The sequence below is a fragment of the Henriciella litoralis genome (assembly GCF_002088935.1).
Taxonomy (GTDB): domain Bacteria; phylum Pseudomonadota; class Alphaproteobacteria; order Caulobacterales; family Hyphomonadaceae; genus Henriciella; species Henriciella litoralis.
The window spans coordinates 167,733-223,272 of record NZ_NCSS01000006.1; the positions used below are offsets into that span (position 1 = coordinate 167,733).

Genomic DNA, 55,540 nt, shown 5'->3' on the forward strand with positions numbered 1-55,540 from the left:
ACCTTCACACGCGAGGTGTCGGCCATCAGATCGAGAAAGGGCTTCAGGTCCAGATCAGGCGCCATCGGGTCGATCAGGCCCTCTACGCCGGGCGCAGAAGCCTGTACGAGGCAAAGCTCGGGCCAGAAGGTCGTCTCGCGGTGAAATTCCGTGTCGACGCAGATGAAACTGCTTTTCGAGAGGGAATCGCAGAACTTTTGCAGTTCTTCCTGCTGTGTAATCGGCGTCAGTATCTTGTCAGTCATGCCGCGCTTGCGTATCGCATCCGCATGACAAAGGCGAGGGGAAGGTTACGAAAACCTCACACCCCGCGAAACAGAACCCTCGGAGCAGGATTATGCACGAATACCGATCGCACACTTGCGGCGAACTTTCGAAGGCTCAGGTCGGCGAAACCGTCAAGCTGTCAGGTTGGCTGCATCGCCGCCGCGAACACGCCGGTGCGCTGTTCATTGACTTGCGAGATCATTACGGCCTGACCCAGGTTGTCGTTTACCCGAATGCGCCGTTCTACGAGGACGCCAAGCGCGCCACGGCAGAGAGCGTTCTGACGGTGACCGGCAAGCTCATCGCCCGCGACAAGGAAGCGATCAATCCGGACCTGCCGACCGGCGAAGTCGAACTGCCTGCCGAAACTCTGGTGATTGAAAGCGCCGCTGAAAAGCTGCCGCTGCCTGTCTTCGCAGAGCCGGACTATCCTGAGGATATCCGCCTCAAGCACCGCTACCTCGATCTGCGGCGCGAGACGCTGCACAAGAACATGGTGCTGCGCTCAAACGTCATCGCATCGCTGCGCCGCCGGATGATCGATCAGGGCTTCATGGAGTTCCAGACGCCGATCCTCACCGCATCGAGCCCTGAGGGCGCGCGTGACTTCCTCGTGCCATCGCGTTTGCACCCGGGTGAGTTCTACGCTCTGCCGCAGGCCCCGCAGCAGTTCAAACAGCTGCTGATGGTGTCCGGCTTTGACCGGTACTTCCAGATCGCACCCTGCTTCCGCGATGAGGATGCCCGCGCTGACCGTAGCCCCGGTGAGTTCTACCAGCTCGATATCGAGATGAGCTTCGTGACGCAGGACGATGTGTTCAACGCGATTGAGCCGGTCATGCGCGGCGTCTTCGAAGAGTTCGCAGATTGGGAAGGCAAGGGCCGGACGGTCCCGTCTGAGCCATTCGTTCACATCCCTTATGCTGAAGCGATGGCGAAGTATGGCTCCGACAAGCCAGACCTTCGCAACCCGCTGGAACTTTCTGATGTCACCGACTTCTTCGTCGATGAAGGCAAGACCGGCTTTGGCATCTTCGCCAAGATCATCAAGGGCGGCGGCAAGGTCATCGCTATTCCGGCGCCAAAAGCGGCGGCTGAGAAATCCCGCAAGTTCTTCGACGAGATGGACAAATGGGCGAAGAAAGAGATGCAGGCACCAGGGCTCGGCTATGCCCGTCTGAAAGAGGCTGATGGCGGCGGCGTCGACAGCCAGGACCCTGTCCTGAAAGGCTTTGAGCCTGAGCATCTGAAAGCGCTGCTGGAGCAGATGGGGCTATACGCCGGAGACGGTGTCTTTTTCTCGGCTGGCAACAAGACCGATGCGTACAAGCTCGCCGGCGCGGCCCGCAACAAAGTTGGCGAGAGCCTGGAGCTTATCGAAGAAGGCGTGTTCCGCTTCTGCTGGATCGTCGATTTCCCGATGTTCGAGTATGACGAGGACAACAAGAAGATCGACTTCAGCCACAACCCGTTTTCCATGCCGCAAGGCGGAATGGACGCGCTGGTCGCGGCGAAGACTGATGAGGAAATCCTCGAGATCAAGGCGTTCCAGTACGACATCGTCTGTAACGGCATTGAGCTGTCATCAGGCGCTATCCGGAACCACCGTCCAGACGTGATGCTGAAAGCGTTCGAAATGGCCGGCTACGGACCGGACGTCGTTGAGGCGGAGTTTGGCGGCATGCTGAACGCGTTCCGTTATGGCGCCCCGCCACACGGCGGCATTGCGCCTGGCGTGGACCGGATCGTCATGCTGCTGGCTGACGCTGAGAACATCCGTGACGTGACCCTGTTCCCGATGAACGGGCAGGCGCGTGACCTGATGATGGGCGCGCCGTCACCGGTCGAACCCAAGCAGGTGAAGGAACTGCACCTCAAGATCTCCGAGCCGCCGAAGAGGGGCTAAGAGAGGACACAGTGTGTTTCCCTCTGTGCACCCCCGCTTGATTGCGGGCCCATCGCTCGGGGTGTAGTAGCCTCCCTCTCACGCAATAAGAGAGGGGGAGAACATGTCAGATACGAATAATGGCGCCAGTCGCCGGGTCGCGGTGGTCACGGGTGGTGGAAACGGGATCGGCGAAGCAGTATCGACCTCACTCGCCGAGGCCGGACATTCGGTTGCGATACTGGATTATGACGGCGAAGGCGGAAAAGCGCAGGCTGCCCGCCTGAGTGAGGCCGGCTTCACGGCGCGGTTCTGGCAGCTCGACTGTACCGATCTGGACTCGGTTGAAGGCACCTTCGCTGAAATCAGGGAGGAGCTGGGCGACCCGAGCTATCTGGTGAACAATGTTGGGGGCCATGCGCGAACGAAGGCGACCGATTTCCTCGAAAGCGATGTGCGCAGCCTCGATCACATGGTCGCCCTGAACCTCAAATCCACCGTGTATTGTACCCGGCAGGTCGTGAAAGCGATGAGTGAGGCACGGTTTGGGCGTATCGTAAGTATCGCCTCCGAAGCAGCCCTCACTGGCGGGCCGAAATGCTGGGACTATTCGGCCGTGAAGTCCGGGGTGATCGGGTTTTCCCGCGCGATCGCCTATGAACTCGCCCCGCACAATATCAACGTGAATGTGGTGGCGCCCGGAGCGACCAAGACGGCGGCCTTGGCGGCCTGGAGCGAGGAGCAGAAGGCGGCAGTGGCAAGGGCGATCCCTCTCGGACGCCTGGGCCAGCCCGGCGAGATTGCCGGAACCGTTGCCTTCCTGCTTTCCGACGAGGCAGCTTTCATCACGGGCCAGACAATCCTGGCGAATGGTGGACGCTGGATGGTTTAGGGGCGCAGCAAGGGTAGAACCTCTAAAACCTATCCGATCGGTTTGCTGTCGGTGGCATGTTTCGGGCCATGTCCCGTGACGAGGTTTCAGATGTCCGGATCCTTGCGCATCCGCTGTTCTGGCCGTCACCGGTTGAGGACAAACAGATGCGCGAATTGCACATTCGTCTCGCGCCGCAAGTGAAGAAAGACTGAGCAAGTCAGTCTTCCAGGCAAATCCATAACGGAAGAGGGCGCCCAGAGAGGCGCCCTTTTTCAATCCCGAAACCTATTGTTTTTCGGCGGTCTGGATCACGCCGCCAGCGAGGTCATCAGAAAGCGGCTGGACGACGGGCTGACAGAATTCAAGATTGATCCCGGCGGGTAGACGGGTGGTTTCGTCTAGACAGCTGCCGCTGAATTGCGCCTGCGACAGCCCCGAAGCGCCGTCGAAGATAACGTTGATCAGGCGGACGCTCGAAAAGATAGCGTCACTGAGATTGGCGTTCTTGAACGATGCGCCAACGAGGATCGAATTGTTGAATTGCGCGGCGCGCAGATTGGCATTGATGAAAAGGGCATTCGTCAGATTTGCGCCCGAGAAGTCTGCCGCGATGGCGCGCGTGTCAGAGAAATCCGCGCCCGATGCTGTCGTGCCGTTCAGCTTGGCCCCATTGAGATAGGAGCCCGACAGGACCGCGTCCGACAGATCGACATTCTGCAGGCTTGAATTTTCGAAACGTGATTTTTCAAAATGAGCGCCCTTCAGACGGGAGTCATCAAGCGTGGCGCGGCGAAAATCAGTGCCAAGCGCGACAGCGCCTTCAAGATTGACGTCTTTTGCGAGTGTGCCACGTAGGAAGGCGCCGGACATGTCAGAGCGTGGATAGTTCGCTGCTGAGATATCGCCGCCGGACATATTGCGGCCACGCAGATCGCAGCCTTCGCATGATCCGCCGTATGAAGGGGCCCAGGCCACCCGCGTTGTGGGTGACTGCTGAGCTGAGGCGGGGCCAAGCGCCAGGGACGACGCAAGCGCGATGAAAGGGAAGAAAAGGGTTATCCGTTTATCAACCATGCGACCAATTTACGCTCGCCGGCCGACACTTTGAACTGAAATCCCCGTAATAACTGTTAGAAAGAGACGGGTGTGGCGGGATAGTCGCACACGCAGCCGGTGTTTTTAGCGGCAGCGCGGCACGCTCAGACCGGCCGGAAGGCGTGTTGATGCGTCACCACAGGCCTTATTCAGCTGTGACTGGGTCAGGCCCTTCGAAAGATGAAAATCGGCGCCGGACACGTTTGCCCCGGAGAAATTAGCGCCCTGAAAGCGCGAAGATCCAAAATACGCGCCCACCAGGGTCGCATTTTCAAAATTGGCATTAGTGAAATTCGAACGGTTGAAACGCGCGCCGAAAAGGTTCGCGACGGAAAGATTGGTGCCGGTGAAGTTCCAGTTGTCGAACGTCGCGAGCTGCATGTCGCTCTGACGCAGGCGCGCGCCGGAAACATCGACGTTAGAGGCGTCATAATACGCCAGATCGGCCTGAAAAAGATTACAGCCGGGGCAGGACTGGCCGTTGCGGACCTTGGAAATCTGGCCCGCATTCTGCGCGCTTGCCGGAAGAACGACGGCCAAAGCCGCCATTGCGATCAGGATGTGTTTCAACATGGGACACCTGTGTGAAGTTCACTGTCAGTACACCCGTCATACCGCAATTGGCTTGCCAGTTTGTTTCCTACGTCAGTTCTTCGTGAAAACAGCCTCCGGGCTGGTTTCCTCGCCGCAGGTTTCGCAGTGCAGCGTGTTCTCGTCCTCAGTCGTCACCAACGTGAAGCTGGAGCAATGCGGGCAGGGCTGGGAGAGGTATTCAGGGTCTTCCTCTTCCGTCTCAGCGCTTTCAGCCGCTGCAGCTGCCTCATCGCGTTCAGCGCGCTTGCGTTCGAGAATGACGATATTGTCGGGCAGCTGACCTCTTGAGAAGCCGCGAGAGATAAATTGCACCGCTTCTTCGGGCAGAGGCTGAGGGGCTTCGCGCGTGCCATCTTTCAGGCCGCGGCCGAGCCCATCATGGCTGACATCATCGCCAAGCTCGGCAAGATCATCCCGGCCGAGATAGGAAATGGCGAGTTCTCGGAAAATATAGTCGAGGATCGAGGTCGCCTTGGTGATCTTGTCATTGCCGGTGACATCGCCGGCTGGCTCAAACCGGGTAAAGACGAAGGCATCGACATACTCATCCAGCGGCACGCCATATTGCAGGCCAAGCGAGACCGCGATCGCGAAATTATTCATTAGCGAGCGGAAAGCGGCGCCTTCCTTGTGCATGTCGATGAATATCTCGCCGAGCGATCCATTGTCGAACTCGCCGGTGTGCAGATAGACCTTGTGGCCGCCGACGGTCGCTTTCTGAATGTAGCCCTTGCGGCGGTCGGGAAGGCGGGTGCGGCTAACCCCAGCGCCGGCAGGCAGGCCTGGCATGGCTACCGCATCTGCCTGCTCCTCGCTCTGCATGTCTTCGGCGAGCGTTAGTATTGCATCCATCCGTTCGGCGACGGTTTCGTCCTGCGCGGCGCCAGTTGCGCCAACGAACAGTGCAAGGCCCGCAGACACGGCGTCGCGGCGCTGATCGAGGCTCCAATGGGTGGCGTCGATCATCATGCGGTCGCCCAGCGTGTCACCGAGCGCAGCAGACGTCGCCATGGTGAAATCCACGGCATCCGGCACACCAAGCTGAGCAGCTTCAAAAGCGCTACGCGCCGCTGCTTCTGGCGCGCCGCTGGCAGCCTCTTCGGCGGCGTCGATGTTCTCGATGGAATAGCCGAGGCTACGCAGCAGGCCGTGGCCGTCGGTGTCGAAGGCTTCAGGCGCGAGTTTCAGTTCCTGTGAAATCACATCGTCGCCAAGGACCCAGCGCGAGAAAGCCGCGCTCAGCGGAAGGCCTTCGCCGATGGCGTTGCGGACACGCGAAATGGCCTCGTCGGAAAAGCCGCGCAGGCGAAGCGTTTCTGTATTGATCACGGGAAGGACATCAAGGTCACAGCCATTCTCAATCGCTTCGCGAACCTTCTCTGCCGCTTCGCCGCCGATTTCTTCCAGCGCGAGTTGTGCCGGGACCGTCAGCCTGACGGCGGCATCTTCGTCTGTGACCGTCAGCCTGCAATCACCCGACAGACCGTCGCTTGCGGCATTGAACTCCGTCTGGGACGTCGCCAGAAGCGGCGCGATCGCGAGCTTGAAGCCGGACTGACCGGGAAACTCTGCCTTTTGCGCCAGTCCGATCCGGTCTGCATCGGCTTTGTCCACAGTGCCGCCATCAATGATCGCCGACATTGCCCGCACGAGCGAAGCGCCAGTGTCGGGCATGCTGGTTTTGGTCTTGGCCGCGAGCGCCATCGCACCAGCTGCTATTCCGTGAACGAGTAGGACGATATCTTCGCCATTGTCGCCAGCGCATGCGGTGAGCACATCAGCGATAAGATCGGTCTCGAACCCGGCTTCAGAAATGAAAGCGGAGATATCGAGCGCCAGTGCGGGCATTTCTGCGTTCAGGCCGTCCGGCGCGCCGACGCAGAAGCTCAGCCCTTCCTTGCGCGCATGCTCGGCCATCATCGGCATGTCGAGATAGGCCGCTGCCGAGAGGTTCAGCGGTGCTTGCCCCGACAAGTCCATGGCGGACTGGCGCAGCCATGTCTCAAGGCCGGGGAATCCATCTTCATGCTGCAGGCCAGCTTCGATCATCGGCTCAGGCAGGCCCGCCAGAAGCGCTTCGGCTAGTTCGGCATTGCGCGGCGCCGTTCCCAGCTGCTCGACGAGGTCGGCGAGACCGATCTTTGTTCGACGCTCCATTTCGATATGGCCGAGCTTTTCAAGCGCCTCACGGATCGCCGTTTCGCCGTTCTGGGCAGATACCGGAGTGCCGGGAACAGGCATCAGCGCGCCGAGTGGAAGCACAGGGCTGATGCGCCCGGCCTCGATTGCGCTTTGCATCAGAGTGTCAGATCGTGTCGTGCGGGTCATGTCGGTCCCTTCATTCTGGGCGTCCGGAGCCTTATTTTTGTGCCGCGACAAGATGAGGCGCAGGCTTGACGGCTCGTTCCATATAATGTGACGGCATACATAACTGGATTCGTCGCACCACCTGCTCCATATTCCAGTAGAACTCACAAGTTTCAGGATTCGGATATGTTCAAGCTCTTCACCTGGTGGAACGGCGTTACGGTCAACGGCGCCTTTGACATAAAGCGTCGAAGCGACCTCGTCGGCACCGATGACTATGGCAACAAATACTATCAGGACCGCAAGGTATCGGTCGAAGGGCGCCACCGGCGCTATGTGATCTACAAAGGTCTGGCTGAGCCTTCGAAGGTGCCTGCTGAGTGGCATGGCTGGCTGCACTTCACCTTTGATGAGCCACCGACGGAAAAACCGTTCAACCGCCGCGCCTGGGAAACGGACCACAAGCCGAACATGACGGGCACCCTGTTTGCCTATCACCCGAAAGGCTCGCTCAGCGAAGGCGGCGAGCGCCGCAAGTCCGATGCAGACTATGAGGCCTGGACCCCCGATGCGTGAATCAATCTTTGAAACCCTAATCGGCGCCGCTGTTCTGGTTGTCGCAGGCGTCTTCCTATGGTTTGCCATGGCGCGCGGCGGCGAAGCTGCGTCCTCGCCATCTGGCAGCGTCGAGCTTGGCGCGCGCTTCAATAGCGCCAGCGGCATCGATCGCGGGACAGATGTCCGCATGGCCGGCGTAAAGGTCGGCACGGTGCGGGCGATCAAACTCGATGTGGATCGTGCCGAGGCGCTCGTCACGTTCGCTGTGTCGAAAGATCTTGTGCCACTGGATGATGGCACATCCGCCCGCATTCAGTCTGAAGGCCTTCTTGGCGGCAGCTACATCAATCTTGAGCCAGCCGCAGGCTTTGGCCAGATCGAACCGTGCGGCGAAGGCCAGCAACTTTTCGGCGACTCCGGTTGCGGCGAAATTCTCTACACGCAGGGCAGCGTCGATTTGCTGACACTGCTGGCATCTTTCGCCAGCGGGAACGGCGGCGGCGACGATAGCAGCAGCAATGACAGCAGTTCATCGAGCAGTAATTCGGCCGATAGCAACTCGGACGATGATGCTTCGCCTTTCGGTGACCTGACGGGCAGCGACGATGAGGCCGACAGCGCCGACAAAACAGATGAAAATGCTGCTGAGGACGAAGCGGCCACAGAATCTCCCGATTCATCGACTTCACTCGGAGAGGCCTATCCAGACACTCCGGGAGATAATCGGTGAACCTTGTAAAGATTGCTGCGCTGGCATCGGCCTCGTTTCTTGTCGTCCAGTCAGCAAGTGCCGTGACTTACGAGCAGAACGAATCCGCGACCTTGCGCGCGCTCGACAAGATTACCGGGCGGTCGACGGATTTCGAGATCACGGTCGGCGAACCGATGATTTACGGCACGCTGAAAGTGGATCTGAAAGTCTGCTATCAGACGCCGCCGGAAGAGCCGCCTGAGAGCGCTGCCTTCCTGCAGGTCGAGGCGACGACGGCCTCACGGGTCAAGACGATGATGGAGCCGCGCCTTGCCAGCGAGGTCGAGCGCGAGGCCGCAGAGGCCGGACGGGCCAATGGCAGGGGTGATGATCAGCCAGAAGAGCCAGAGATGCTGTTCTCCGGCTGGATGTTCGCCTCATCGCCAGGTCTCAGCGCGCTGGAACACCCGGTCTATGATGTCTGGGTAATTCGCTGCAAGCAGCCGTCACCTGAAAGCCTGTCAGACCCGGCCGTTCCGGACGAGTAGAAGTCGGCGTCTTTCTCCAGCGCTGCGGTCAGCTGCTGCATGAAGTCCTTTTTCGACATTTCGATCAATCCGAACTGTTCAAGGTGCGGATTGTGAAACTGCGCATCCAGCAATTGATAGCCGCCCTCTATCAGGCGGGCGACGAGATGCACGAGCGCGACTTTTGACGCATCCGTACGGCGCGAAAACATACTCTCACCGAAAAAGGCGGCGCCTTGTGACACGCCGTAAAGTCCGCCCACCAGATGGCCGTTCTCCCAGCATTCGATGGAATGGGCATGCCCCTGACGATGCAGGGCGGCATACATGTTCTGGATCGGCGCATTGATCCAGGTTGTCGGCCGGTCCCCCACTTCTTCGGCGCAGGCATCGATCACGCGGTTAAAGGCCATGTCGACGGTGACGTGAAACGGATCCTTGCGGACCGTCTTGCGAAGACGCCGCGGGACGTGAAAGCCATCCAGTGGCAGGACGCCCCGAACTTCCGGCGAGATCAGTAACAAATTCATGTCATCGCGCGAATCGGCCATCGGAAAGACGCCGCGTCGATAGCAATCGAGCAGCTTCTCCGTATCGAATCTGTGTGACATAGCCTCGTCGTCCTTTCGGACGCTATTTATTCGCGGCCAGGAAGCGCTCCAGCCAGTGGATGTCGTAATTGCCGTCGATCACGTCCTGCGCTTCTACAAGACGCTGGTGGAGTGGAAGCGTGGTGTTCACCCCGCCGACGACCATCTCATCCAAGGCCCGGCGCAACCGCATGATGCACTCATTGCGCGTACGGCCATGGACGATCAGTTTTCCGATCATACTGTCGTAATGCGGCGGAATTTTGTAACCGGCATAGGCGGCGCTATCGACGCGGACATCCGGGCCACCTGGCGCATGAAACTCCGTGATCGTACCGGGTGACGGCACGAAGGTTTCCGGATGCTCTGCGTTGATGCGGCACTCGATCGCGTGACCGACAAGCATGACGTCTTCCTGTGAAAAAGACAGCTTCTTTCCGTCGGCTATGCGGATCTGTTCACGTACCAGATCGATGCCGGTGATCATTTCGGTGACCGGGTGTTCGACCTGCAGGCGGGTGTTCATTTCGATGAAATAGAACTTCCCATCCTCATAGAGGAATTCCATCGTCCCGGCGCCGCGATAGCCAAGCTTGCCGACGGCTTTTGCGACGATCATGCCGATCTCTTCACGCTGCGCCTGATTGAGGGCAGGGGATGGGGCTTCTTCGAGCACCTTCTGGTGACGGCGCTGCAGCGAGCAGTCGCGCTCCCACAGATGGGCGACATTGCCATGCGTGTCCGCGATCACCTGGATCTCGATGTGGCGCGGCGTGCCGAGGTATTTTTCAAGATAGACAGCATCGTCGCCAAAGGCTGACTTTGCTTCGTTCTTTGCAGCGCGGACCGCTGTTTCAAGATCTTTCTCGGTCTTGGCGACCCGCATACCGCGTCCGCCACCACCAGCAGCAGCCTTGATCAGAACGGGATACCCGATTTTCTTGGCGACCTTCTTGGCGTCGCTGATGCTGTTCACGCCGCCGTCTGAGCCGGGCACCACGGGAACGCCCGCATCGATCATTGCCTGTTTGGCGGCGATCTTGTCGCCCATGACGCGGATATGGTCGGCCGTCGGTCCGATAAACTTGATGCCGTGCGCTTCGACCATTTCGGCGAACTGTGCGTTCTCCGACAGGAACCCATAACCGGGATGGATCGCATCGGCATTGGTGATTTCCGCTGCGGCCAGGATGCGCGATTTCTTCAGATAGGATTCCGAAGATGGCGCTGGCCCGATGCAGACGCTCTCGTCCGCAAGGCGTACCGCCATGGCGTCCCGATCAGCTTCCGAGTGCACCACGACCGTGGCGATACCCATTTCCTTGCATGCGCGGTGGATGCGCAGAGCAATCTCGCCGCGATTGGCGATGAGAACTTTTTCAATCATGCCGGCGTCCTTATTCGATGACGATCAGCGGTTCGCCAAATTCCACAGGCTGGGAATCAGTCACGATGATCTCTTTCACCGTGCCTGATTCGGGCGCTTCTACCGGGTTGAAGGTCTTCATGGCTTCAACCAGCATAAGTGTGTCGCCCTTTTTCACTTTGTCACCAACCGCCACAAACGCTTTTGAGCCAGGCTCAGGCGACAGGTAGACCGTGCCGACCATCGGGCTGGTGACCGCATTGGCACTGATGGCAGGTGCAGCAGGCGCCGCGACTGGCTGCGGGGCAGCGGCGGGGGCCGCTTGCGGGGCAGGTGCGGCAGCATACTGGATCGGTGCGGGCGCAGCGGAGGGCGGGCCAGACTTGCTGACGCGTATCCGCAAGCCGTCATGCTCGATTTCGACTTCTCCCAGATCGGCATCCCGCAGGATGGCCGCCAATTCTCTGACTAGGCCTGTATCAAGGCCGCTTTTTGCGGTGCTCATGAGATCTTTGGTCCTTAAGCTTTCATTTTCATCGCGGCGTCGAGTGCAAACTCATAACCGCGCGAACCCAGTCCTGCAATCGAAGCTGTAGCAGCGGGCGCGACATAATTTGTTTGGCGGAAAGCCTCTCTTGCCGCCGGATTTGACAGGTGAACCTCAATCAAAGGGATGGTGCAAGCGCGCAGTGCATCGTGCAGCGCAACCGAGGTATGGGTATATGCCCCGGCATTGAGGATCAGGACAGAGGCCTCGCGTGAGGCTTCCTGCACCCAGTCAACCAGCGTGCCCTCAGAATTGGTCTGGCGGAAGTCAAGCTTTCGGCCATCGGCCTGGGCTTGCAATCGGTCCCGGATGTCATCGAGGGTCTCATGGCCATAAATTTCAGGCTCACGTGTGCCCAGGAGGTTGAGATTGGGCCCGTTGAGGACATAAATCGGCTTCGTCATGGAGAAGGTCTTGCGCTGCTTTCGCGAGCAAGGCAAGCCGTTGCGCGACGCAGGAGAAAGCGCTTATGCAGGTTTTTGTGAACGGAGACCCTTTCCAGATCGAGGCCGACGCGACTGTCGCCGATCTGGTCAGCAAGCTGACGGATGATCCACGCGGCATGGCAATCGAGCGCAACCGGGAAATCGTCCCCAAATCAGAGCATGCGACCACGCAACTTGAAGAGGGCGACCGGCTGGAAGTGGTCCAGTTCGTGGGCGGCGGCTGATTGAAAACGGCGCTTCATTCCCTTGCGGCGTGTCTTTCTGTCCCGCTCCAGCAATGATAGCCCGGATATGACCCATCGCTTGCTGGAAGCGGGGGCATGATCACTGGAGGGCGACGCATGGCCAAGGAACCGAAAAAGCTTGAGGAAGTCGGCGAAGCCTATCTCGCCGATGCGTCCAAGGTGCACCTCGTCAGCCATGATTTCCCGTTTGCACCCGAAGTCCTCTGGGCGGCGCTCCTTGATGGTGACACCTGGACCAAGTGGCTTCCGATCACCAAGGTCGAATGGACCTCCCCGAAGCCCTATAAAGTCGGCACCACGCGTACCGTCTGGATCGGCAGCCAGATCGTCGAGGAGGTGTTCTTTGCCTGGGACGAAGGCAGCCGCATGGCGTTCCGCTTCGACCGGACGACATTGCCTCTCAACGCAGGGGTCGAGGATTATCAGGTGCACGCCACCGAAACAGGTTGCCGGCTTGATTGGCGGTTCCGGGCACGGGCGCCATTCCTGCTTGGCCCGCTCATTTCCGCCCAGATGAAGTCCGGTATCCGCAAAGGGCTACCGAAACTGGAGGCCTATATCCGGGACAATCCGGCAAAGTACGGCCTGTCCTGATCTTGCATGTCAGATCTGAGCCTTAAAGCACTGGCGTTCGGCTCAATTGTTTTCTAGGTCAGTGAGCCATGACAGACGACAAGCTCATCATCGCAGGGCGGGAGTTCAGCTCGCGCCTTATTATCGGAACCGGAAAATACGCGTCTTACGCGCAAAACGCTGAAGCGGCGAAGGCCGCTGGCGCAGAGATGGTCACGGTGGCGTTGCGCCGCGTGAACCTCTCCAATGCCGCAGAAGACCGGCTACAGGATCATGTCTCGCCAGAGACCTATACCTATCTGCCAAATACCGCAGGCTGCTTCACGGCCGACGACGCGGTGCGCACGCTGCGCCTCGCGCGGGAAGCCGGCGGCTGGGATCTGGTGAAGCTGGAAGTCCTGTCGGATCAGAAGACGCTCTATCCTGACATGGAAGAGACGCTGACAGCCGCCAAGGCGCTGATCGCCGATGGTTTTGAGGTCATGGTCTATTGCTCGGATGACCCGGTTTACGCCCGCAAGCTGGAAGAGGCCGGATGCTGCGCGATCATGCCACTCGGCAGCTTGATCGGCTCGGGCCTCGGCATCCAGAACCCGCTCAACATCCGCCTGATCGTGGAGCAGTCGCGCGTGCCGGTTATCGTCGATGCGGGCGTCGGCACAGCGTCGGATGCGGCCATGGCGATGGAGCTTGGCTGCGACGGTGTTCTGATGAACACCGCCATCGCCGAAGCGAAAGACCCGATCCGTATGGCGCGGGCCATGAAGCATGCCGTGATTGCAGGCCGCGAAGCGTATCTCGCCGGCCGGATGGGCCGAAAGCGCTATGCTGACCCATCCTCTCCGCTCGCTGGACTGATTTAGAAGGCGGCTTAGCTCGCCTTTTCGATCGCATCGTCCAGTAGCTGGGCGACGCTCGCCGTGTCGGCACCTGGCACATGCTGGTTGCCCACGAAGAAGGCTGGCGTGCCATCGACGCCAATACTGCGGGCGAGGCTCTTATTGTCAGCAACGACCTTCTGCAGGCGCACAGACTTCATATCGGCGCGCATCTTGTCGACGTCCACGCCAGCTCGTTTAGCGGCTGCGTCGATGGCCTCTGGTTTGAAGCCGGATGAATTATCGAGCTCCATCAATTCGCGGTGCATTTCGGCGTAGCGGCCCTGTTCGCCAGCGGCGAGCGCGGCCAATGCAGCTTTTTCGCTTTCAGCGGACAGAATAGGGAATTCCTTGAACACGACACGCACCTTGCCGTCGTATTTTTCAGGCAGGTCCAACGTCCAGTCAGCTGAGCGTTTGCAATAGCCGCAGCGATAATCGAAGAACTCGACAAGCGTGACAGGGGCATCGTCAGGGCCGATGGAGAAGTCCGCGGGGCTGTTGTAGATCGCGTCCATATTCTCATCGATGGCCGCTTGGACAGCCTGGGTCTCTTCAGCTTGCTGGCGTTGGGCCCGCGCGATGAGGGCTTCCTCGATGATCTCCGGATTCTCCATGATGTAATCACGAACGATCTGTTCGATGGCGTCCTTATTGGCGACATTGACGTCGCCCTGCGCACAGGCAGGTGTCAGGGCCACAAGTGTGAGCGCAGCGAGGGGCGCCAGTTTGCGTGTCATGGGAATCCTCAGATCAACTAATGTTCGGGGTGTGCTTACAGCCAATATATTGCGTTTGTTTCAACGAGAAACACGTCTCTTGCTGACAATACTGTGATCGACTTTAGCCGCGGCGGCGCCAATAGCGTTCGTTTTCAGGCAGGGCAGGGTCTGTCACGTTGCGGATGTCATTTGCGCGGCGGGCCTCAAACGAATTCTTCGGCAGCTCCTCAAGCGCACGTGCCGCGAAGATGTAAGCGCGCTGATAGTCACCGATATGATAGGCGGACTCAGCGGTGGCCAGCTCAGCCTGTGGGCGTTCGCCTTGCTTTTCGAGCGCGATGGCCAACTGGCTCCAGGCAAAGGAATTGTCCGGCTCGGCGATCAGGGCATCACGAAGTGCGTCCTCGCCTGCATCAAGGTCACCTTCTTCATCGCGCGCGATCAGAGAGCGGGCATAGTTGATCAGCAAGAGCGGCTGGCCCGGCAAAAGCTCCAGAGACTTCGCATGCGGCTCAACCGACTCGGCAACCTTGCCCATTTCAAACAAGGCCTGGCCCTTCAATTCCCAATAATATGGATTGTCAGGAAACTCCTCGAGCAAGGAGTTGATTTCCTTCAGCGTGGCCGAGAGATCAGATGACTGCATCGATGAGATGGCGCGGGCATAACGGGCCGGCTCGGAATCATCCCCGATCGGATACTTCTGATAGACCCGTGCTGCTGGCTCGATGAAGCCGATGAGCTTGGCCTGCATCAGCTCGAACTGGTGCTGGACCTTCGGGTCTGTTGGTACATCCATCAGGCCGGTTTCCTGCGCCAGGGCGCGGGAGGTGCGAATACGGTCAGACGCAAGCGGGTGAGAGCGGAAATAGGGGAAGCGACGCGCCTCGGAGAGGACTTCCTGATACCGGTACTTCTCGAAAAAGGTGACAATGCCGGACGGCGACTCGCCAAGCTCGGAGAGGTAGGTGATCGCAGCTGCGTCCGCTGTGGCCTCTTCGGCGCGCGTGTGAACGAAGAAGTTCAACGCTGCAAATTGCTGCGAGCTTGCCAGAAGAGCAGCGCCAGCATCGCCAGCGCCCGCAGCGATTGCGAGAACGCCAAGACCAATGGAGATCAGCGCCGGGCGGCTGGCAACATCTGCGGCGCGAGAGCGCGAAATCGTGTGTCCGCAGGCAATGTGACAGGTCTCGTGCGCGATGACGCCCTTGATCTGCTCTGGCGAGTCTGCCGCAATCAGCAGGCCAGTATGCAGGTGAATGCGCTGGCCGCCTGCCACGAAGGCGTTCAGGCTTGGATCATTGATGATGTAAAGGCCGACATCTTTCGGCTGCAGACCCGCCACTTCAAGGATGGGATCGGTCCATTCGCGAAGCGTCGTTTCGATTTCGGCATCGCGGATGAAGCCTTGCGCAGAGGCCGTCAGCCCGCAGGCCAACGTCGCTGCGGCGATCATCATTGTCTTGAAGGTCTGCGATAGCATGAGCGGTCCGCCTGACGTTGCAAGCTTTCAGCCTAGGTAAAAATTATGGCGTTGGCGAGGCCACAGGCCATCTGCCACATGAAATCTCAGACAGACTCTGACGGCTGCTCGAAGACAAATTCCGGCGAAAGGGATACCCGGACGGTATCTCCGGGGGCCGGGCAGAAAGCCCCCAGCGCAAGGGCTTTCAGCGTGTCGCCATTGCCAAGATCAAGCAGGATCTCGATCAGCGAGGAGGTCCGTTGGGCCGATTTCACGGTCAGGCTGACCGCCCCGGCATTATCCAGGCGGACAGCTTCCGGGCGCATGTAATAGGTATCGGCTTGCGGAAGTATGGCTTGCCAGGCTTCTGGCAAACTCGTCCGACGGACCGAGTGCAGCGGGCCGAGTGCGCGGGCGACAGAGAGGTTTGCCGGCTTAAGATAAAGCGTTTCCGGCTCAGCCTCCTGCAGGATCACGCCATCCTTCATGACGGCGATCCGATCTGCGTCCCGCATGGCTTCGGCGGCATCATGGCTGACGAGCAGCGCCGGAATGCCGGCCTCGGCGACAGCGGCCAGAGCGGTACGGCGAACTTCTGACTTGAGTGTCACGTCGAGCCCGGAAAACGGTTCATCCATCAGGATCGCGACCGGCTTTGCCGCCAAAGCGCGGGCAATCGAAACGCGCTGTTGTTCGCCGCCGGATAGCTCATGCGGATAGGCTTTGATGCGATGAGACAGACCCATCCGCTCCAGCCATTCGGCTGACGTGCGGCGTTTTTCGCTCCGCGACTGACGGGCCAGTCCGAAACTGACATTGTCGATGGCGCTTAGATGAGGGAAGAGCGCGAAATCCTGAAAGATCAGGCCGATCTTGCGGGACTCGGCCGGCAGGTGCACCGATTGCGATGATACGATTGTATCGCCATGCGAGATCTCACCGCTGTCGACATGCTCAAGCCCGGCAAAAAGACGCAACAAGGTCGATTTGCCAGCACCAGACGCCCCTAGAAGCGCGGTAATTTTGCCCGGCTGCAGGGTCAGCGAAGCGCTATCGACGACAGCTCGCCCATCATAGCGGCGCGTGACGTTGCGCGCGTGAAGAGGTTGAAGTTCGCTCATCCGGCTGCCCTTGATTGACCCGCACGGGTAAGCTGTACGGAAAGAAGAATGACCGGCCCGAGACCTGCCAGCGTGATCAGAAGTGAAGGCAGGGTGGCGGCTGCCAGCCGCTCATCGCTTGCATAGGCGTGCGCCTGCACCGCCAGCGTGTCCCAGTTGAACGGCCGCAGCATCAGTGTTGCCGGCAGCTCCTTCAGCATCTCGACAAAGAGGATAATCGACGCCGCAGCCGCGCCGGACATCGCCACGGGAAGATCAACCCGCAACAGACGGCCAAGCCGGTTCGCGCCGAGGCTACGTGCAGCATTGCCGAGGCTGGCCGGGGCGCGTGAGAAGGCCGCGCTGAGCGGTTCGGCGCCTGCGGCTGTGAACCGGCTTGCATAGATCCACACCAGAAAAATAAGCGCGGCAGGCCCCGCCACGGAGAAGCCGGTCCAGGACAGGATGAACAGCGCGCCGAGCGCCAGCACGATCCCGGGCGCGGCATAACCAGCCCCGGCCGCCAGCCGTCCAACGATCTGGCTGAACCGGTTCTGACGCGCGCCGATCACGACAGCGATAGCGAGCACAAACGCGGTTACCGAGCCGGCAAAGGCGAGGATCAGCGAATTGATAAGTGGCCGGATGATCTGGCCATTTCCAACGCCCGTCTCGGCGCTGACCCAGAGCAACCGTCCGATCGGGATGAGGAATGTCAGCGTGAGCACGGCAAGGCAGCCTGCTGGTACCAGCCAGCGCGCCTTCCCCTGAAGCGTCTGCCGCCGCGGCGTGCGCCAGCGGGTTGCTGTCTGCTGAATACCGCTACGCCCACGTACGGAGCGTTCGATGAACTGCAAACTGAACGCGATAATAATCAGCAGGAATGCCAGGCGGGCGGCGACGGCCGGCTCAGAAAAGCTGTGCCAGGCGCGGAAGATGCCGACGCTGAGGGTCTGGACACCAAGATAGCTCGCGGCGCCATAATCGGCAGCCGTCTCCATAAGCGCGAGTGCCAGTCCTGCAAAAATAGCCGGGCGAGCGGCAGGCAGGGCCACATCCAGAAACAGGCGGCGCGGCGATGCACCGAGGCTGCGCGCGGCTTCCATTGTGCAGAGCGAAAGATTGGTGAAGGCAGCTCGAGCGGTGAGATAGGCGTAGGGGAACAGCGCACAGGCCATCACAAATGAGAGGCCCGGCACGGAATAGAGGCTGGGAAACCAGTAGTCGCGCGCCGACCATCCGGTCACGTCCCGCAACATGGACTGGAGCGGTCCAGCGACATCCGCGAAGTCAGCCCATGCATAGGAGATGACAAAACCGGGGGCCGCCAGCGGCAGGATCAAGGCCCACTCAAAGATGTTGCGCCCGGGAAAGTCGAACAGGCTGACGAACCAGGCGGTCGGCACCGCGAAGAGCAGGATGAAAACAGCCGTCAGGAAAATAACGCCCAGCGTTGTCAGCGTGTATCCGAGCAGCTGGGTCGAGACGATATGTGACCACGCCTCTCCGCCGCCCCCAATCGCGCCTGTGAAAAGCGCAACCGCCACAGGTGCCCCGATCACGCAGGCAGCCGCCAGCGTTATCAACGCAATGGGGTTGAGCCGCTTCAGTCCGGCGAGGGGGGCGGTAGAAAGCTGCATGGTGGCAGGCGCTTGGCCTAGTTCCAACCGGCCGCGTCGAAGATGCGCTGCGCTTCGGCCTGACGCTCGCCAAATGTATTGAGCGGTGTCTCGCTGTCCGCGACCTCTGGGATCGCATCCAGACCTTCCGGCCAGGTCGCGCCTTCTGCCACCGGTATTTCCTTGGTCTCGTCAACGAGAAGACCCTGGCCCTGTTCGGTCAGCAGGAATTCGATAAATTCGAGCGCTTCATCAACATTGGTTGCATTCGCCGCCAGCGCCGCGCCCGTTATGTTGACGTGCATGCGTCCGCCATCGCCGAAGCCGGGGAAAATCAGACGCGTCGAATCTGCCGCTTCGCGCGCTGAGTTGGCACCGCTCTGCGCCATGCGAACCCAGTAATAGTGATTGGTCACAGCAACGCTGCAAAGGCCAGCGGCCACCGCTTCGATCTGGTCTGTATCGCCGCCCTGTGGGCTGCGAGCCATATTCGCGACGACGCCTTTCGCCCAGGCCTCGGCCTCTTCGGGGCCCCAGCGCTCAATCATTTCGGCCATCAGCGACAGATTGTAGATATTGGTGGACGAGCGCACGCAGATCTCACCTTTGAGGGATGGATCGGCGAGGTCCTTCCACTCATCGACCTGATCTGGCGAGATGCGTTCCGGGTCATAGGCAACACCGCGAACACGGCGGGCGAGGCCGACATATTGGCGGTCTGGTTCCAGCAGGCGCTCAGGAATGCGGCCTTCAAACTCGCCGGATGGCAGGGCTTGGGTCAGGCCAGCATCTTCAAACCGCCAGAGGGCGCCAGCATCGGATGCAATGATAAGGTCCGCCGGGCTGTTTTCGCCTTCGGCTTTCATCGTCTCAAGCAACTGGTTTGCACCTGCTTCACGGAAGAGAACACGGATGCCCGTCTTTTTCTCGAACGCATCATACATGAACTTGTCCGAATCATAGTGACGCGCGGAATAAATCCGCAGCGTCGCATCTGACTTTGGCGGCGTCGCATCGCCGGTCTCAACAGACGCGGGCGAGCCGTCAGAACCGGTATTCGCCGGGTCGGCGCCGTCAGATGCGGATGGACTACAGGCGACCAGCATTCCTGCCAGCGCAAAACACGAAAATTTTCTGAATGATCTGAGCATAGCCACGCTTAATCACAAATGAGAAGCAATCGCAACTAGGGCAGACAGAGTGTCTCACCCTCAACTGCCGAACTTCGTCGCAGGCACGTGAAATCCGGTTGTGCATGCGGGGTCTTGCCGCCAGATAGGGAGACGATGAGCCAGACGACTTCAAACCGGCCGCGCACAAGCGCACACATCGCCATCGCGGGAGCGGGCGTTATCGGGCTCTCATGCGCATTCGAACTGATATCGCGTGGCCATTCAGTCACCCTGTTTGATCCTGCGGAGCCGTCCAACTCAACCAGTTGGGCCGCCGCCGGGATGATCGCCCCAGCCTACGAACTGATGCTGCAGGGTGAGCAGGAAGATGAGGCGCTGTCTGAGCTCTGCTTCGAAAGCGCCGCGCTCTGGCAGGATTTTGCCCGGCGCGTACAGGCGGTTTCTGGCGTGCCCGTCGGTTACAATCGGACTCCAACGCTCGCACTTGCGACCAGCCCCGCTGCAGTTGAGCGGCTGGAGAGGTTGAAAGAGCGGCTCAGCGCTTCAGGGCATGCGCTATCATTGCTGAAATCATCTCGTCTCACGGCCGAATATGGCCTGTCCGATAAGGTCAGGCTCGCGCTTTGCCTGCCGGATGATCACCAGGTCGACAATCGGCGCTTGCTGGGCGCGCTGCGCGAAGCTGTTACCGGTGCGGGCGGGCGATTCGTTCAGGCCGCCGTGGACAGTGAAAGCGATATCGAAGCGGCCTGTCCCGAGACAGGCTTCGACGCAATCGTCTGGGCAAGGGGCGTGAAAGAGTTCGGTGTGACCGGCCGCGTCAAAGGCCAGGCCCTTGCGCTTCAGCCTGTCGCGGGCGCGCCAAGACAGGTTCTTCGGTACGGCTCTGGCTATATCGTGCCAAAGCCTGACCGGATCGTGATTGGCGCGACAAGCGAAGCTGATTTTTCCAGCGAGGGCGTCACACCTGCCATCACAGACGGCCTGCTGGCTGATGCGCTCGATATTTGTCCGGCGCTTGTCGGCGCACCCGTGATGGAGCGTTGGGCCGGTTTCAGGCCAAAAGGCCCGACGGAGAGACCCGTGATCGGCGCTTATACATCTTATGAGTTCATTGCGTCGGCCCATTACAGGAACGGCGTTCTGCTCGCGCCTGTCACGGCAAAACTCATTGCCGATCAGGTTGAGGGGCTTAGCTTACAGGCCGAATGGACGACCTTTGCGCCGAGCAATGGTTTGTCCGCATCGGCTTGACGCTGGAATTAAGTGTACGAGGCAGATAGAGAACATCGCCTCAGGAGGAGAATTCACCATGCATTCAATCGGTCAGATGACGGAAGACCAGCTTGCCATCAAGGACGCCGTCGAGCGGACCTGTAGCCAGTTCGATGACGAATACTGGCTGAAGACGGATGAGACGGGCGACTGGCCGGAAGCGTTCTGCGATGCGATGGCGCAAGGCGGCTGGCTTGGCGTGGCGTTTCCAGAAGAATATGGCGGCGCGGGCCTTGGCCTCACCGAAGCCGCGCTTGTCATGCAGACGGTGACCCGCTCCGGCGCGGGCTTTTCAGGCGCCTCAGCGATCCACCTCAACATCTTCGGCCCCAAGCCGCTCGAAAAGTTTGGCAATGCTGAGCAGAAGCGCGAGAACCTGCCGAAAATCATCTCCGGCGAGGAGAAGATGTGCTTCGCTGTGACCGAGCCGAATTCAGGCCTCGACACATCCAGCCTCGAGACCAAGGCCGAGCGCACGAATAACGGCTACACCATCAATGGCCGCAAGATCTGGACGACGGGTGCCCAGCGCGCCGACAAGATCCTGATCATCGCGCGCACCACACCAAAGGATCAGTGCGCCAAGCCGTATCTTGGCCTGTCGCTCTTCTACACCGACCTCGACCCGAACAAGATCGATCGCAAGCCAATCCCGAAAATGGGCCGCAAAGCGGTCGAGTGTAACATGCTCTATATCGACGGCCTCGAAGTGCCGAAGGAGCATCTGATTGGCGAAGAAGGCGAGGGCTTCAAATACCTGCTTCAGGGCCTCAACCCGGAACGCGTGCTGTTTGCGGTCGAATCGGTTGGTCTAGGCTTTGCTGCGCTTGAGCGGGCGACCAATTATGCGAATGAGCGCGTCGTCTTCGGACGTCCCATCGGTCAGAACCAGGGCATTCAGCATCCGCTGGCCAAGAGCTGGGCAGAGCTGAAAGCCGCCGAACTGCTCGCCTACAAAGCGGCCGGTCTCTATGACGCGGGCGCCGATTGCGGCGCTGAAGCCAACGCCGCGAAATATCTCGGTACCGAAGCTGGCTTCTCCGCCTGTGAGACAGCCGTGCTGACGCATGGTGGCATGGGCTACGCCAAGGAGTATCATGTCGAGCGTTACATGCGCGAAGCCATGCTGGCTCGTATCGCACCGGTTAGCCGCGAGATGATCCTCAACTTCATCGCAGAGCGCGTACTCGGCCTGCCGAAGAGCTATTAGGCGCTCACTTCACGCCGCAGGACTGATTCACGTCGAAATGCGCCGTGATGTCGGCGGCTTCGTCGGTCCCGAAGCGCTTGACATGGCCCTGCAGCGTACCGGCCATTCGGCGCTCGCGGCTGGTCGCAATATGGGTCTCCAGCGTCAGCGTGACGCCGTCTGCTCCCATGAAGCGGCGCGCAACGCGCGCCGGCGAATCCTCCGGCAGGTTCGGCGGGCGCTCCACGCCATTGTCCCATTGCAGCGCCTGAAGAGGGAACACGCCGGTTTCACCGGGCGCAACGACGGCTTTCGTCGTGAAGCCGACGGCGAACCAGCGGGATTCTGTCATGTCGCCGCGATGGAAAGAGAGGCCGATCTGAGACTCTCCATTGCACCCGCCCGCCGGGATCAGTTCCTCCGGGCTGGGCACCGGATTGGATAATTCGGCGCCTGTGGCCTCGAACGAGAATGCATTGATCGGACCGGAGGCCGTGTCGGCTTTGGCGGCCTCGCCCCTATCTGCAAGGGTCGATGTATTGGCAGGGCGCTCGTCGGCGCTGGTCTTGGCTTCATTCTCCGGTCCGGCAGATCCGCCGCAGGCCGTGAGCAGGCCAAAGGCCGCTATGCTGGCCACTTGTACCGTGGTCTTCCAGTATTGTCCCATGTGTCAACGTCTCCTGATGCGCCGCGTCGGACCGGCTATTCAGCAGAGTAAACGGGGTGTTCCGGCGAACTCCGCCAGATTGCGGCCTACATCTTGTCGACGCCTTCCATCAGTTCGAAGACTTCGTCGCGGTTGTTTGTGCGTGGCCTATGCCGGTCTTATCGGCCGGCGCATGATCGTGCCCGAAAAGTTCAGGCAGGGCTTGCCGTCGCCTGTGATCAGGCCGCGCACGAAGATGATGGAGCGTCCCGCGCGAAGCACTTCGCCGCGCGCCTCGATATAGGCGCCTTCGGGCGGGCCAGACAGGAACTCGGAATTGAACGCGACTGTAAGGCCGTATTCGTCTTGGATGTGCTCATGCGCGATCGCAAAGAGCGCATAGTCGGCGAACGCCATCAGGCAGCCGCCGTGAACCACACCGCCGGCATTCATATGTTTGCGAGCTGCCCTGAACGCCGCCACAGGCCCTTCTTCATCGACCTTGAAATAGAAGGGGCCGGCCGACTCATACTCAAATGGCTCTGTCGGCCATGTGCGCCAGCCGGCAAACTCGCCCGTCTCGACAATTGTGGGTTGTGTCATGTCAGTCCTTCAGGAAATCTGTCTCAAATACAGGCTGCGGCGATGCGGCGGTCACGTCCAGTCTTGCGCTTCGACTTTTTTCCCACCAAAGCGTATGCTGAAAACAGATAATGATAGGAGGCTCTCATGGCATTCGATGCCGAAATCCGTCAGGCGTTGATCGAACAGGTCCGCCGCTTTGTGACCGAGAAATGTATCCCACTGGAAAACCAGGTCGGTGAAACAGACGAAGTGCCACAGGAAATCGTCGATGAGATGAAACAGCTTGGTCTTTTCGGGCTTGCCGTACCGGAAGACTTTGGCGGCCTCGGCCTCGACATGGAAACCGAATGCCTCGTTGCTTTTGAGCTTGGCCGCACGTCTCCGGCCTTCCGGTCGGTCGCCGGTACGAATATTGGCATTGGCAGCCAGGCGCTTGTCCTCTTCGGGACCGATGAGCAGAAGGAAAAGTGGCTGCCGGGCATCGCCTCGGGCGATCTGGTCTCCAGCTTCGCGCTGACCGAGCCGGGCGCAGGCTCCGACGCCGGTAGCCTGACGACAAAAGCCATTCGCGACGGCGATCACTACGTCCTCAACGGAACCAAGCGCTACATCACCAATGCCAACAAGGCTGACCTGTTCACCGTCATGGCGCGCACGGCGCCGGACGTGAAAGGCCCCAAAGGTGTGTCGGCCTTTGTCGTTGAACGCGACACGCCTGGCGTCAGCGTTGGCCAGCCTGAGAAGAAGATGGGCCAGCAGGGCGCACATGTCTGTGACGTGATCTTTGAAGACGCCCGCGTGCCTGTCGACAATCTCATCGGCAATGAGGGCGAAGGCTTCAAGGTCGCGATGAGCGTGCTCGACAAGGGCCGCCTACACATCTCAGCCGTCGCGACGGGCATGTCAGAGCGCCTGATCAAGGAAATGGTCGCCTATGCCAGTGAGCGGGTGCAGGGCGGCAAACCGATTATCGACCATCAGCTGATCCAGGCGCTGCTTGCAGACAGCCAGGCTGAAACCTATGCCGCAAAATGCATGATCCTGGATGCCGCAAAGAAGCGGGATGCTGGTGAGAATGTGACGCTGTTGGCCTCATCTGCCAAACTGTTCTCAACTGAAGCCAATGGCCGGGTCGCCGACCGCGCCGTGCAGGTCTTCGGCGGGGCAGGGTACATCACTGATTACGGGATCGAACGCTTTTATCGTGACGCGCGGATTTTCCGCCTTTACGAAGGCACGAGCCAGATTCAGCAGATCATCATTGCCCGAGAACTCAAGAAAAAGGGCGCTGCCGATCTGCTCTAGGCGAGTTCAACGGCAAATGGCGAGACGGACAAGAGGAAAGCATGACGATCCAGGACGATATTCAGGCATCAGATGTAGGTCTGAACCAAGAGCGGCTCGACAGGATCGCGACGTATTTCGCGAAGTCTTACCTCGATAGCGGAAAGCTGCCATGCATGGCGACCATGGTGTCGCGAAACGGCCAGATCGTCCATGAAGCCTATCGGGGACGCGACGAACTGGACGGCGGTGACCCGATAAATGCGGACACGATCTTCCGTATCTATTCAATGACCAAGCCGATCACATCCGTAGCCGCGATGATGTTGTTCGAGGAAGGGAAGATCCGCCTCGATCATCCGGTCAGCAGATACATTCCGGAATTTGCAGAGACCAAGGTCTGGGTGAAGGGGACAGCTGACTCATACGACACGCGTGATCCATTGCGGCCGATGGAAGTGCGCGATCTGTTCACGCACACCTCCGGCCTCACCTATGGCTTCCTCATGCAGCACGAGGTCGACGAGCTTTACCGCAAGGAAAAGATCGGTCGCCCTGACGAGACGCTTGAGGAAATGTGCGTGCGGCTGGCGAAACTGCCGCTCCTCTTTTCTCCAGGTACGCGCTGGAATTATAGCCATTCGATAGACGTCCTTGCCCGCGTCGTCGAAGTCGCATCCGGTCAGACGCTCGATGCGTTCTTCGAAGAACGTATCTTCGGGCCACTCGGCATGGTCGACACAGGGTTCTATGTCCCAGAGGAAAAATGGCCGCGCCTGATGGCGTGCTACGCCAGACACCCGGTGACCGGAAAAGTCGATCTGAGCGACGGCAAAGGCGCTGAGTCGCGCGCCTATCGGACGAAGCCGCCGCTGCTCAATGGCGGGGGCGGGCTGGTCTCGACCCTTCGCGACTATCACCGCTTCTGCCAGATGTTGCTGCACGGCGGCTCGCTCGATGGCACGCGCATCCTCAGCCCCAAGACGGTTGAATTCATGCGCATGAACCACCTGCCGGAGAACAAGTCGATCAAGCAGATGGGCGACAAGACCTTTTCCGAAGCGCGCATGGATGGCAATGGCTTCGGCCTTGGCGGCAGTGTGACGATCAACGTGGCTGAAACAATGTCCCCGGGCTCAATCGGTACGTTCAGCTGGGGCGGTCTCGCCAACACCTTCTTCTGGATCGACTATGAAGAAGAACTGATCGCCATTCAGGCTACGCAGATGATGCCATCGGGGTGCTATCCGATCCGGCCGCAATTCCAGCAGCTTGTCTACGCAGCCATAGACTGGTGAGCGAGCAGGAGAAACAGGGCTCCAAACCGCCAAAGAAAAAACCCGAAACGCTGGATGAGATCATCCTGCGGATGGTGGGTGCGTGCGAGCCAGGCAAGTCTGTGGACCCGTCTGCCGTCGCCAAGGCATTCCGTAGCGACAACTGGCAGGGCATGATGCGGGAAGTGCGCCTCAGGGCAATCTACCTCGCCAAGACCGGTCAGATTGCGATTTACCGCAAAGGAAAGCCGGCAGACCCCGATACGTTCAAAGGGGTCTACCGGCTTGGATTGCCGCAGGACTAAAGCCCCGCTTAGCTTTTCTTGAAATTCGCGGGACGCTTTTCGAGGAAGGCTTTCACGCCTTCTGCGAAATCAGGTGAGCGACCAGCCGTACGCTGGGCGTAGCGTTCTGCCTGAAGTTGGGTATCGAAATCATTGTCTTCGGCCTGCCAGACAAGGTCACGAATGATGGAAAGCGCCGTGGTTGGTCCATTCGCCAGCTGCTTGGCATAATTGGTCGCTTCCTCGAGCAGCTTGTCATCGGCGACGACACGGTTGACGAGGCCCCAGTCAAGCGCCTGCGACGCCGGGATCTTTTCACCGAAAAGGGTCATTTCCATTGCGCGGGCGCGGCCGATGGCGCGGGTCAGCAAATAGGTCGAGCCGCCATCCGGCACGAGGCCAATCCGGCGAAACGCCTGCAGGAAGTAGGCGCTCTCAGCGGCAACAATGAAGTCACCAGCCAGCGCGATCGAACAGCCAACGCCAGCTGCGGCGCCGTTCACAGCCGTGATGACAGGATGCGGGTGCATCCGGATCGACTTGATGAACGGGTTGTACACGCGGTCCAGCTCACGCCCTGCATCGGGCTTGCGGTCAGGCTGGTTCGCCCCGCCTGGGTTCGCCGACAGATTAGCGCCTGAGCAGAAGCCACGGCCGTTTGCCGTGATAATGGTGCAGCGCGCTTCATCGCCAGCCTTCTCCAGCGCGAGGCTCATTTCGTTGACCGTATCAACGCCGGCGGCGTTCATGGTTTTCGGGTCGTTGAATGTCAGGATCGCAATGTCGTCTTCGACGGCATAGGTGATTTTCTCAAAGCTCATTTGCTTGTTCCTCTTCAAGGTTTGGCCGTGACTTTATCGATTGGGGCAGGGCTGAAAACCGTGACGTGGCGGCAATGTTTGGTATCGCGCGAATATCCGCTATCCTCTACCGATAGAAAGATAAACTGGGAGGTTATCATGGCACTTGAAGGCGGCGGCGCAGGCGATCTCGGATCAATCCTCGCAAAACAGAAAGCAGCCCATCTTCGTGATGGTGCCCCCTCCGTTGAAAAACGCATCGACTGGCTGGACCGCTCGATCGATCTGCTGGTCACACATGGCAAGGCGCTGAATGAAGCGATGCGCGAGGACTTCGGTCACCGCTCCGTGGATCAGTCGGACTTTACCGATATTGTCGGCTCTATCGGGGCGCTCAAGCACGCGAAAAAGCATCTGAAGTCATGGATGAAGCCTGAAAAGCGCTCAACCGATTTCCCGCTCGGACTATTCGGCGCAAAGGCCCGGATCCAGTTTCAGCCAAAAGGCGTTGTCGGCGTCATCTCGCCGTGGAATTTTCCGGTCAATCTGACTTTCACGCCGCTGGCGGGCATTTTCGCGGCGGGCAACCGCGCCATGATCAAACCTTCAGAGTTCACCGAAGCGACATCAGAGCTGATGAAGAAGCTGCTCGGCGAATACTATTCCGAAGAAGAAGTCGCTGTTGTCACAGGTGGTCCGGATGTAGGCGCAGCCTTCTCGAAACTCGCCTTCGACCATCTGGTGTTCACCGGCGCGACGTCTATCGCGTATCATGTCATGCGTGCGGCGGCCGATAATCTGGTGCCGCTGACGCTGGAGCTGGGCGGCAAATCCCCAGTCATTCTTGGCGAGTCAGCCGACCTGGACAAGGCAGCCAAGCGCATCATGGCGGGCAAGACATTGAATGCCGGCCAGATCTGCCTCGCCCCAGATTATGCTTTTGTTCCAAAGGACAAGACGAAAGACTTCGTGCAGGCCGCCACGAAGGCCGTGGAGACCATGTTCCCGACCGGTCTGAAAGATAATGACGACTACACGTCCGTCATCAACCAGCGCCATTATGAGCGCCTCAACAGCTATCTCGACGATGCGCGCTCAAAAGGCGCCGAAGTGATCGAGCTCAACCCGGCGGGCGATAATTTCACCCAGCAGCCGCACCACAAGATGGCCCCGCATATCATCATCGACCCGACCGACGACATGAAGGTCATGCAGGACGAAATTTTCGGCCCAATCCTGCCGATCAAATCCTATTCGAAAACGCAGGATGCGGTTGACTATATCAACACCCATCCGCGCCCCCTCGGCCTCTATTACTTCGGCCAGGACGCCAGCGAGCGGGACCACGTGCTGAACAACACCACGTCTGGCGGTGTGACGGTCAATGATGTGATCTTCCACGTCGCCCAGGAAGACCTGCCCTTTGGCGGCGTCGGTCCATCAGGCATGGGCAGCTATCACGGCATCGACGGCTTCCGCGAGTTCAGCCACCGCAAGTCGGTCTACACGCAGGTCGGTGCAGATTTGCTGGCCATTGCCCGCCCGCCATATGGCGAGAAGTATCGCAAACTGGTCGCGGGCCGCCGCAAGAAATAGCTTTCTTACTCAGATGGCGATGTCTGCGATGCAGTTCCGATATGGCTTGCAACGAAGCTTTCGAGGGCGATCAGGGTTTGTAGCCGTGTCGTGCTGTCGCTCAGCCAGTGATCGCCGCCACGAAGCTTGATCAGTTCAACCGACTTGTCAGCACGCTTCAGGGCGCGCTCCATGTCTCGGCTTTGTTTGAACTCAACCACCGTGTCGTCTTCGCCATGGATTAGAAGGACGGGCGCCTTATAGGCATCAGCGTGCTCGACAGGGGATATCTCTGCGAGCATCTGTCGGTCTGCTTGATCGTTTGCGATAGCCCTTTCCCAATAGCTGACAACCCAGTGGCTACTGCCATGGCGAGACTTGGCTGTTTTGAGCATGTCATTCAGATCGGTGACTGGCGCGATCGCCGCGACGCAGGCGTAGAGGTCCGGTGTAAATGCGCCTCCTGCCAGTGCTGAATAGCCGCCATAGCTAGCACCGACGATACAGGCACGATCCGGATCTGCGTAACCGGCTGAAACCATAGCGAGCAGGCCATCGCTGACATCGTCCTGCATCTTACGGCCCCATTCTCCATTGCCAGCCTGTTCAAACGCGTCACCAAACCCGTCTGAGCCTCTGAAGTTGGGCTGGAGGACAAGATAGCCGCGATTGGCAAAGAATTGGGCGAGCCAATCGAAGTCGTACCGGTCATAGGCGGACGGGCCACCATGAGGCATGACGACGATAGGTAGCGCAGAACTGTCGGACAAATTGGTCTGTGGTGGTACGGTCAGGAGCGCTGGAATGGTCAGGCCGTCACGTGCGGTGTATTCAAAAGGGATCACGCGGCCGAGTGCGCTTTGTGGGATGTCGGCGCGGCTTGGCCCTAGTTTCAGCAGGCTGTTGGTGTTGTTATCGTGCAGAAGCCAATAATCGGTCTGGGATCCATCAAACACGCGATAGATGACCCGGCTGCGATCATCCGACCAGGACTCAATGCTGATCATTGCATCGGGCAAAATGCCGGAGACGTATGTATAGCTGCTATGCAGCGCGGGATCAGAAATTTCGTAACTCGGCCGAATGCCTGAATAGGTGACGCCAAGAAGATGCCGATTGATATCGGTGAGAACTCTTTCAATGTCGGCCCCGTCTTTTCGGAATAGCGCCGCTTCAGTCGTTCCATCAAAGCTCAACTTCGACAGCGTGGCAAAGCTGTCGAAATCTCCCTCCTGCGTTTCTCCAACGTAATAGACCGCGTCGTCATCAGCGCTCACTGCCAATATCGAAATTGGTATTTCAGGCGTGTTTTCAACTTCATAGAACGCGGTCCAACGGTTTCCGTTTAGCTTTTCAACCACGTATTTGTTGTCGGTATTGTCGTAATTTTCGCGAACAAGCGGGTCGCCTTCCGCATCGACGAACCAGTCAATTGTGCGCTGTCCGCCAATACCGTGTGTGTAGCCGCGGCCGTTATGCGCAGCCCTGAGAAGATTGTATGCGGGCTCGGCGCCTGGTTTGCCCACGAATGCAGGCATGAGCAGTTGACCATTGTCCAACCGGCCAACAATTTTTCCAAGCCCGCCTTGAGCAGGATAGAGTTCTTTTTCCCGCGAGAGGAGCTGCCGGCTGTCACCACTCTTGATGTCTATCGAAATCGCAGCGCTGAACTCCCATTCACCGCGAAAGCCCGGTAATTTGGTCGCTTCGGAGGCGCGAATAACGACATGCTCGTTGTCACTGAACTCGACCGAGTGTGCCTTCAAATGCGTTGCGTCGAACCCTTGGGTGATCTGGCCTGAAGCGATGTCGAAGATCCGGACTTGCACGCTTTCATCCAGGTTCTGGAGCAAGGCAATCTTCTGACCGCTAGGGGAAATTGTCGCTTGGGCCAGCGATGGCAGCTGGCCATAAGCCTCAATCGGGGGATTTACGGTCTGCGCTGTGGCAGGTGAGCCGATTGCGCACAGAATCAGTACGCCCAGAGCCAGTCTTCGCACGCCATTATCCTCCGAGCTTGCTTGAGAAATTTCGTACCGCCAAGGTTCCGGTCTATCAACCGCAAATACTGTGCGTGTGGCGGCCCGAAAGCGTGCGGATTTTCGGAGTCGACGTTAAAATCGATAAAAAACTCGCCTTTTCAGTATGTCTGCAATAGCTTCCGGCAAAGTTGACGCGGTTTGAAGGGGGCGAGATGTTAAACTCGCGAGAGAGGTTCCAACTCGTCGTTCTCGACCAGCTTGGCGAGGGTGTGATTGTCGCCGACGCTGACGGAAAGATCGTCACTGTCAATCGCGCCGCCGAGGAGATCCATGGCCGGGTCAAACTCGACGTACCGCCTGACGAGTACAGCGAGACGTATGAACTCCTCACCCTTGATGATGAGCCATATCCATCGACGCAATTGCCTCTCTCCAAAGCCGTGAACGAAGGCCTTACGGTGATTGATGCGCCATGGAAGATCAGACGACCGGACAAGAGTGTCGTGATCGCGGTCGGGACGGCCCGCCCCATCATCGATGATGACGGTGAGCAGATCGGCGCTGTGCTGACCATGCGGGACGAAACGCTGCGGTATCATGCCGAGCGGCAGCTGAAAGAGGCGCTCAGGGTCAAGGAAACGCTGCTGTACGAGGTCAATCACCGCGTTCGCAACAGCCTTCAGGTCGTGTCGTCCATCGTGTCGATGCACAGGCACTCGGTCCAGGATCCCGATGCCCTTGAAGCCCTGGAGAATGCCGGTCGCCGGATCGACGTGATTACCGCCACGCACCGTAGCCTTTATGAGCTTGGGACACATGACTGGGTCGACTGCACTTATCTACTGCCCGACCTCTGCAAGCAGATTGTCGAGACGTACCAGCAACAGACCCAGGTCTCGATCAATGTTGATGCTAGAGGAACCGTCATCCTTGGGGTCAGTCACGCTGTCTCGCTTTGTCTGGCTGTCACGGAACTCGTGACCAATGCCTGCAAGTACGCTTTTCCCGACCGGAAGACAGGTGAAATCCACTTGCTGCTCGATGCGACGGGCGATGATGTACACGTGCGTATTTCTGACGATGGTGTCGGCATGGATGAAGCGGCCGCCGGTGAGGCCCCGCAGGGCATTGGAACAATGATCGTGTCCGGGCTCGCTCACGGCATCGGTGCAGACATCGCCCGCGAAACCAGCGGCAGCGGCACCAGCTTCAGCATTCGCTTTCCGCGCCAGGCCGAGAGCCTGGATCAGGTACACAAGGCATTTGTACGCGACGTCGACCAGATCGAAGACCATTGGCAGCTTAACCGCCTCGCTTGACGCCCACACAATAAAAAAAGGCCGCCGGTGAGAGGCGGCCTTTCTTGAAGAGACTGGTCCGCAATCAGGGCGCACCGTCTCCGATCTGGCTCGAAACAAAAGTATCGAGCGCCTGAAGGGTTTGCAGCCGTGTCTCGCTATCGCGCAGCCAGTGATCTCCGCCTTTCAGCTTGATCATTTGCACCGGCTTGCCCGCACTATTCAGGGCACGTTCCATCTTCTGGCTCTGAGAAATCCCGACGACGGTATCATCCTCGCCGTGGATCAGCAGAACAGGCGCCGCAAAAGCTTCAGGATGCTTGGCTGGCGAGATTGCATCCAGCTTTTCGCGGCGTGAATCTCCGTCGGCCATCAGGCGTGCCCAATACGACACCGCCCAGTGATCGCGGCCACTTTCGCGTTGGGTATCGATCATCATGGCATTGAGGTCCGTTACTGGCGCAATCGCAGCGACACAGTCGTAGAGCTCCGGTGTAAATGCGCCGCCAGCCAGCGCTGCGTAGCCACCATAGCTGGCGCCCACGATGCAGACCCTGTCGGGATCTGCAAACCCACCTTCGGTCAGCGCGTTGACGCCGTCCGTGATGTCGTCCTGCATCTTGCCGCCCCACTCACCGGAACCTGCATCTGTGAAGCTGTAGCCGAAGCCTGTCGAGCCGCGAAAGTTCGGTTGCAAGACCATGTAGCCGCGATTGGCGAAATATTGCGACATCCAGTCAAAATCGAAGCTGTCATAGGCCTTGGGGCCGCCATGCGGCAGCACGATCAGCGGCAGATTCAGATCTGTGGTGAGCTGTTTGCCGGGCGGCAGCGTGACAACCGCCGGGATCGTCAGACCATCGCGCGAAGGATACTCAATCGTCGCGACCGGCCCGATCGCTTCCGGTGGAATGTCGTCACGCGCATAGCTCAATAGTTTATACGCGTTCGTCGCGGGCTCATGCGTCACCCAGTAATCGACGCGGAAACCGTCAAATACGCGGTAGAGAACTTTTGAGTAATCCTCGGACCAGGAATCAAGCGCCACCATGGCATTCGGGAACTGCGCTTTCACGGCCTCAAGGCTCTGGGTGAGTTCAGGCTTGAGCAATTCATAGCTCGGCAACATGCCTGAATAGCGAACGCCAACAAGATGCCGGTTCTTGTCGGTGATCACGTCATCGATATCCGCGCCTTCACGATAGTATTGCGACGGTTCAATTGAGCCATCGAGGTTCATCTTCGAAAGCGCGGTGTATCCGTCTTCTTCGTCCTGCGAGCTGATGAAATAGATGCCGGAATCGTCTGGCGCAACGGCAACAACGCTGATCGGAATCTCATCCGCCGTTTCCTCAAGTAGCGGTTCCCATCCTCGGCCTTCCCGGCGTTCAAGCAGATAATGATCATTGTCATTGTCATAATTCTCGCGGATGAGCAGCTTCCCGTCATTGTCGACGAACCAATCAATCGTGTCTTCAGTGCCAACCGCAAAGTCACGAACGCGGCCTGAAGCGATGTCGACGCGCATCAGGTCATAGTCTGGTTCCTGGCGGGATCTGGGGTCGCCGATAAAAGCGGGCATCAGCGCTTCGCCCGAATCAAGAATGCCAACGACTTTTCCGAGGCCGCTCTGCGATGGATAAAGGCGTTCCTCTCTCATCAGCATCTGATGAGAGCTGCCATCTTTCAGCGATAGAGAGACTGCACCAGAGTTTTCATACTGGCGACGGATACGCCAGCCTCGGGCCGCCATTGATGCACTGATCAGAAGATGGTCCTTGTCGCCAAACGAAACGTGGCTGGCCTTGAGGGCACTCACATCATATTTGGCCGTGATGCCGGCATTGTCCTCGAAGATAATAATCGCAGGGCTACCGCCAGCGCCGACAAGCAAGGCGACCCGCGAACCATCAGGGGACATTTCTGCGTCCATGACTGTTGGTAGTTTGCCATACGCTTCGATCGGTGGGGTCGCGGTTTCAGAATTTGCCTGGAATGCAAACGCGCTGACGGCCGCAAGGGCAGCTAGTCCTGGTCTCAATGTGATAATCCTCTTAACCTGAGGATTATGCTTCGCATCGCCGAAAGCTCCGCGCAACTCAAAATTAAGCGCGAAATCAATCCAGGTGTAAAATAGTCAATGAGCATGTTGTCAGTTCAACATGCTCATCAACCGCTTGATCTGGTCAGGTGAGCTAGCGCTTCAGAAAGTCCGGGACATCATTGCCAAACCCGCGAACGCCGTCACTGGCCGGTTCAAGATCACTCTTTGAGGAGGATTTGCCACGGGAGTCTGGTTTCTTGTTCCCACGTGTCCGTGAAGGCTTTTTAGGCGCGCTGTCATCGTTCTTGCTGGATGAAGAACGTGCAGATTGGTCGTCTCGCGCTTTTTTCGGCTTGGAGGCAGTTTCGGACTTTTCAGTCTTTGGTGCGTTCTGAGACGGTTCTGACTTTGCGTCGCTTCGATCATCGGAGTTCGATCCACCGCGACTGCGTGAGCGACCACCGCGCGAGCGTCCGCCGCCATCGCGGCTGCTGCCGCCGCTTCGGCCACCACGACCCCCGCTTCGGCTGGTGTCTGCTGGCAGGTTTTCGATTTCTTCGGCAAGGCCTTCGATTTCGAGTTCTTCAACGTCCTGCTTGATCATGCGCAGCACGCTGTCCCAGGATTTCTCGTCGCCAGGACAGACGATCGTAACGCTTTCGCCTTCGCGTCCGGCCCGGCCGGTCCGGCCAATGCGGTGGACATAGTCTTCGTCCTTCACCGGAGGTGAGTAGTTGAAGACGTGGCTAACGGCTGGCACGTCGAGGCCGCGGGCGGCGACATCGGATGCGACCAGCAGCTTCAGATCACCATCGCGGAACCGGTCCAGCGTCTGCGTGCGGTAGGCCTGCGGCAAATCGCCATGAATGGCGGCCGCATCGAAACCGTGCTTGTTCAGTGACTTGGTGACGATATCCACGTTCACCTTGCGATTACAGAAGACGATACCGTTCTGAACATCGCGCGCTTCGATGATGCGGCGCAGCGCCGTGCGTTTTGCTTTGTCATCCTTGCGCGACAGCGTGACCTTGTACTGCGTGATCGTGTCGGCCGTCTTGGCTTGTCGGGCGACCTCGATTTTCATCGGGTCTTTCTGGAAACGCTGGGCCAGCTTGTTGATCTCTGGCGGCATGGTCGCGGAGAAAAGCAGCGTCTGGCGGCGCGGTGGCAGCAAGGCGCAGATTTTCTCGATGTCCGGGATAAAGCCCATGTCGAGCATGCGGTCGGCTTCGTCGATGACGAGGATTTCAACGCCCGTCAGCAGGATTTTGCCACGCTCGAACTGGTCAATCAGACGGCCAGGCGTTGCGATGAGAACATCGACACCGCGCATCAGCTTTTGTTCCTGCTCCTTGAAGCTCACGCCGCCAATCAGAAGCGCCATGTTGAGTTTCAGGTGCTTGCCATACTTCTCGAAGTTCTCGGCAACCTGCGCTGCGAGTTCACGTGTTGGCGCGAGGATCATCGTGCGGGGCATGCGGGCGCGTGCGCGGCCGCGCTCAAGACGGTGGATCATTGGCAGGACGAAGGCGGCCGTCTTGCCGGTGCCTGTCTGTGCGATGCCGGTTACGTCACCGCCAAGCAGGACGTGTGGGATGGCCTTGGCCTGAATTGGCGTCGGCGAATCATAACCTGCTTCTTCGATAGCTTGCAGGAGTTCAGGACCGAGACCCAACGCGGCAAACGTTGTCTTCGGTGTTTCATTAGGGGTGTCAGTCAAACTTTATATCTTTCGGGATGGTTGAAACAATTACGCTCGGAAGGCCATCCGGCTGACGGCCTTGGCCCGGGCGCTTGTCCATGCCCGGAAGAACATACTGCGCCGCCATAGCTGAATTTGTGCAGATGCGAAAGGTCTAGGCTGAGTTGTGCCAGAAGGGCGGTTCGCGTGGGAGGAGGGCAGACACCCAAAAAAGAACGGCCCGCCTCCGGACTGGAAGCGGGCCGATAGGTTTTAAATCGTTGAGACGGCTCTAGCTGGCGTCAGCCAGGTTCTGGTTCGCAAAGTCCCAGTTGACCAGGTTTTCCAGGAACGCGTCCATATAGTTCGGGCGCGAATTCTGGTAATCGAGGTAGTAGGCGTGCTCCCAGACATCCATGGTCAGAAGCGGCGTTGCGCCATCATCGGTCACAGGCGTCTCGGCGTTTGGCGTCTTGCGGATTTCCAGCTTGCCGCCTTTCAGCACGAGCCAGGCCCAGCCGGAGCCGAACTGACCGCCGCCGGCTGCCTTGAATTCCTTGGCGAAGTCTTCGTAAGAGCCGAAGTCCTCGTCGATCTTCTTGGCAATGGCGCCGGTTGGCTTGCCGCCGCCCGATGGTTTCATCGAGTGCCAGTAGAAGGTGTGGTTCCAGACCTGAGCGGAATTGTTGAACAGACCCGCTTTGGAGCTGTCGCCGTCCGCGGCCTTGATGATCTCTTCAAGTGAAGCATTTTCATGAGGCGTGCCCTCAATCAGCTTGTTGAGGTTGTTCACATAGGCCTGATGGTGTTTGCCGTAGTGATAGTTGAGAGTCTCTTCCGAAATGTGCGGCGCAAGCGCGTCGCGGGAATAGGGAAGGGCTGGAAGTTCAAAAGCCATGAAAGTGTCTCCTTGCTGTTTCTAATGTCTAGTCTTGTAGCGCGTCGCCCCTGATATGGGTTCCAATATTCACTCTTCCACCCTCACAGACCCTGAAATCTGGGCGAATCTCGATGATCGCATGCGGACAGGCGATGAAGACCGCTGGTTGTCCTCGCGTTATGCGCCGCTGGCAGAAAGGCGCGCGCTGGTCGCGCTCTACGCTTTTTGCTGGGAATTGGCACGGGTTCGCCTTGTCGTCAGTGAGCCTGCGCTAGGCGCTATCCGGTTTCAATGGTGGCGCGATGCGCTTCAAGAAATAGGGGACGGTGAGACCCCGCGCGCGCATGATGTGGTCGGGGCGTTGGTCGATATGATCGCAGCTGAGGCCTATTCACTTTCATCATTGCTCGAAATCGTCGACGCCTATGAGGACAGCTTTGAAACAGGCGACCGGTCCGTTGAGCCGGAAACTCAGATCGCGCTGCTAGCGGCAGGGGTGTTTGGCAAGGATCATGGCTGGACGGAGGCGATCACCACGCTCGCGCCGCATGTGGCTGCCTTGCGCCGAGGCGAAACTGTGGGTCTTGGGCCGCAAGTGGAACGCGCGCCTACCGTCATTCGTCCAGCCATCGCGCATTTCCGCCTGAGACGCAGATATGCCGATAAGAAAATGTCCGGGCCGCTGGCGCGCCGCTTTTGCGTGATGAGGGCGATCAGCAGCGGCAAAGTCTAGGGCGATTTCATCCTGAACGCGTGACATCGAAAACCGAAATGCTACAGCTTGGAGTTCGCTCTCCGCCTGCGGCCGTCTCCTTGTGTGCCGCAAAAGCTCGACAAGGACTTGCCCGATGAAACTGACCACCATGACCGCGCTTGGCGCCATCTTCGCGCTTTCGGCCTTTCCGACCGTACTTTCAGGGGCTGCCCACGCGCAGGGTGAGGCGCCAAGGGTTGCGGAAAGTGCCGACGAGGCGTTTTCGCTCGAATATGAGAAGTTCACGCTGGACAACGGCCTTGAGGTCATCCTCCAGGTCGACACGTCCGATCCGATCGTCGCGTTCTCGACCGTCGTCCATGTCGGATCAAACCGCGAGAAGGAAGGCCGCACCGGCTTCGCCCACTTCTTTGAGCATATGGCGTTCAATGATTCCGAGAACGTCCCGCGCGGCTGGAACCGCAAAGCCATTCCCGATTGGGGCGGTCAGCGCAATGGCGGCACATGGTCAGACGGCACCATCTATTATGAGGTCGTGCCAAAGGACGCCTTCGACAAAATCCTCTGGATCGACTCAGACCGTCTCGGCTACATGATCAACACGGTCACGCAGGAAGCGCTTGAACGTGAAAAGCAGGTCGTAAAGAATGAGAAGCGCCAGCGTGTCGACAATGCGCCCTATGGCTACACGCAGGAAGTCATCCGCACAGCGCTCTACCCGGAAGGCCATCCCTATAGCTGGACCGTCATCGGCCAACTGCCTGATCTGCAAGCGGCCACACTCGATGATCTGAAGGAATTCTACACCGCCTATTACGGTGCCGGAAATGCGACGCTCGCCATCGTTGGTGACATCGATATCAAAGAGACAAAGGAGAAGGTTCAGCGCTGGTTCGGTGAGATCCGCCGCGGGCCAGATGTCGAAACCCCAACGCCGCAACCCGTCACGCTGGACGCTTCCAAATCTCTCTATTTCGAAGACAATTTCGCCAAGCTGCCAGAGCTGCGGATCACCTTTCCGAGCGTTGAGGCGTACAACAAGGATGAGCAAGCCCTGGACGTCCTCGCGCGGCTGATCGCAGGCACAAAGAACTCACCGCTCTATCGCGAGATTGTCGAGACACAGCAGCTTGCGCCTGACGTCAGCGCTTACAATAACAGCATGGAGCTGGCTGGCGAGTTCGTCTTCCGGGTTCGCGCCAATGCCGGCACAGACCTTGATGACGTGAAAGCGGCGCTGGACGAGGCGCTCGCCGACTTTGAGGCCAATGGCGTCGATGAAACTGATCTGCAGCGCATCAAGGCCGAACAGGAAACCATTCTCTACAACAATCTCGCCACCGTGCTCGGCAAGGCCAACCAGATGGCGAGCGACAATGAGTTTGCTGGCGATCCGGCCTATTCGGTTCAGCAGGCTGAATTGCTGCGCGAGGTGACCGCAGAAGACGTGATGGCGGCCTATGAAACCTACATCAAGGACAAGCCCGCAATCCTCACCAGCTTCGTGCCGGAAGGCGAGATGGACCTTGCGCTCGACGGCTCCGAACAGGCGAGCGTCTGGATCGAGGAAGTTAAATCGGATGTCGCCAGCGAGGAAGTCAGCCAGGGCGAAGAAGCCGAATACGAGAAGACGCCAAGCCAGTATGACCGCTCCGAACCGGAATTTGGTGAGCTGCCTTTGGTTGAGATGCCAAGCGTCTGGGAAGCCGAGCTCGACCACGGCACGGTGCTCCTGGGTATCGAGAATGATGAGCTTCCACTGGTCTCCTTCGATATCGTGTTCGATACCGGCAGCTGGGGGGATGAACCAGGCCTGGAAGGCACCGCCAGTCTTCTTGCGGCGATGCTGAACGAAGGCACGGCGACGAAGACAGCGGCTGAGCTGGAACAGGCCATCGGTCTGCTCGGCTCCGGAATCAGCGTGAGCGCCGACATTGACAGCATCACGATCAGTGCAACATCGCTGGCGCGAAACTTCGAGGCGACCGTGGCGCTGATTGAGGAAATGCTGACCGAGCCGCGTTGGGACGAGGCCTATTTCGAGCGTGAGAAGCAGGCGGCTCTGACCGAGATCAAGGGCCGCGAGGCCGACCCGACCTATATCGGTGTGCTGGCCTTCCAGAAGCTGATCTATGGCGATTATCACCCGTCGGGCCGCTCCAGTATCGGGACAACGGACAGCGTCTCGGCGATAGAGCTGGATGATGTGAAGTCCCGCTTCGACACCATGCTGGCGAGCGGTGTGACCATGCACATTGCAGGCGCGGTCGGCCAGCCGCGTGCCGGAGAAGCGCTCGGCGACATCGCAAGCATTCTGTCAGACTATGCCGGCTCATACCCGACCTACCAGATCCCCGAACAGGACAGGCAGGGGCAGGTTTATTTCATTGATGTACCGGGCTCCAAACAGAGCGTTCTGGTCGTCGGCAAGCTGACGCTCGCAACGACGGAGCGGGATTTCCTGAAGATCGGTTTTGCCAATGAAAAGCTTGGCGGCGGTATCAGCGGTGATCTGGCGCAAGTGCTGCGGATCGAGAAAGGCTACACCTATGGCGCCTATTCATCCATCTCCGACGGATATGTGGCCCAGCCGTTCCGGGCGCTGACCAGCGTGCGGGCTAACGCCACGGGCCCCTCGCTGGAAATCATCCGTGACATGCTGACAGCCTATGGGCCGGAGTTTGATGACGCCGCCGTGGACATGACCCGCCAGAAACTCGTCAAGGAAAACACCCGCGCCTTTGAAAGCCTCGATGCCAAGCTCGGCACGCTGCATCAGATCAGCAAATACGGAAAATCGCCAAACTATGTCGAGGATGAGCAGCGCGCCCTGCTTGAGATGCCGCTGGAAGAATACAAACGCGTGATCGCTGAATATCTCGCCGAGCCGGACATGATCTGGGTCGTCGTTGGCGATGGCGAGACACAGCTTGAACCTGTGAAGGCCTTTGCGGGCGGTGAGGTTATCCAGCTCGACATCCATGGAGACCCGATTGACGCCGCCGAAGCCCCCGCAGAAGACGCGGCGGAGGAATAGCAAACCGTAAGTTCGTTGCCGACCGGTTATGCTGCCGGTAGAGCCGGTCGCTAGCGCTTTGGTGTCGCTTGAGCCGGCTGCAACTGAGGCTTCGGCATGAAGATCAGTAAGCAGAAGACGATGGCGAACCAGATTGAAATCACGAAGAAACAGTCACGGAACGCGAACATGGTCGCTTCGGTACTGATCTGCCGTCCGACCTCTCCAAAGGCGGACTGAAAGGCAGGAAGCTGCGCCATGCCATTCATCTCCAGCTCACGCGCGATCAGCGTGTGGTCGTAAGCCAACTGCGGATTGCTCTCGTTTATGGCGGCGGCGAGATGCTCGCCATGAAAGATCAGGCGCCGCTGCAGCAAGATTGCGAGCAAATTGACGCCAAACGCGCCGCCAATCTGCATTAGAAACGAGACGCCACCGGTCGCTGACGCGAGCAGCGGCGGCGGAACAGCGCGGACCGCTGTCGTATTCGCTGGCGGCATACAGAAACTGATCCCGACCCGGCTAAGCACGATCCAAGACACAAGGATCCAGTAAGGCGTCAGCAAAGAAACATGAGACAGGAGCCACGCCGCCGAAGCGAAACTAAGTATGCCGAAGCCGAGCAGCCAGCGCGTATCCACCTTGTCCGTCAATCGCCCAGCCAGCGGAAACCCGATGACCATGGCGATTCCGCCCGGGATCATCATGACGCCTGCTTCTGTGGGTGAGTAGTGCTGTACGAGCTGTACGAAGAGCGGGACCATGTAGGTCGATCCGTAGATCGCAATCCCGGTCGCCGCGATGATCAGGCCCGCAGACCAGAATTGCCTGTACTTGAAGATTGCAGGATTAAGGGCAGGGAAGGGGTGTCGCCGCTCCCACAGGAAGAACAGCACGCCAGCGATCGCACCCACGGTGAACTTGATGAGGGTAATATCTGAGTCCCAGCCATCGCGGTTACCCCCTGCAAAGCCTGACAGGAGCGAGATCGACGTCATGCTGAGCAGCAGAAGACCCTGCCAATCGAGCGGACGCTTCTCTGCCTTTTGCGCGTGGTCGACAGACGGCATCAGGATGGGCGCGGCAACAAGCGCAAGCATTGCCAGGGGCACAGTGGCCACGAAGACCAGTCGCCAGCTCACAAGATCCACCGCAATGCCGCCAAGAGCCGGGCCGAAAGCCGGGGCGAGGACAACGCCAATGGAGAATATACCGATGGCCGTGCCACGCTTGTGGTCCGGAAAGGTCTGGAAGATCAGGAACATCGACATGGGCTGAAGCAGGCCCGCGGCCATTCCCTGCATCGCGCGTGAGACGATCAGCATCTCAAGTGAACCGCTCACGGCGCCAAGCAGCGATCCGGCCATGAAGACCAGCATACCGCAAACATATGTCGCGCGCGGCCCGTAATTGGCCAAGGCCCAGGCATTTGCCAGCATCGCGATCGTCGAGCCGGCCAGAAACGCCGTCGACATCCATTGCGCCTGATCCTGGCCAAGGCCGAACGCACCGATGATGGCGGGCAGGGCGACATTGATCGTGGTCGCGGCCAGCAAGGTCGACATTGAGCCGACGAGCATGCTGAACAGAAGCAACCAGCGATACGCTGAGCCAAACTGTGCAAACCGGTCGCGGATCGGCTGGTTCGCGGTTGCAGGAATATCATCAGGGAGTGGAAGCGGCGCCCTGAACGCTTTCGGTTTCGGCGTCGAGGACGCGCTACTCACCCCGCGCCGCCCTTATCTGATTTTTCGATCCGCACCCGAACCATGGTGCCGGGGCGAAGCTCGACATCCGGCTGTTCGACATCGATGCGCACGGATATCCGCTGCGTGATCTTGGTGAACACGCCGTTCGCATTGGGGTTTGGCATCAGCGCAGCTTCGGCCAGCGTCGCATCATTGATCTTCGCAACCGTCCCTTTCAGCTCAAGATCTGGATAGCTATCGACACGGACGATGACGGGCGCGCCCGGCTGGACGTTGCGGATGTTGGTTTCCTTGATGTTGGCAGAGACCCAGACGTCATCAGGATTGTGCAGCAGTGCCATCCGGAATCCGCGCAAGGAGTGCTCGCCCACATCATAGAAGATCTCGTCAATGACACCGTCTGAGGGGCTCTTGATGAGATGCTGGTCGATCACGACTTTCTGCGCCTCGATCCGGGCTTCGGCCTGTTTCAGCGAGGCTCGCAGAATGGCCAGATCATGGTCGATCAGCTGGACTTCCTGACCTGAAATGCTGGCGGTGCGCTGCTCCGCCTGCGCGCGCTTCTCCTCAGCTTCCGCCCGGCGCAGAGACTGCTCAGCTGTGTCGAGAGCGTTCTGCGCCCGGTCAAGCGCCGCCTGAGAGACAAGCTCGCGCTCGAAAAGGTCCGAGGCGCGCTGATAATCGAGCTGTGCTGTCTCATAGTCCGATTGCGCCGATTGAACCGACGCCGCCGCAGATTGGGTGCCCGCATAACGCGCCGCAACCTCGCTTCCGCTGCGCGATGAGGTGAGGGTCGATTGCGTCTCGGCCCGCTCGATCTGCGCCCGCAGGCGATCAGCTTCGGCCTCATATTGCGCGAGCAGCAAAAGCGCCTCCCGATCATCGATCCGGAACAGCACATCGCCTTCAGACACCCTGTCACCCTCACCAACGGCCACTTCGGTGATGCGACCGCTAATGTCGGTCGACACAGCAATCATGTCAGACGCGACCCGGGCATCGGAGGTCGACACATAAGCGGCCCGGTCGATGAGAAAGCGCGCCACGAAGATGATCACCACAATGGCGAGGAGAACAAAGCCGATGGTGCGGACGCGCTTTATCGTCAGCTGCCGGGGCTTTCCGGGCCTTGTGTCTACAGAAACCTCTTCAGGATGTTGTCCTGCGTGTCCGTCCATATCTTGCCAACGTTCTGCAGCAGGGCTTTCGAGGCCTTTTGGCCTTCTTTGTCCTGATGCCGTTTCCTCCGGGCTTTAAGATAAGCCCAGCTCGAACGATTGTTCGAGTCCTGACGCAAAGGCAAGGCGCTATAAGGGCCCTTTGCGAGCCTGCGTCGCTGTCGCGCATGGGCTTCCTGCCAGATCAGGCGCAGTCTCGCCGTTCGATACCTGAAAGCGCGATTTCGATATGAGCCCAGACTCCGAAGACAGCCCCAGCCTCGCAACATCCATCGTGCGCGGCTTGCGGCTTCGTTGTCCGCGTTGCGGTGAAGGGCGTTTGTTGGCCGGTTATCTGAGGCCCGTGGAGCATTGCAGCTCATGCCAGCTGCCGATTGGCGAGATTCGCGCCGATGACGGCCCACCCTGGCTGACGCTCATCGTCACAGGCCATCTGCTCGCGCCATTTATGGTGCTCATTTTCATGAGTGATGCGCTGCCGCTATGGTTGGCGACAACGCTGATGTGCCTGCTGGCGGTCGGGATGTGCCTGGCGCTTCTGCCGCGCGCCAAAGGCCTCTTCATCGCGGCCATCTGGAAACTTGGCGCTGCCCCTCATAGCGAGGAAGACAGCGCCGCTGATTAGTCGTCAAAGCCTCGGAATGTCGCTGCCTCAGCGACGGATTTACGCGTCGAGACCACTGAATTGGCTGGGAAGTCGGGATCAGGCCAGCCCATGGCGACGCAGGTCTGGATCACTTGGTCATCAGCAATGCCCGCATGCTCACGCACAACAGGGCTCTGCATGATGCCCTGGGAGTTGATGACGCAGCCAAGTCCCTTGGACCAGGCTGTATTCACAAGACAATTCACGACGCCGCCGCAATCGAAAGGCGCGACATCGCTGCCCTGAATGGACTTGTCATAGGTGATGACGATGGAGACCGGCGCGTCGAACTGGCGAAAGCCGCGCAGCACCCAGTCCATCCGCGCCTCTTTGTCGTGGCGTTCAATGCCCATCACGGCAAAAAGCTGTTTGGCGATGCCGATCTGGCGCTCACGGTGCTCGCCGGCATAGTCCGGCCCGAGCCGAAACTCGCGGCTATGCGGGACGCCCGCCAGATTGCGCTCGACATTGCCTTCACGAATCTTGTCGAGCACTTTTCCGGCCACGACATAGAAATTCCACGGCTGGGTATTCAGCGAGGTCGGCGCCCGCATCGCAATCTCGAGAATTTCCTCGATCAGTTCTTTCGGGACGGGCTTGTCGAGATAGCCTCTGATGCTTCGCCTGCTGCGCACAACCTCTTCATATTCCATGCGTAATCTCCCTTTTTGTTTGTCCTGAAGTGTCTCGCCTGCTTCCGCAAGGTCCGGTCAAGTCACTTGTTCTTGAAGTGCAATTCACGCTTTAATTGCGTGAAATATGTCGGAGCCTCGGAGACCGTCCAATGTTGAATAAATTCTACGCAGCGCCCGTGATGTTGCTGGCCGCTGTTACCGGCTTCTCTGGTGCGAATGCCCAGGAGCAGACAGACCCTAATCTGTCACTGTTCAGGAACAGCTCCTATACGCTCGCGGTCGATGATCAGTGTCAGGTGCTGGATTACGCTCAGCTTGAAGCGGCCGAATACATTCAGGCGCAGACCTACTATGCCATCAAGCAGCGATACGCCGCGGACGCCCTGGAGGCCGAAAAGGCCCGCGTCGCCGGGCTGGCCAGAGATGCATGGACAGGCTGCCTCGACCGCGCGGCCCACGCCGAAGAATGGGCGCCGGTCGATCAGACACGGCTATATGCCGATGCAATTGTCGCTGCGCCTGCCTTGATGCCCGAAACCATTGTGAGCTGTGGCACGGCGAAGGAAAGCTACAAGGTCAGGCGCTCGGAGATGATCGCCGCGCAGCAGGAGCGCGCTGCGGCCTATGTAGACTCCCCCGATAAGGCGAATTTCGAGGAGATCGCCTCAAACCTTGCAAGCGGCATCGCACCTAATTGCGAGCAGCTCGGCTATTCCGCCGACATGATCGGCGCGATGACGGCCCGTGACCGCCGCGAGACGAGCCGCAAGCATGAGGCGGGGCAGACGACCAGTATAGGCGAATTCGGTCCGTGGACGTCGTTTCGCTATTTCTCATTTGAGTCGCAGGATGAAATGGAAGCGCTCGCCTATCGCGCGTCAGGCCCGCAGGCGAACAACATTGTTGGGCTCAATCTCGATGCGCCCGGCGTGCTCGGCAACAGTGGCAGGCTGTACGTGACGCGACATGGCGATTGGGTTGCGGCGCTAAATGGCCGCGCTGACAAGCTGGAAATCCGCGCTGATGGGATTGCGCCGGTCCAGTTTGCCCGCGTCTCTCAGCCCGGCACGGAAGACATTTCTGGCAAGACGCAATTCCAGCTATCAGACGCTCAAGTGCAAGCTCTGATGGACTTGAGCGACGACACGAATTTGACCTTCTTTCATCAGCCTGTCGGACAGGATGAATGGGTGCAATTTGAGTCGGTTTACGACAGACCCGGGCATTTGCCACTTGGGCGTCTGAAAGAGGCTATCGCCTGGGCGAGCGCCCCGAAATCACCGGGGTTCTAATCTGACGCCGTGCGCCCTTGTCGCATTCAAGCGGCCTCTCCGGATTATTACCTATGCTGGATGTATAAGCACCCTATCAAAGCTGGCCTGCGCAAAAAATGCGGGCAATGCGGAGAGGGCGATCTCTATCGCGCTTTCCTCAAATTCAAACCAACCTGCGATCATTGCGGGCAGGACTTCGCCGTGGCTGACACGGCCGACGGACCGGCCTTCTTTGTCGGCTTTCTGATCATGATCGTGTTCGCGCCATTCTACTTCATCGTTCCGGCGATTGATGTCAGCATTTTCGTGAAAATTGTGCTGATGGTGCTGATCCTTGGCGCGATGTTTGCCACGGCTCTGTGGTTGCTACCGCGCTTCAAGGGCGTCTTGCTGAACCTGCAAATCCGTAACCGGGCCGAAGAGGCGCATTTCTCCACGACCGGCAAACACGGCACACCCCCGAAAAACTGGCGTCACTAGGTCAATGGTCTGAGGGGCAGGTCAGTCTCAGCGGCGGGGCTTTCGTGCCCCTAGCATGTCTCCAAAGGCCATCAGCGTCCCGCGAGCGATCTGATTGATCGTCGGCTTGCGCCCTTGCGCATGGCGCGCAAAGTCGATGCAGTTCGATCCGGTCAGATCATATTCACGCCCGAGAAGACGATCGGCCCGGCTGGAGGCGAGATATTCCCCGCTTGAGCCTTTCTGACCGTGCCACTTTACTGGCCGTCCACGCGCAAACTCGGCCATCGTCTGCGAAACAATGCCATCATGACGCCTGGTATTCGAAACGACCCGGCCGCCATGCGTGACGACCCCATAGTGCCGAAGGACCCCGCCGAAGCGAACCGAAACCACGTCTCCAGGACGATAATCAGAATCAAAGATCATCGAAAAACGATAAATCGGTATCAGCCCCAAGTCAATTGTAGGAATTGGTGATGGCGCGATGAGGTCTCCAACCTTAAATTAGGCGCATGAACTGGATTTGGGTGGCACTTCGGCGTTTTATTTCGCCCGCATTCGCGGTGGGCGCGCTCGTCATGCTGCTCGCGGTATGCGCGCCAGCGTCGCAGCCAGACCTGAGACTCGACGCAAGCGCGCCATTCGGTCAGTCGTTTGACCTCGATGTCGGAGAGATCGCCGCGCTGCGCGCTCAAAAAAAGGCCGATTGTCTCGAACGTCAATCTATGGAGGATCAACAGCGTTTTCCCGATCTCTGCGAAAGACAGGCGGATAGTAAGATAGTTTTTCTCTCCAGCGATGAACTTCCTCCGTCGCTTCGTGATGGTGAACTTTATTTCGCGCTCAACGACGCAAATGAAGTGGTGGCCTACACATACAGCTATCTTCACGGGGTCGACTGGTTGTTGTCGCCAGCCGAACGCGACAAGGTGAAACAGGGGCGCCAGGACCGTGCCATGCTTTTGTCGGCGATGCTGACCGATCTGTATGGCGCCCGACAGGCGTCGGGTCATTTTGACCAATCGACACGTTACGGCTTTGTCCCATTCCCGCTTGCTCTGCCAACGTGCAAGGCTTGGCTCGTCGAGGAGGTTGCAATCATCCTCTGCCGGGAACGGACGATTCTTATTGATGGCACAGAGATGTCGTTGAGTTTCATCCGAACGGATCGTTCGCGACATGGCAATATTATGCGGAAGATGATCGATCCCGGGCGCGGTAGAGCGGCAGCTGCGCAGTTTGTTATGGACGAGTTGCAGCGCATCGAAGACGCAGCCCGCCTCGCTGAATTGGCGCAAAATGAGCCTTCGAAAAGCTGGGACGCCGCCAAGGCCAAATGGGTGGAAGAAGATGTGTTCCGAAACTGCGAATCTGAGGATCTGCGCCCTCTGGAAGAGGCGCTGGCTGTTGGCAGGCTTCAGTTCAAGCAAGAACTTTCAGAACGTGCTGATGACAGCGGCGAAGCCATTTTTAGTGAGATTATTGACCCTGACAGTAAGTTTTATGAAGACCTCGACACCGAAGATGACCGACCGACCATACTTGCAATGCTGGAACTGGCTGCCGAGCGTGGAAGCCACGAAAGTATATCAGAGCTCGGTGCCAGCCAGCTATATTGCTATGAGGGCGTCGAGCAGGATCTTGAAGGCGCGCGCGAAAAGCTGCAGCTGGCGGCCGATGAGGGTGTATCGCTTGCAAAGTACTCGCTGGCCCTGATGTACGCCTCGGGCATGATCGCCTCGGAGAATCCGGACCAGAGCGGCAAGGCCCTGTTAGAGACCTGCGCCGCAGAAGGTGAACCCGCATGCGTCGATCTTGTGGGGTGGCAGTAAGGGGCCTCATCTCGTTGCATTGCGAGCCGCACAGGTATTACGGTTCAGGGGATCTAAAACCCTCGAAACTCTGCAAATTCGTCCACCGGCGCGCGTTCGGACCGCAGCTGGTTGACCGGGTGCGAGCGGTCTGGATAGCCAAGTGACATTCCGCAATACACCATTTCGGTTTCGCCAAGGCCAAGATGCTCTTTCAGGCTTGGTCGCAGGATGCCCCAGCACTCCTGCATGCAGGTGCCCCAGCCGCGCGCTTCAGCAAGCAAAGCGAGGGTCTGCATGAACATGCCGGTATGTGCCCACTGGCCATGGCCCATGCGCTCATCGATCACGAAGAAAACGCCGACGGGGGCTTCGAAGAAGCGATAGTTGCGCGCAAACCATTCGAGCCTTGCGGGGCGGTCCTCGCGCGGAATCTCCAGCTTTTCATACATCATCTCGCCAACCTTGCGGCGGCGCGCTTCATGCGGCTCCCAGAGGTCCTTGGGATAGATCGGACGGTCCGTTGGTTCGCCGCGCGGATTCTCTGCGAGCCGCTTCTGGGCAAGCTCAATGACGGCCTGCTTGGCGTCGCCAGCAACCGCAATAACCCGCCAGGGCTGGAGATTTCCGCCGGATGGCGCGCGTTGAGCTTCTTCAAGCCATTCGCGCAGCTCTTCCTCGCTGATCGGATCTTCGAGATAGGCGCGAGTGGAGATGCGCTGCTGGATCGCCTGTTCAAGATTCATGTCCGGTTTCCTCTTAATATCGCGGGGGATTTATGACATCGACGTTGGGTAAGGATAGGGGGCAGACGCGAATAAATCTGCGCGAGCAAGCCGCAGTGCCGCGGCGCCCGCCGCATGCTAGAGGACCGGTCCATGCGTAAGCCAAAAATCCTCACAACCATCAGGGACTATTCCTGGTCGCTGTTCTTCGCCGACCTGATGGCCGGCTTGACCGTCGCCCTTGTGGCGCTGCCGCTCAGCCTTGCCATCGCCATCGCGTCGGGCGCTGACCCCGGCAAGGGGCTCGTCACGGCGATTGTGGCGGGCTTCTTCATTTCATTGCTTGGCGGATCGCGTGTCCAGATCGGCGGACCGACGGGCGCTTTCATTGTCGTCGTCTTCGGCGTGATTGCGGAACATGGCTATGATGGCCTTGTGCTCGCGACCTTCATGGCGGGTCTGATCCTGCTGGTCGCTGGCTGGATGCGGGCAGGGCGGCTCATTGCCTTTATCCCGGAAGCTGTCGTCAACGGTTTCACGATCGGCATCGCCATCATCATCGCAGCGAGCCAGATCGGTGACTTTTTCGGCCTGACCGTTTCTCATATGCCAGCGGACTTTATCGAAAAGCTTCCCGTCCTATGGGGCGCGCGGGAGACGACGAATGTGTCGGCGCTGTGCATCGCGCTGGTGACGCTGGTGCTGATCATCGGCCTGCGCAGGCTCGCGCCCAAATATCCAGGCCTTGTCGTTGCGGTTGGCGTTGGTTCCGCGGCCGTGGCGCTAATGAACCTTCCCGTGGATACGCTTTTCTCGCGATTTGGCGCGCTGCCGAACCAGTTGCCGATGCCGCACCTGCCGGACCTCAGCTGGGACCGGCTCGTCGAACTTATCCCGTCTGCCATCATCATCGCTTTCCTGGCCGGGGTGGAGTCGCTCCTTTCCGCCATGGTCGCTGACCGGATGATTGGTGGCCATCACCGCCCGAACGCCGAGTTGACCGCGCAGGGGGCCGCGAACATCGCCTCATCGCTCTTCGGCGGCCTTCCGGCCACAGGCGCCATTGCCCGCACCGCAACCAATGTGCGCGCTGGCGGCAAGACACCCGTCGCAGGGATCGTTCACGCGCTGGTGATCCTGCTCATCATGTTGGCGGCCGCGCCACTTGCCGGCTATCTCGCTTTGCCGGCGCTGGCAGCCCTTCTAGTGATGACAGCCTGGAATATGAGTGAGCCGCACAAATGGAAGGAATACGCCAAGGCGCGCAAGAGCGATCTGGCGCTCCTGCTCCTGACCATGGTGTTGACGGTGCTTGTCGATCTGACGGTTGCAATTGGTGTCGGCGTTGCCGTTGGCCTCGCGCTCCGGCTTAGCAGGCGCGATACGGATGAGAGCGACTGGAAGACGCCGAAGCGGTAACAGCTCGCCCGTGGATCAGAGCGAGAAACTCGTCCCACAGCCACAGGCAGCTGTGGCGTTCGGATTGTTGATCTTGAAGGCCGCGCCGATCAATTCGGTCGAGAAGTCGATTTCCGAGCCGCGCATGAATTCCATGCTCATCTCATCGACGAGAACGCGGGCCCCGTCGCGCTCGATGATCACATCATCCTCATTACGGGTATCTTCGAGGTCGAACTTGTAGGAGAAGCCCGAGCATCCGCCGCCTTCGACGGACACACGAAGGAAGTCCTTGCCGGACTGCTTTGCCAGAATCGCATTAATGCGCTTTGCAGCATTTTCAGAAAGGGTAACGTCGCTCATGCCTGACAAGATAGGTAAGCCTGCGCTTCCAGAAAAGAGAGCAGTGTTTGCGACCCTGTGGGAAAATTCCCGTGGACGGTTCCACAATGAGGCTGAATCGGCCACCCGCACGCCGTTTCAGCGCGATCGCGACCGGATCATCCATTCCTCAGGTTTTCGGCGCCTGAAGCAGAAAACGCAGGTTTTCGTCGCGCATGAGGGCGATCACTACCGCACGCGGCTGACCCATTCTCTGGAAGTGGCGCAGATCGCGCGCTCTGTCGCCCGGCGGCTTGGCGTCGACGAGGATCTGGCTGAAGCCATGGCGCTGGCGCATGATCTCGGTCATCCGCCTTTCGGCCATGCCGGTGAGGACCAGCTGGACGCCTCGATGGAGGCCTATCAGGGCTTCGATCACAATGCGCAGACCTTGCGCGTCGTCACGCGGCTGGAGCAACGCTATCCGCTGTTCGATGGGTTGAACCTCACCTGGGAGATGCTGGAAGGGCTGGTCAAGCACAACGGACCGCTTCTGACTGCGGACACGTCGATTTCTTCGCTGCCGGCGGCCTTTCGCGATTTTCCGTATCTTCAGCAGCTGGAGCTCGACCAGTTTGCCGGGCCAGAAGCCCAGATCGCGGCGCTCGCTGACGATATCGCCTACAATAATCACGACATCGATGACGGCATCGCGGCCGGTCTGTTTGAGATTGATGACATGCTGCACCTGCCGCTCGTCGGAGACGTGTTTCGCTCGGTGCGTCTGGAGCATCCCGTGCTCGACACGCAGCGAACTGTCTATGAAGCCGTGCGCCGACTTATAGGCCTGTGGATCGATGACCTGATCGGTGAAACCCGGAAACGCGTTGAGAAGCATAATCCACAATCGGCCGCAGACGTTCGCGCTATGCCTGAGCCTCTCGTGGCGTTCTCTGAAGAGTTTGAAGCCCAGCAGCGCGCCCTTCGCGCGTTCCTGTTTGAGCGGATGTACAAGCACTACAAGGTCAACCGGATGCGCAGCCAGGCCAAACGCGTCCTGAAAGAGCTGTTCGACCTGTTCCTCGAAGAGCCGGATATCCTGCCGCCACCACTAAGACAGGATGCCGAGCAGGCCCCAAAGGACCGGCGCGCCCGGCTGGTCTGCGACTATATTGCGGGAATGACCGACAATTACGCCATCGACCTGCACCGGAAAGTCTTCAATATCGAAGGCATGATCTGAAGTTAAATCCCTGCGACTTCCAGACCGATTCAATGATCATTAACGAAGCGCGCGCTAATTTTAACCAACATTGTTTCAGCAGGGGCAGCTCACCGGCATGACCAATCGAATCACAGACCACGACCTTGGACCGTATGAAGAAGATCATCGCGGCTTCGAAATAAAAGACGACGAGACTGCGAGAGGTCCGCTTATCCTGGCGCTGGCCCTCGGGGTTCTGCTCGTTTTCGGGGCGGTCGTCTGGAATACGTATAGCCACGGCGTGCGTAGCGATGATGGCGCGCTGCCGATGGTTGTTGCTGACCAACAGCCCTATAAGCGCGTGCCGGATGAACGTGGCGGCATTCAGATCGATGATCTGGACAACCGCCTTTATGATGCCCTCGACGGCAGCACACGCCCGCCTGCTGTCAGGCAGGTTGCGGCAAACAATGATGGCTATCTGCGCGGCGCCCCGCCTCGCGATCTTCGTCCATCCGCGTCACCTGAGCCGAAAGCGACCGAACCTGCGAGCGAAAGCCCGGCTGTGAGTGGTGACGATCTGCCGCCAATCCAGAACCAGGCGACGGAGCCGGCCATTGAAACCGCGCCTGTTCAGTCCGTGAACGTCATGCCGACGGAAGTCACGCCGGCTGAGCCAGAGCCTGCCATGGCGCCAGAACCAGAGCTGCGCGGTGAACCCGATCACCGCTTTGCCTTCGTCCCGGGCGGCGAGTACCTCGTCCAGATTTCCGCCGTGCGCACGCATGAAGCAGCTGAGGCGGCATGGTCGACTGCGAGCAAGCGCCATCCCGACATCTTCTCAGGGGCCCATATGTCGATCCAGAAGGCAGACCTCGGCGCCAAGGGCATCTTCTACCGCCTGCGCGCGGGGGCCTTCGGGTCGCGCGATGGTGCGACGAAATTCTGCTCCGCGTTCAAAGCCAATGGCGGGGACTGCATCGTCATTCGCGAAGCCGCATGACGAACAAGGCGTGCATTTTAAGTATTTCAGGGCCGGACTTGCTGGAAAGCGAGGCGGCCCTTTTTGCTGAATACAAGCCGTGGGGCGTCATCCTGATGGGGCGGTCTTGCATCTCGAAAGACCAGATCCGCAAATGCGTTGATGATATCTGGACGGCGGTTGGCCGCGAAATCCTGATCTTCATCGATCAGGAAGGTGGCCGTGTTGCGCGCTTGAAATCGCCAGAGTGGCCGATTTTCCCGCGCGGCGAAGTCTATGGCCAACTTTATGATCGTGATCCTGAGCTGGGCCTGGAGAGCATCTGGCTCGGCCATCGGCTGATCGCGCATGAGCTTGCCTCGATGGGCATCCATGCCGACTGCGCGCCGATATGCGATTTGCCACAGCCGGGCGCGCATGATGTCATTGGGGACCGCGCCTATGGCACGGATCCGGACAAGGTCGGACTATTGGCCCGCGCGGCTCTGAGAGGGCTGGAGGACGGCAATGTCGCCGGTGTGATCAAGCATATTCCGGGGCATGGCCGCTCTATGGCTGATAGTCATCTTGAGCTGCCGCGCGTGACCGCAGGCGACAATGAACTCGCCTCGGACTTTGCCGCCTTTGTGCATGTGAACGATGCTGCGATGGCGATGACAGCCCATATTTCCTACGACGCGTTTGATGCTGAGCGCGCCGCAACTGTCTCGCCATTGATGATTCAGGAAGTCATTCGGCGCCGAATCGGGTTTGATGGTCTTCTGATGACCGATGATCTTGGCATGAAAGCCCTTGGCGGGACGCTCACGGACCGCGCGGACGCTTCGATAGCAGCCGGATGTGACGTGCTGCTGCATTGCTCCGGCTTTCTAAAAAATGCCGACGACATCCTTGCTGAAATGACCGAAGTGGCTGAAGCTGCGCCCGTTCTCGATGGCAAATCTTTGGCCCGCGCCGAAGCGGCAGAACGCTCAGCGCAGCGCGGTCAGGACTTTGATGTAGACGCTGGATGGACCCGCTTCCGTGAGCTCGTCCCGAATGTTGGAGCCATGCACTTTTGAGCCTTGAACTTGTATCCAACGACCTCGTCGACCGCGAGGACATTGAAGCCGGGGACCTGTTCTCGGTTGATCTTGATGGATATGAGGGCCCGCTTCATCTGCTGCTGGATCTCGCGCGCAAGCAAAAGGTCGACCTGCTCAAGGTCTCGATGCTCGATCTTGCCAACCAGTATATCGATTTCATTGAGGATGCCCGCAAGAAGCGGATAGACCTTGCCGCCGATTATCTTCTGATGGCGGCGTGGCTTGCGTTCATGAAGTCACGCCTCCTTTTGCCGAAGCCGGAAAAGGCCGCCAATGACGAGATAGATGGCGAGGAAATGGCCGCGCGTCTGGCCTTCCGCCTGAAACGCCTTGAAGCGATGCGCGAAGCCGCCGAGCAGCTGATGGACCTTGGCCAGCTTGGGCAGGACGTGTTCCTGCGAGGCGCACCTGAGCAGCCACGCATTGTTCGCCATACCGAATACGACACCTCGCTCTGGCACCTGATGCAGGCCTTCGGCTCAATCCGTCAGCGCCGGGAAGATGCCGCGCCGCATAAGGTTGTGCATCAATATGTGCTGCCGCTTGAGCATGCTCGCGACTCGCTGAAAAGCTTGAGCAGACTGATTGATGATTGGGCGAGCCTTGCGCAACTGCGCGAGCGGATGAAAGATGTCGCCGCAGACATCCCGCCGCGCTCCGTCATGGCCAGCGTATTTTCAGCGGCGCTCGAGCTCGCCCGTGATGGCGACATTGATCTGCGCCAGGATGCTCATTTTTCGCCGCTTTACCTACGCGGCCACCGCGAGGAAGCAGAAGGGACCACCGCATGAGTGCGATACCCCAAACAAAGGCTGAAGACATCGAAGACGCGCCAGACGATATCCGCGATGCAGTCCGCCAGCTGAATTTCGCCTATCGCCGTTCTTCGGAAATGCTGGCTGATGCCGCCAGCACAGGCGTCGATGCGAGCTCTGAAGCCCTTCGCCGCGCCGAAGCCATTCTGTTTGCCGCAGGTGAACCGCTCAGCGCTGAGCAGATCGCTGAAGTGTTGCCGCAGGACGCAGATGCCGCGCAGGTTCTGATGTCGCTTAAGGCGGCCTACGCCAATCGCGGCGTCAACCTTCTCGAAGTCGCCGGCAAATGGCGCTTTCAGACGGCTGAAGACCTGGCCTATCTCTTTGTGGAAGAGCGCGAAGAGCAGAAGAAGCTGTCGCAGGCCGCGCTCGAAACCCTCGCCATCATCGCTTATGGCCAGCCCGTCACACGCGCTGAGATCGAGGCCGTGCGCGGTGTCGCCGTCTCCAAAGGCACGATCGACCAGCTGATGGAAGCCGGATGGGTTCGCATCAAGGGCCGCCGCAAGACGCCGGGCCGCCCGGTCACCTATGGCACGACAGATGGCTTCCTCGAACAGTTCGGCCTGGAAAGCCTTGAAGTGCTGCCTGGCCGAGCAGAACTTGAAGCTGGCGGCCTCCTTTCGGACGTCGTGCCGGATGATTTCAATGCCGACGATGTTGATATTCCCGTGACCGACGGTGAGACATTTACGGTCGAAGACGAAGATAATTCGTCTTTCGTGACTGATTTCATGGACGGCACGGACGAGGAAGATTAGGGCAGGGCTGAACCTTGGCCATTGAGCTGGGGCACAGACAGCGCTAATTGTCCTGTATAACTCTGGGAGAATATCCATGGCCCCAAGCTGGATGCAGCTTCTTATCGTACTTATCGTCGCCTTGCTGCTGTTTGGTGGACGCGGACGGATTTCCTCGATCATGGGTGACATGGCCAAGGGCGTTCGCAGCTTCCGCAAGGGCCTCAATGACGAAGACGAGGACGAGCAGAAGAAAAAAGAGCTCGACGACGAGAAGATGGTCAACGTCACGCCTGAGAAGGAAAAGTCCAAAACCTCCAGCTAATTGGCTAGGGAGGCCGGCTGACAATGCTTCCGCAATTCGGATTCACCGAGTTCATGCTCGTCGCAATCATTGCCTTGATTGTGGTTGGGCCCAAAGATCTGCCCATGATGATGCGCAAGCTTGGCCAGTTTCTGGCCAAGGGCAAAGCCATGGCGCGCGAATTCCAGTCCGCTTTTGATGATATCGCCAAACAGGCCGAGCTTGATGAGCTGCGCAA

Annotated in this window: 56 protein-coding genes (2 of these 56 only partly in view); 30 read left to right on the plus strand and 26 right to left on the minus strand. The window is 59.0% G+C overall.

The features are described from left to right. Window positions 1-245, minus strand: the beginning of a protein-coding gene (gene rnd, locus B8783_RS04460; RefSeq protein ID WP_084418584.1) for a ribonuclease D. The gene continues 928 nt to the left of window position 1, outside the view; 245 of the gene's 1,173 nt are visible here — the first part of the coding sequence; the start codon lies at window positions 243-245; its stop codon lies beyond the left edge, outside the window. A gap of 92 nt (window positions 246-337) precedes the next feature. Here rnd and aspS point away from each other — a divergent pair, with 92 nt between their 5' ends. From aspS to B8783_RS18705, 3 genes are all read left to right on the plus strand, one after another. Continuing rightward, complete coding sequence (gene aspS / locus B8783_RS04465; protein ID WP_084418585.1) at window positions 338-2,173, plus strand: aspartate--tRNA ligase; 1,836 nt, start codon at window positions 338-340, stop codon at window positions 2,171-2,173. A gap of 103 nt (window positions 2,174-2,276) precedes the next feature. Beyond that, the gene (locus tag B8783_RS04470) at window positions 2,277-3,044 is read left to right on the plus strand and encodes an SDR family NAD(P)-dependent oxidoreductase (RefSeq protein ID WP_084418586.1); all 768 of its coding nucleotides are present in this window, start codon (window positions 2,277-2,279) and stop codon (window positions 3,042-3,044) included. 68 nt (window positions 3,045-3,112) lie between these two features. After that, window positions 3,113-3,238 (plus strand): hypothetical protein, encoded by a 126-nt coding sequence (locus B8783_RS18705; RefSeq protein ID WP_267889646.1) that lies wholly within the window; start codon window positions 3,113-3,115, stop codon window positions 3,236-3,238. Between the two features lie 73 nt (window positions 3,239-3,311). Here the strand turns inward: B8783_RS18705 and B8783_RS04475 are convergent, their stop codons facing one another. From B8783_RS04475 to B8783_RS18555, 3 genes are all read right to left on the minus strand, one after another. Further along, a complete protein-coding gene (locus B8783_RS04475) occupies window positions 3,312-4,100 on the minus strand; it encodes a pentapeptide repeat-containing protein (protein ID WP_084418587.1) in 789 nt (262 codons plus the stop codon). A gap of 105 nt (window positions 4,101-4,205) precedes the next feature. Beyond that, window positions 4,206-4,694 (minus strand): pentapeptide repeat-containing protein, encoded by a 489-nt coding sequence (locus B8783_RS04480; protein WP_139792244.1) that lies wholly within the window; start codon window positions 4,692-4,694, stop codon window positions 4,206-4,208. 72 nt (window positions 4,695-4,766) lie between these two features. Beyond that, window positions 4,767-7,043, minus strand: coding sequence for a TSCPD domain-containing protein (locus B8783_RS18555; protein WP_199288151.1), 2,277 nt, complete (start codon window positions 7,041-7,043; stop codon window positions 4,767-4,769). Between the two features lie 165 nt (window positions 7,044-7,208). Here B8783_RS18555 and B8783_RS04490 point away from each other — a divergent pair, with 165 nt between their 5' ends. From B8783_RS04490 to B8783_RS04500, 3 genes are read left to right on the plus strand one after another with little or no spacing between them, the layout of a single operon-like run. Continuing rightward, window positions 7,209-7,598, plus strand: a complete 390-nt coding sequence (locus B8783_RS04490) for an NADH:ubiquinone oxidoreductase subunit NDUFA12 (RefSeq protein ID WP_084418588.1) — start codon at window positions 7,209-7,211, stop codon at window positions 7,596-7,598. Next, window positions 7,591-8,310, plus strand: a complete 720-nt coding sequence (locus B8783_RS04495) for an MlaD family protein (protein WP_084418589.1) — start codon at window positions 7,591-7,593, stop codon at window positions 8,308-8,310. The genes B8783_RS04490 and B8783_RS04495 overlap by 8 nt, the downstream gene beginning before the upstream one ends. After that, the gene (locus B8783_RS04500) at window positions 8,307-8,819 is read left to right on the plus strand and encodes a DUF2155 domain-containing protein (protein ID WP_233355672.1); all 513 of its coding nucleotides are present in this window, start codon (window positions 8,307-8,309) and stop codon (window positions 8,817-8,819) included. The genes B8783_RS04495 and B8783_RS04500 overlap by 4 nt, the downstream gene beginning before the upstream one ends. Here the strand turns inward: B8783_RS04500 and aat are convergent. The 4 genes from aat to aroQ are packed head-to-tail and all read right to left on the minus strand — an operon-like array spanning window position 8,744 to window position 11,705. Beyond that, complete coding sequence (gene aat / locus B8783_RS04505; RefSeq protein ID WP_084418590.1) at window positions 8,744-9,409, minus strand: leucyl/phenylalanyl-tRNA--protein transferase; 666 nt, start codon at window positions 9,407-9,409, stop codon at window positions 8,744-8,746. The genes B8783_RS04500 and aat overlap by 76 nt on opposite strands. A gap of 22 nt (window positions 9,410-9,431) precedes the next feature. Continuing rightward, window positions 9,432-10,775 (minus strand): acetyl-CoA carboxylase biotin carboxylase subunit, encoded by a 1,344-nt coding sequence (gene accC / locus B8783_RS04510; RefSeq protein ID WP_084418591.1) that lies wholly within the window; start codon window positions 10,773-10,775, stop codon window positions 9,432-9,434. Between the two features lie 10 nt (window positions 10,776-10,785). Further along, the gene (accB, locus tag B8783_RS04515) at window positions 10,786-11,259 is read right to left on the minus strand and encodes an acetyl-CoA carboxylase biotin carboxyl carrier protein (protein ID WP_084418592.1); all 474 of its coding nucleotides are present in this window, start codon (window positions 11,257-11,259) and stop codon (window positions 10,786-10,788) included. Window positions 11,260-11,273: 14 nt separating this feature from the next. Next, window positions 11,274-11,705, minus strand: a complete 432-nt coding sequence (aroQ, locus tag B8783_RS04520) for a type II 3-dehydroquinate dehydratase (RefSeq protein WP_084418593.1) — start codon at window positions 11,703-11,705, stop codon at window positions 11,274-11,276. A 65-nt stretch (window positions 11,706-11,770) separates the two neighbouring features. On the opposite strand from aroQ, the gene thiS reads away from it, so the two are divergent. From thiS to B8783_RS04535, 3 genes are all read left to right on the plus strand, one after another. After that, a complete protein-coding gene (thiS, locus tag B8783_RS04525) occupies window positions 11,771-11,971 on the plus strand; it encodes a sulfur carrier protein ThiS (protein ID WP_084418594.1) in 201 nt (66 codons plus the stop codon). 117 nt (window positions 11,972-12,088) lie between these two features. Next, window positions 12,089-12,586, plus strand: coding sequence for an SRPBCC family protein (locus tag B8783_RS04530; protein ID WP_084418595.1), 498 nt, complete (start codon window positions 12,089-12,091; stop codon window positions 12,584-12,586). A gap of 68 nt (window positions 12,587-12,654) precedes the next feature. Next, window positions 12,655-13,428 (plus strand): thiazole synthase, encoded by a 774-nt coding sequence (locus B8783_RS04535; protein ID WP_084418596.1) that lies wholly within the window; start codon window positions 12,655-12,657, stop codon window positions 13,426-13,428. 8 nt (window positions 13,429-13,436) lie between these two features. Here the strand turns inward: B8783_RS04535 and B8783_RS04540 are convergent, their stop codons facing one another. From B8783_RS04540 to B8783_RS04560, 5 genes are all read right to left on the minus strand, one after another. After that, entirely contained in the window at window positions 13,437-14,183 is a 747-nt protein-coding gene (locus tag B8783_RS04540; RefSeq protein WP_084418597.1) for a DsbA family protein, read from the minus strand. 103 nt (window positions 14,184-14,286) lie between these two features. Further along, the gene (locus B8783_RS04545) at window positions 14,287-15,648 is read right to left on the minus strand and encodes a M48 family metalloprotease (protein WP_084418598.1); all 1,362 of its coding nucleotides are present in this window, start codon (window positions 15,646-15,648) and stop codon (window positions 14,287-14,289) included. A gap of 86 nt (window positions 15,649-15,734) precedes the next feature. Continuing rightward, window positions 15,735-16,751: an ABC transporter ATP-binding protein gene (locus tag B8783_RS04550; RefSeq protein WP_084418599.1), complete on the minus strand. Its 1,017-nt coding sequence runs from the start codon at window positions 16,749-16,751 to the stop codon at window positions 15,735-15,737. Beyond that, the gene (locus B8783_RS04555; RefSeq protein WP_084418600.1) at window positions 16,748-18,370 is read right to left on the minus strand and encodes an ABC transporter permease; all 1,623 of its coding nucleotides are present in this window, start codon (window positions 18,368-18,370) and stop codon (window positions 16,748-16,750) included. Before B8783_RS04555 ends, B8783_RS04550 begins: the two co-directional genes overlap by 4 nt. A gap of 17 nt (window positions 18,371-18,387) precedes the next feature. Further along, complete coding sequence (locus tag B8783_RS04560; protein WP_084418601.1) at window positions 18,388-19,500, minus strand: extracellular solute-binding protein; 1,113 nt, start codon at window positions 19,498-19,500, stop codon at window positions 18,388-18,390. A 135-nt stretch (window positions 19,501-19,635) separates the two neighbouring features. Here B8783_RS04560 and B8783_RS04565 point away from each other — a divergent pair, with 135 nt between their 5' ends. Continuing rightward, on the plus strand, window positions 19,636-20,736 hold the full coding sequence (locus B8783_RS04565) for an FAD-dependent oxidoreductase (protein WP_084418602.1): 1,101 nt from the start codon (window positions 19,636-19,638) through the stop codon (window positions 20,734-20,736). Window positions 20,737-20,794: 58 nt separating this feature from the next. Beyond that, the gene (locus B8783_RS04570; RefSeq protein WP_084418603.1) at window positions 20,795-21,967 is read left to right on the plus strand and encodes an acyl-CoA dehydrogenase family protein; all 1,173 of its coding nucleotides are present in this window, start codon (window positions 20,795-20,797) and stop codon (window positions 21,965-21,967) included. A gap of 4 nt (window positions 21,968-21,971) precedes the next feature. Here the strand turns inward: B8783_RS04570 and B8783_RS04575 are convergent, their stop codons facing one another. Beyond that, complete coding sequence (locus tag B8783_RS04575) at window positions 21,972-22,613, minus strand: hypothetical protein (protein ID WP_084418604.1); 642 nt, start codon at window positions 22,611-22,613, stop codon at window positions 21,972-21,974. A 147-nt stretch (window positions 22,614-22,760) separates the two neighbouring features. Next, entirely contained in the window at window positions 22,761-23,195 is a 435-nt protein-coding gene (locus B8783_RS04580) for a PaaI family thioesterase (protein ID WP_084418605.1), read from the minus strand. A 126-nt stretch (window positions 23,196-23,321) separates the two neighbouring features. On the opposite strand from B8783_RS04580, the gene B8783_RS04585 reads away from it, so the two are divergent. From B8783_RS04585 to B8783_RS04595, 3 genes are read left to right on the plus strand one after another with little or no spacing between them, the layout of a single operon-like run. Beyond that, window positions 23,322-24,482, plus strand: a complete 1,161-nt coding sequence (locus tag B8783_RS04585; protein WP_084418606.1) for an acyl-CoA dehydrogenase family protein — start codon at window positions 23,322-23,324, stop codon at window positions 24,480-24,482. Between the two features lie 41 nt (window positions 24,483-24,523). Continuing rightward, window positions 24,524-25,759 (plus strand): serine hydrolase domain-containing protein, encoded by a 1,236-nt coding sequence (locus tag B8783_RS04590; protein WP_084418607.1) that lies wholly within the window; start codon window positions 24,524-24,526, stop codon window positions 25,757-25,759. Continuing rightward, the gene (locus tag B8783_RS04595; RefSeq protein ID WP_233355673.1) at window positions 25,756-26,043 is read left to right on the plus strand and encodes a DUF3253 domain-containing protein; all 288 of its coding nucleotides are present in this window, start codon (window positions 25,756-25,758) and stop codon (window positions 26,041-26,043) included. Before B8783_RS04590 ends, B8783_RS04595 begins: the two co-directional genes overlap by 4 nt. 8 nt (window positions 26,044-26,051) lie before the next feature. Here the strand turns inward: B8783_RS04595 and B8783_RS04600 are convergent, their stop codons facing one another. Further along, window positions 26,052-26,843 (minus strand): enoyl-CoA hydratase/isomerase, encoded by a 792-nt coding sequence (locus tag B8783_RS04600; protein ID WP_084418608.1) that lies wholly within the window; start codon window positions 26,841-26,843, stop codon window positions 26,052-26,054. A 138-nt stretch (window positions 26,844-26,981) separates the two neighbouring features. On the opposite strand from B8783_RS04600, the gene B8783_RS04605 reads away from it, so the two are divergent. Next, the gene (locus B8783_RS04605) at window positions 26,982-28,418 is read left to right on the plus strand and encodes a coniferyl aldehyde dehydrogenase (protein WP_139792246.1); all 1,437 of its coding nucleotides are present in this window, start codon (window positions 26,982-26,984) and stop codon (window positions 28,416-28,418) included. A gap of 5 nt (window positions 28,419-28,423) precedes the next feature. Here B8783_RS04605 and B8783_RS04610 read toward each other — a convergent pair whose 3' ends face one another. Beyond that, complete coding sequence (locus tag B8783_RS04610) at window positions 28,424-30,397, minus strand: alpha/beta hydrolase family protein (protein ID WP_084418609.1); 1,974 nt, start codon at window positions 30,395-30,397, stop codon at window positions 28,424-28,426. Between the two features lie 194 nt (window positions 30,398-30,591). On the opposite strand from B8783_RS04610, the gene B8783_RS04615 reads away from it, so the two are divergent. Next, window positions 30,592-31,698: a sensor histidine kinase gene (locus B8783_RS04615; RefSeq protein WP_084418610.1), complete on the plus strand. Its 1,107-nt coding sequence runs from the start codon at window positions 30,592-30,594 to the stop codon at window positions 31,696-31,698. A 64-nt stretch (window positions 31,699-31,762) separates the two neighbouring features. Here the strand turns inward: B8783_RS04615 and B8783_RS04620 are convergent, their stop codons facing one another. From B8783_RS04620 to B8783_RS04630, 3 genes are all read right to left on the minus strand, one after another. Next, window positions 31,763-33,718 carry an alpha/beta hydrolase family protein gene (locus B8783_RS04620; RefSeq protein WP_139792247.1) on the minus strand — a complete coding sequence of 652 codons (1,956 nt, stop codon included), beginning with the start codon at window positions 33,716-33,718 and terminating at the stop codon, window positions 31,763-31,765. A gap of 154 nt (window positions 33,719-33,872) precedes the next feature. Next, window positions 33,873-35,441 carry a DEAD/DEAH box helicase gene (locus tag B8783_RS04625; protein WP_084418612.1) on the minus strand — a complete coding sequence of 523 codons (1,569 nt, stop codon included), beginning with the start codon at window positions 35,439-35,441 and terminating at the stop codon, window positions 33,873-33,875. 253 nt (window positions 35,442-35,694) lie between these two features. Then, a complete protein-coding gene (locus B8783_RS04630) occupies window positions 35,695-36,300 on the minus strand; it encodes a superoxide dismutase (RefSeq protein ID WP_084418613.1) in 606 nt (201 codons plus the stop codon). A 55-nt stretch (window positions 36,301-36,355) separates the two neighbouring features. Between B8783_RS04630 and B8783_RS04635 the strand changes: the two genes are divergently transcribed. Next, a complete protein-coding gene (locus tag B8783_RS04635) occupies window positions 36,356-37,015 on the plus strand; it encodes a squalene/phytoene synthase family protein (RefSeq protein ID WP_084418614.1) in 660 nt (219 codons plus the stop codon). A 115-nt stretch (window positions 37,016-37,130) separates the two neighbouring features. Beyond that, the gene (locus tag B8783_RS04640) at window positions 37,131-40,034 is read left to right on the plus strand and encodes a M16 family metallopeptidase (RefSeq protein WP_139792248.1); all 2,904 of its coding nucleotides are present in this window, start codon (window positions 37,131-37,133) and stop codon (window positions 40,032-40,034) included. A gap of 50 nt (window positions 40,035-40,084) precedes the next feature. On the opposite strand, the gene B8783_RS04645 is transcribed toward B8783_RS04640, so the two are convergent. Both B8783_RS04645 and B8783_RS04650 read right to left on the minus strand, forming a co-directional pair. Beyond that, window positions 40,085-41,740, minus strand: a complete 1,656-nt coding sequence (locus B8783_RS04645) for a DHA2 family efflux MFS transporter permease subunit (RefSeq protein ID WP_084418615.1) — start codon at window positions 41,738-41,740, stop codon at window positions 40,085-40,087. Further along, on the minus strand, window positions 41,737-42,900 hold the full coding sequence (locus tag B8783_RS04650) for an HlyD family secretion protein (protein WP_084418616.1): 1,164 nt from the start codon (window positions 42,898-42,900) through the stop codon (window positions 41,737-41,739). The genes B8783_RS04645 and B8783_RS04650 overlap by 4 nt, the downstream gene beginning before the upstream one ends. A gap of 229 nt (window positions 42,901-43,129) precedes the next feature. Between B8783_RS04650 and B8783_RS04655 the strand changes: the two genes are divergently transcribed. Further along, window positions 43,130-43,525 (plus strand): DUF983 domain-containing protein, encoded by a 396-nt coding sequence (locus tag B8783_RS04655; RefSeq protein WP_084418617.1) that lies wholly within the window; start codon window positions 43,130-43,132, stop codon window positions 43,523-43,525. Here B8783_RS04655 and B8783_RS04660 read toward each other — a convergent pair. After that, complete coding sequence (locus tag B8783_RS04660) at window positions 43,522-44,199, minus strand: nitroreductase (protein WP_084418618.1); 678 nt, start codon at window positions 44,197-44,199, stop codon at window positions 43,522-43,524. The genes B8783_RS04655 and B8783_RS04660 overlap by 4 nt on opposite strands. A gap of 131 nt (window positions 44,200-44,330) precedes the next feature. Between B8783_RS04660 and B8783_RS04665 the strand changes: the two genes are divergently transcribed. Together B8783_RS04665 and B8783_RS04670 are read left to right on the plus strand one after the other, a co-directional pair. After that, the gene (locus B8783_RS04665) at window positions 44,331-45,473 is read left to right on the plus strand and encodes a hypothetical protein (RefSeq protein ID WP_084418619.1); all 1,143 of its coding nucleotides are present in this window, start codon (window positions 44,331-44,333) and stop codon (window positions 45,471-45,473) included. Between the two features lie 60 nt (window positions 45,474-45,533). Next, window positions 45,534-45,935: a DUF983 domain-containing protein gene (locus B8783_RS04670; RefSeq protein WP_084418620.1), complete on the plus strand. Its 402-nt coding sequence runs from the start codon at window positions 45,534-45,536 to the stop codon at window positions 45,933-45,935. 27 nt (window positions 45,936-45,962) lie between these two features. On the opposite strand, the gene B8783_RS04675 is transcribed toward B8783_RS04670, so the two are convergent. Further along, a complete protein-coding gene (locus tag B8783_RS04675) occupies window positions 45,963-46,343 on the minus strand; it encodes a C40 family peptidase (protein ID WP_139792249.1) in 381 nt (126 codons plus the stop codon). A gap of 299 nt (window positions 46,344-46,642) precedes the next feature. Here B8783_RS04675 and B8783_RS04680 point away from each other — a divergent pair, with 299 nt between their 5' ends. Next, window positions 46,643-47,749 (plus strand): SEL1-like repeat protein, encoded by a 1,107-nt coding sequence (locus B8783_RS04680; RefSeq protein ID WP_139792250.1) that lies wholly within the window; start codon window positions 46,643-46,645, stop codon window positions 47,747-47,749. A gap of 53 nt (window positions 47,750-47,802) precedes the next feature. Here B8783_RS04680 and B8783_RS04685 read toward each other — a convergent pair whose 3' ends face one another. Further along, window positions 47,803-48,474, minus strand: coding sequence for a nitroreductase (locus B8783_RS04685; protein WP_084418623.1), 672 nt, complete (start codon window positions 48,472-48,474; stop codon window positions 47,803-47,805). A gap of 132 nt (window positions 48,475-48,606) precedes the next feature. Here B8783_RS04685 and B8783_RS04690 point away from each other — a divergent pair, with 132 nt between their 5' ends. Beyond that, window positions 48,607-49,872, plus strand: a complete 1,266-nt coding sequence (locus B8783_RS04690) for a SulP family inorganic anion transporter (RefSeq protein ID WP_084418624.1) — start codon at window positions 48,607-48,609, stop codon at window positions 49,870-49,872. A 15-nt stretch (window positions 49,873-49,887) separates the two neighbouring features. Here B8783_RS04690 and erpA read toward each other — a convergent pair whose 3' ends face one another. After that, window positions 49,888-50,214, minus strand: a complete 327-nt coding sequence (gene erpA / locus B8783_RS04695; protein WP_084418625.1) for an iron-sulfur cluster insertion protein ErpA — start codon at window positions 50,212-50,214, stop codon at window positions 49,888-49,890. Here erpA and B8783_RS04700 point away from each other — a divergent pair. The 7 genes from B8783_RS04700 to tatB form a co-directional block, all read left to right on the plus strand. Next, the gene (locus B8783_RS04700; protein WP_199288152.1) at window positions 50,213-51,415 is read left to right on the plus strand and encodes a deoxyguanosinetriphosphate triphosphohydrolase; all 1,203 of its coding nucleotides are present in this window, start codon (window positions 50,213-50,215) and stop codon (window positions 51,413-51,415) included. The two genes, erpA and B8783_RS04700, sit on opposite strands and share 2 nt — an antisense overlap. 97 nt (window positions 51,416-51,512) lie before the next feature. Beyond that, window positions 51,513-52,379, plus strand: coding sequence for an SPOR domain-containing protein (locus tag B8783_RS04705; protein ID WP_084418626.1), 867 nt, complete (start codon window positions 51,513-51,515; stop codon window positions 52,377-52,379). Then, entirely contained in the window at window positions 52,376-53,419 is a 1,044-nt protein-coding gene (locus tag B8783_RS04710; RefSeq protein ID WP_084418627.1) for a glycoside hydrolase family 3 N-terminal domain-containing protein, read from the plus strand. The genes B8783_RS04705 and B8783_RS04710 overlap by 4 nt, the downstream gene beginning before the upstream one ends. Beyond that, a complete protein-coding gene (locus B8783_RS04715; protein ID WP_084418628.1) occupies window positions 53,416-54,234 on the plus strand; it encodes a segregation and condensation protein A in 819 nt (272 codons plus the stop codon). The genes B8783_RS04710 and B8783_RS04715 overlap by 4 nt, the downstream gene beginning before the upstream one ends. After that, window positions 54,231-55,019: an SMC-Scp complex subunit ScpB gene (gene scpB, locus B8783_RS04720; RefSeq protein ID WP_084418629.1), complete on the plus strand. Its 789-nt coding sequence runs from the start codon at window positions 54,231-54,233 to the stop codon at window positions 55,017-55,019. The genes B8783_RS04715 and scpB overlap by 4 nt, the downstream gene beginning before the upstream one ends. Before the next feature lie 76 nt (window positions 55,020-55,095). Next, complete coding sequence (gene tatA, locus B8783_RS04725) at window positions 55,096-55,323, plus strand: twin-arginine translocase TatA/TatE family subunit (protein WP_169711704.1); 228 nt, start codon at window positions 55,096-55,098, stop codon at window positions 55,321-55,323. 23 nt (window positions 55,324-55,346) lie between these two features. After that, on the plus strand, window positions 55,347-55,540 hold the 5' end (the start) of the coding sequence (gene tatB / locus B8783_RS04730; RefSeq protein WP_084418630.1) for a Sec-independent protein translocase protein TatB. The gene runs 364 nt beyond the window's last position; the window shows 194 of its 558 coding nt (coding positions 1-194); the start codon lies at window positions 55,347-55,349; its stop codon lies beyond the right edge, outside the window.

Bases quoted from the DNA above. Each gene is read 5' to 3' on its own strand.
- aspS (WP_084418585.1), top strand. From the start codon at position 338: ATGCACGAATACCGATCGCACACTTGCGGCGAACTTTCGAAGGCTCAG.
- B8783_RS04470 (WP_084418586.1), top strand. From the start codon at position 2,277: ATGTCAGATACGAATAATGGCGCCAGTCGCCGGGTCGCGGTGGTCACG.
- B8783_RS18705 (WP_267889646.1), top strand. From the start codon at position 3,113: ATGTCCCGTGACGAGGTTTCAGATGTCCGGATCCTTGCGCATCCGCTG.
- B8783_RS04475 (WP_084418587.1), bottom strand. From the start codon at position 4,100: ATGGTTGATAAACGGATAACCCTTTTCTTCCCTTTCATCGCGCTTGCG.
- B8783_RS04480 (WP_139792244.1), bottom strand. From the start codon at position 4,694: ATGTTGAAACACATCCTGATCGCAATGGCGGCTTTGGCCGTCGTTCTT.
- B8783_RS18555 (WP_199288151.1), bottom strand. From the start codon at position 7,043: ATGACCCGCACGACACGATCTGACACTCTGATGCAAAGCGCAATCGAG.
- B8783_RS04490 (WP_084418588.1), top strand. From the start codon at position 7,209: ATGTTCAAGCTCTTCACCTGGTGGAACGGCGTTACGGTCAACGGCGCC.
- B8783_RS04495 (WP_084418589.1), top strand. From the start codon at position 7,591: ATGCGTGAATCAATCTTTGAAACCCTAATCGGCGCCGCTGTTCTGGTT.
- aat (WP_084418590.1), bottom strand. From the start codon at position 9,409: ATGTCACACAGATTCGATACGGAGAAGCTGCTCGATTGCTATCGACGC.
- accC (WP_084418591.1), bottom strand. From the start codon at position 10,775: ATGATTGAAAAAGTTCTCATCGCCAATCGCGGCGAGATTGCTCTGCGC.
- accB (WP_084418592.1), bottom strand. From the start codon at position 11,259: ATGAGCACCGCAAAAAGCGGCCTTGATACAGGCCTAGTCAGAGAATTG.
- aroQ (WP_084418593.1), bottom strand. From the start codon at position 11,705: ATGACGAAGCCGATTTATGTCCTCAACGGGCCCAATCTCAACCTCCTG.
- thiS (WP_084418594.1), top strand. From the start codon at position 11,771: ATGCAGGTTTTTGTGAACGGAGACCCTTTCCAGATCGAGGCCGACGCG.
- B8783_RS04530 (WP_084418595.1), top strand. From the start codon at position 12,089: ATGGCCAAGGAACCGAAAAAGCTTGAGGAAGTCGGCGAAGCCTATCTC.
- B8783_RS04535 (WP_084418596.1), top strand. From the start codon at position 12,655: ATGACAGACGACAAGCTCATCATCGCAGGGCGGGAGTTCAGCTCGCGC.
- B8783_RS04540 (WP_084418597.1), bottom strand. From the start codon at position 14,183: ATGACACGCAAACTGGCGCCCCTCGCTGCGCTCACACTTGTGGCCCTG.
- B8783_RS04545 (WP_084418598.1), bottom strand. From the start codon at position 15,648: ATGCTATCGCAGACCTTCAAGACAATGATGATCGCCGCAGCGACGTTG.
- B8783_RS04550 (WP_084418599.1), bottom strand. From the start codon at position 16,751: ATGAGCGAACTTCAACCTCTTCACGCGCGCAACGTCACGCGCCGCTAT.
- B8783_RS04555 (WP_084418600.1), bottom strand. From the start codon at position 18,370: ATGCAGCTTTCTACCGCCCCCCTCGCCGGACTGAAGCGGCTCAACCCC.
- B8783_RS04560 (WP_084418601.1), bottom strand. From the start codon at position 19,500: ATGCTCAGATCATTCAGAAAATTTTCGTGTTTTGCGCTGGCAGGAATG.
- B8783_RS04565 (WP_084418602.1), top strand. From the start codon at position 19,636: ATGAGCCAGACGACTTCAAACCGGCCGCGCACAAGCGCACACATCGCC.
- B8783_RS04570 (WP_084418603.1), top strand. From the start codon at position 20,795: ATGCATTCAATCGGTCAGATGACGGAAGACCAGCTTGCCATCAAGGAC.
- B8783_RS04575 (WP_084418604.1), bottom strand. From the start codon at position 22,613: ATGGGACAATACTGGAAGACCACGGTACAAGTGGCCAGCATAGCGGCC.
- B8783_RS04580 (WP_084418605.1), bottom strand. From the start codon at position 23,195: ATGACACAACCCACAATTGTCGAGACGGGCGAGTTTGCCGGCTGGCGC.
- B8783_RS04585 (WP_084418606.1), top strand. From the start codon at position 23,322: ATGGCATTCGATGCCGAAATCCGTCAGGCGTTGATCGAACAGGTCCGC.
- B8783_RS04590 (WP_084418607.1), top strand. From the start codon at position 24,524: ATGACGATCCAGGACGATATTCAGGCATCAGATGTAGGTCTGAACCAA.
- B8783_RS04600 (WP_084418608.1), bottom strand. From the start codon at position 26,843: ATGAGCTTTGAGAAAATCACCTATGCCGTCGAAGACGACATTGCGATC.
- B8783_RS04605 (WP_139792246.1), top strand. From the start codon at position 26,982: ATGGCACTTGAAGGCGGCGGCGCAGGCGATCTCGGATCAATCCTCGCA.
- B8783_RS04615 (WP_084418610.1), top strand. From the start codon at position 30,592: ATGTTAAACTCGCGAGAGAGGTTCCAACTCGTCGTTCTCGACCAGCTT.
- B8783_RS04630 (WP_084418613.1), bottom strand. From the start codon at position 36,300: ATGGCTTTTGAACTTCCAGCCCTTCCCTATTCCCGCGACGCGCTTGCG.
- B8783_RS04635 (WP_084418614.1), top strand. From the start codon at position 36,356: ATGGGTTCCAATATTCACTCTTCCACCCTCACAGACCCTGAAATCTGG.
- B8783_RS04640 (WP_139792248.1), top strand. From the start codon at position 37,131: ATGAAACTGACCACCATGACCGCGCTTGGCGCCATCTTCGCGCTTTCG.
- B8783_RS04650 (WP_084418616.1), bottom strand. From the start codon at position 42,900: ATGGACGGACACGCAGGACAACATCCTGAAGAGGTTTCTGTAGACACA.
- B8783_RS04655 (WP_084418617.1), top strand. From the start codon at position 43,130: ATGAGCCCAGACTCCGAAGACAGCCCCAGCCTCGCAACATCCATCGTG.
- B8783_RS04660 (WP_084418618.1), bottom strand. From the start codon at position 44,199: ATGGAATATGAAGAGGTTGTGCGCAGCAGGCGAAGCATCAGAGGCTAT.
- B8783_RS04665 (WP_084418619.1), top strand. From the start codon at position 44,331: ATGTTGAATAAATTCTACGCAGCGCCCGTGATGTTGCTGGCCGCTGTT.
- B8783_RS04670 (WP_084418620.1), top strand. From the start codon at position 45,534: ATGTATAAGCACCCTATCAAAGCTGGCCTGCGCAAAAAATGCGGGCAA.
- B8783_RS04675 (WP_139792249.1), bottom strand. From the start codon at position 46,343: ATGATCTTTGATTCTGATTATCGTCCTGGAGACGTGGTTTCGGTTCGC.
- B8783_RS04680 (WP_139792250.1), top strand. From the start codon at position 46,643: ATGGAGGATCAACAGCGTTTTCCCGATCTCTGCGAAAGACAGGCGGAT.
- B8783_RS04685 (WP_084418623.1), bottom strand. From the start codon at position 48,474: ATGAATCTTGAACAGGCGATCCAGCAGCGCATCTCCACTCGCGCCTAT.
- B8783_RS04690 (WP_084418624.1), top strand. From the start codon at position 48,607: ATGCGTAAGCCAAAAATCCTCACAACCATCAGGGACTATTCCTGGTCG.
- B8783_RS04700 (WP_199288152.1), top strand. From the start codon at position 50,213: ATGCCTGACAAGATAGGTAAGCCTGCGCTTCCAGAAAAGAGAGCAGTG.
- erpA (WP_084418625.1), bottom strand. From the start codon at position 50,214: ATGAGCGACGTTACCCTTTCTGAAAATGCTGCAAAGCGCATTAATGCG.
- B8783_RS04705 (WP_084418626.1), top strand. From the start codon at position 51,513: ATGACCAATCGAATCACAGACCACGACCTTGGACCGTATGAAGAAGAT.
- B8783_RS04710 (WP_084418627.1), top strand. From the start codon at position 52,376: ATGACGAACAAGGCGTGCATTTTAAGTATTTCAGGGCCGGACTTGCTG.
- scpB (WP_084418629.1), top strand. From the start codon at position 54,231: ATGAGTGCGATACCCCAAACAAAGGCTGAAGACATCGAAGACGCGCCA.
- tatA (WP_169711704.1), top strand. From the start codon at position 55,096: ATGGCCCCAAGCTGGATGCAGCTTCTTATCGTACTTATCGTCGCCTTG.